The sequence below is a fragment of the Sphingopyxis terrae subsp. terrae NBRC 15098 genome (genome assembly GCF_001598815.1).
GTDB classification, from domain to species: Bacteria; Pseudomonadota; Alphaproteobacteria; order Sphingomonadales; family Sphingomonadaceae; genus Sphingopyxis; species Sphingopyxis terrae.
On record NZ_BCZQ01000035.1, the window covers coordinates 1 to 52000 of the forward strand.

Annotated in this window: 42 protein-coding genes, 1 tRNA gene and 3 pseudogenes; 24 read left to right on the forward strand and 22 right to left on the reverse strand. The window is 64.3% G+C overall.

Annotated elements, in window-relative coordinates; translation table 11 throughout:
• On the forward strand, positions 1–216 hold a 216-nt coding region (locus STE01S_RS17350), incomplete at its 5' end, for a transposase (RefSeq protein WP_174531814.1).
• A 25-nt stretch (positions 217–241) separates the two neighbouring features.
• Here STE01S_RS17350 and STE01S_RS20985 read toward each other — a convergent pair.
• Positions 242–481, reverse strand: coding sequence for a hypothetical protein (locus STE01S_RS20985; protein ID WP_082813400.1), 240 nt, complete (start codon positions 479–481; stop codon positions 242–244).
• On the opposite strand from STE01S_RS20985, the pseudogene STE01S_RS19830 reads away from it, so the two are divergent.
• A pseudogene (locus STE01S_RS19830) lies at positions 471–1303 on the forward strand (IS3 family transposase); the annotation flags it as partial. The gene STE01S_RS20985 and the pseudogene STE01S_RS19830 overlap by 11 nt on opposite strands.
• A gap of 209 nt (positions 1304–1512) precedes the next feature.
• Here the strand turns inward: STE01S_RS19830 and STE01S_RS17365 are convergent.
• Positions 1513–2809, reverse strand: a pseudogene (locus tag STE01S_RS17365) (IS110 family RNA-guided transposase).
• 153 nt (positions 2810–2962) lie between these two features.
• On the opposite strand from STE01S_RS17365, the pseudogene STE01S_RS19835 reads away from it, so the two are divergent.
• Positions 2963–3301 (forward strand): annotated as a pseudogene (locus tag STE01S_RS19835) (integrase core domain-containing protein); the annotation flags it as partial.
• A 380-nt stretch (positions 3302–3681) separates the two neighbouring features.
• The gene (locus STE01S_RS17370; protein WP_255266009.1) at positions 3682–4536 is read left to right on the forward strand and encodes a tyrosine-type recombinase/integrase; all 855 of its coding nucleotides are present in this window, start codon (positions 3682–3684) and stop codon (positions 4534–4536) included.
• Between the two features lie 219 nt (positions 4537–4755).
• Here STE01S_RS17370 and STE01S_RS17375 read toward each other — a convergent pair whose 3' ends face one another.
• The gene (locus STE01S_RS17375; protein WP_062770039.1) at positions 4756–5313 is read right to left on the reverse strand and encodes a TetR/AcrR family transcriptional regulator; all 558 of its coding nucleotides are present in this window, start codon (positions 5311–5313) and stop codon (positions 4756–4758) included.
• Positions 5314–5381: 68 nt separating this feature from the next.
• Here STE01S_RS17375 and STE01S_RS17380 point away from each other — a divergent pair, with 68 nt between their 5' ends.
• On the forward strand, positions 5382–5810 hold the full coding sequence (locus STE01S_RS17380) for a hypothetical protein (RefSeq protein ID WP_162928315.1): 429 nt from the start codon (positions 5382–5384) through the stop codon (positions 5808–5810).
• Positions 5807–6151: a hypothetical protein gene (locus STE01S_RS17385; RefSeq protein ID WP_058812931.1), complete on the forward strand. Its 345-nt coding sequence runs from the start codon at positions 5807–5809 to the stop codon at positions 6149–6151. The genes STE01S_RS17380 and STE01S_RS17385 overlap by 4 nt, the downstream gene beginning before the upstream one ends.
• Positions 6152–6381: 230 nt before the next feature.
• On the opposite strand, the gene STE01S_RS17390 is transcribed toward STE01S_RS17385, so the two are convergent.
• A complete protein-coding gene (locus STE01S_RS17390) occupies positions 6382–7077 on the reverse strand; it encodes a pirin family protein (RefSeq protein ID WP_062770045.1) in 696 nt (231 codons plus the stop codon).
• Between the two features lie 53 nt (positions 7078–7130).
• Positions 7131–7829, reverse strand: coding sequence for a pirin family protein (locus STE01S_RS17395; RefSeq protein ID WP_062770047.1), 699 nt, complete (start codon positions 7827–7829; stop codon positions 7131–7133).
• A 111-nt stretch (positions 7830–7940) separates the two neighbouring features.
• Here STE01S_RS17395 and STE01S_RS17400 point away from each other — a divergent pair, with 111 nt between their 5' ends.
• Positions 7941–8870, forward strand: a complete 930-nt coding sequence (locus STE01S_RS17400; protein WP_062770050.1) for a LysR family transcriptional regulator — start codon at positions 7941–7943, stop codon at positions 8868–8870.
• Here STE01S_RS17400 and STE01S_RS17405 read toward each other — a convergent pair.
• From STE01S_RS17405 to STE01S_RS17465, 13 genes are all read right to left on the reverse strand, one after another.
• Positions 8867–10225, reverse strand: a complete 1359-nt coding sequence (locus STE01S_RS17405) for an alginate export family protein (RefSeq protein ID WP_062770053.1) — start codon at positions 10223–10225, stop codon at positions 8867–8869. The genes STE01S_RS17400 and STE01S_RS17405 overlap by 4 nt on opposite strands.
• The gene (locus tag STE01S_RS17410) at positions 10225–11802 is read right to left on the reverse strand and encodes an MFS transporter (protein ID WP_062770056.1); all 1578 of its coding nucleotides are present in this window, start codon (positions 11800–11802) and stop codon (positions 10225–10227) included. The genes STE01S_RS17405 and STE01S_RS17410 overlap by 1 nt, the downstream gene beginning before the upstream one ends.
• Positions 11799–12209: a DoxX family protein gene (locus STE01S_RS17415; RefSeq protein ID WP_062770059.1), complete on the reverse strand. Its 411-nt coding sequence runs from the start codon at positions 12207–12209 to the stop codon at positions 11799–11801. Before STE01S_RS17415 ends, STE01S_RS17410 begins: the two co-directional genes overlap by 4 nt.
• A 3-nt stretch (positions 12210–12212) precedes the next feature.
• On the reverse strand, positions 12213–14144 hold the full coding sequence (locus STE01S_RS17420; protein ID WP_062770061.1) for an amidohydrolase: 1932 nt from the start codon (positions 14142–14144) through the stop codon (positions 12213–12215).
• The gene (locus STE01S_RS17425; protein WP_062770064.1) at positions 14141–14389 is read right to left on the reverse strand and encodes a XapX domain-containing protein; all 249 of its coding nucleotides are present in this window, start codon (positions 14387–14389) and stop codon (positions 14141–14143) included. Before STE01S_RS17425 ends, STE01S_RS17420 begins: the two co-directional genes overlap by 4 nt.
• 24 nt (positions 14390–14413) lie before the next feature.
• The gene (locus STE01S_RS17430) at positions 14414–15250 is read right to left on the reverse strand and encodes an alpha/beta fold hydrolase (protein ID WP_062770067.1); all 837 of its coding nucleotides are present in this window, start codon (positions 15248–15250) and stop codon (positions 14414–14416) included.
• 68 nt (positions 15251–15318) lie between these two features.
• Positions 15319–15978: a hydrolase gene (locus tag STE01S_RS17435; protein ID WP_062770070.1), complete on the reverse strand. Its 660-nt coding sequence runs from the start codon at positions 15976–15978 to the stop codon at positions 15319–15321.
• Between the two features lie 402 nt (positions 15979–16380).
• Positions 16381–17781 (reverse strand): DUF1254 domain-containing protein, encoded by a 1401-nt coding sequence (locus STE01S_RS17440; protein WP_062770073.1) that lies wholly within the window; start codon positions 17779–17781, stop codon positions 16381–16383.
• A gap of 31 nt (positions 17782–17812) precedes the next feature.
• Complete coding sequence (locus STE01S_RS17445; RefSeq protein ID WP_062770076.1) at positions 17813–19354, reverse strand: long-chain-fatty-acid--CoA ligase; 1542 nt, start codon at positions 19352–19354, stop codon at positions 17813–17815.
• Positions 19351–20175: an EthD domain-containing protein gene (locus STE01S_RS17450; protein ID WP_062770079.1), complete on the reverse strand. Its 825-nt coding sequence runs from the start codon at positions 20173–20175 to the stop codon at positions 19351–19353. The genes STE01S_RS17445 and STE01S_RS17450 overlap by 4 nt, the downstream gene beginning before the upstream one ends.
• Positions 20172–22205, reverse strand: coding sequence for a pyrroloquinoline quinone-dependent dehydrogenase (locus STE01S_RS21090; protein WP_082813403.1), 2034 nt, complete (start codon positions 22203–22205; stop codon positions 20172–20174). Before STE01S_RS21090 ends, STE01S_RS17450 begins: the two co-directional genes overlap by 4 nt.
• Positions 22156–23100: an extracellular catalytic domain type 1 short-chain-length polyhydroxyalkanoate depolymerase gene (locus tag STE01S_RS17460; RefSeq protein WP_082813404.1), complete on the reverse strand. Its 945-nt coding sequence runs from the start codon at positions 23098–23100 to the stop codon at positions 22156–22158. Before STE01S_RS17460 ends, STE01S_RS21090 begins: the two co-directional genes overlap by 50 nt.
• Before the next feature lie 8 nt (positions 23101–23108).
• On the reverse strand, positions 23109–25328 hold the full coding sequence (locus STE01S_RS17465; RefSeq protein ID WP_062770088.1) for a TonB-dependent receptor: 2220 nt from the start codon (positions 25326–25328) through the stop codon (positions 23109–23111).
• Between the two features lie 166 nt (positions 25329–25494).
• Here STE01S_RS17465 and STE01S_RS20505 point away from each other — a divergent pair, with 166 nt between their 5' ends.
• A complete protein-coding gene (locus STE01S_RS20505; RefSeq protein WP_062770091.1) occupies positions 25495–26094 on the forward strand; it encodes a TetR/AcrR family transcriptional regulator in 600 nt (199 codons plus the stop codon).
• A 261-nt stretch (positions 26095–26355) separates the two neighbouring features.
• Here the strand turns inward: STE01S_RS20505 and STE01S_RS17475 are convergent.
• Positions 26356–26430, reverse strand: a tRNA-Thr gene (locus STE01S_RS17475).
• A 447-nt stretch (positions 26431–26877) separates the two neighbouring features.
• Between STE01S_RS17475 and STE01S_RS17480 the strand changes: the two genes are divergently transcribed.
• From STE01S_RS17480 to STE01S_RS17515, 8 genes are all read left to right on the forward strand, one after another.
• Positions 26878–29259, forward strand: a complete 2382-nt coding sequence (locus tag STE01S_RS17480) for a TonB-dependent receptor (RefSeq protein WP_082813406.1) — start codon at positions 26878–26880, stop codon at positions 29257–29259.
• Positions 29260–29393: 134 nt separating this feature from the next.
• Positions 29394–31148, forward strand: coding sequence for an LVIVD repeat-containing protein (locus tag STE01S_RS17485; RefSeq protein ID WP_062770097.1), 1755 nt, complete (start codon positions 29394–29396; stop codon positions 31146–31148).
• Positions 31149–31262: 114 nt separating this feature from the next.
• Positions 31263–32186: a hypothetical protein gene (locus tag STE01S_RS17490; RefSeq protein ID WP_162928316.1), complete on the forward strand. Its 924-nt coding sequence runs from the start codon at positions 31263–31265 to the stop codon at positions 32184–32186.
• A 19-nt stretch (positions 32187–32205) separates the two neighbouring features.
• The gene (locus tag STE01S_RS17495; protein ID WP_062770102.1) at positions 32206–32889 is read left to right on the forward strand and encodes a fumarylacetoacetate hydrolase family protein; all 684 of its coding nucleotides are present in this window, start codon (positions 32206–32208) and stop codon (positions 32887–32889) included.
• Between the two features lie 97 nt (positions 32890–32986).
• A complete protein-coding gene (locus STE01S_RS17500) occupies positions 32987–34615 on the forward strand; it encodes a thiamine pyrophosphate-binding protein (RefSeq protein ID WP_058813202.1) in 1629 nt (542 codons plus the stop codon).
• On the forward strand, positions 34612–36054 hold the full coding sequence (locus STE01S_RS17505) for an aldehyde dehydrogenase family protein (RefSeq protein ID WP_255266010.1): 1443 nt from the start codon (positions 34612–34614) through the stop codon (positions 36052–36054). Before STE01S_RS17500 ends, STE01S_RS17505 begins: the two co-directional genes overlap by 4 nt.
• Entirely contained in the window at positions 36044–37291 is a 1248-nt protein-coding gene (gene kynU / locus STE01S_RS17510; RefSeq protein WP_062770105.1) for a kynureninase, read from the forward strand. The genes STE01S_RS17505 and kynU overlap by 11 nt, the downstream gene beginning before the upstream one ends.
• Before the next feature lie 23 nt (positions 37292–37314).
• Positions 37315–38694 (forward strand): amino acid permease, encoded by a 1380-nt coding sequence (locus tag STE01S_RS17515; protein WP_062770126.1) that lies wholly within the window; start codon positions 37315–37317, stop codon positions 38692–38694.
• On the opposite strand, the gene STE01S_RS17520 is transcribed toward STE01S_RS17515, so the two are convergent.
• Positions 38649–39638, reverse strand: coding sequence for a LysR family transcriptional regulator (locus tag STE01S_RS17520; RefSeq protein ID WP_003052730.1), 990 nt, complete (start codon positions 39636–39638; stop codon positions 38649–38651). The two genes, STE01S_RS17515 and STE01S_RS17520, sit on opposite strands and share 46 nt — an antisense overlap.
• Positions 39639–39799: 161 nt before the next feature.
• Between STE01S_RS17520 and STE01S_RS17525 the strand changes: the two genes are divergently transcribed.
• Positions 39800–40816, forward strand: a complete 1017-nt coding sequence (locus tag STE01S_RS17525; RefSeq protein WP_255266011.1) for an amidohydrolase family protein — start codon at positions 39800–39802, stop codon at positions 40814–40816.
• A gap of 31 nt (positions 40817–40847) precedes the next feature.
• On the opposite strand, the gene STE01S_RS17530 is transcribed toward STE01S_RS17525, so the two are convergent.
• Complete coding sequence (locus STE01S_RS17530) at positions 40848–41654, reverse strand: SDR family oxidoreductase (RefSeq protein WP_062770108.1); 807 nt, start codon at positions 41652–41654, stop codon at positions 40848–40850.
• Between the two features lie 147 nt (positions 41655–41801).
• On the opposite strand from STE01S_RS17530, the gene STE01S_RS17535 reads away from it, so the two are divergent.
• From STE01S_RS17535 to STE01S_RS17565, 7 genes are all read left to right on the forward strand, one after another.
• Positions 41802–42185, forward strand: coding sequence for a hypothetical protein (locus STE01S_RS17535; protein ID WP_062770111.1), 384 nt, complete (start codon positions 41802–41804; stop codon positions 42183–42185).
• Positions 42186–42301: 116 nt separating this feature from the next.
• Positions 42302–42562: a hypothetical protein gene (locus STE01S_RS17540; protein WP_003052741.1), complete on the forward strand. Its 261-nt coding sequence runs from the start codon at positions 42302–42304 to the stop codon at positions 42560–42562.
• Positions 42563–42668: 106 nt separating this feature from the next.
• Positions 42669–45404 carry a preprotein translocase subunit SecA gene (gene secA, locus STE01S_RS17545; protein WP_062770114.1) on the forward strand — a complete coding sequence of 912 codons (2736 nt, stop codon included), beginning with the start codon at positions 42669–42671 and terminating at the stop codon, positions 45402–45404.
• Positions 45405–45626: 222 nt separating this feature from the next.
• Complete coding sequence (locus tag STE01S_RS17550) at positions 45627–47024, forward strand: circularly permuted type 2 ATP-grasp protein (protein WP_062770117.1); 1398 nt, start codon at positions 45627–45629, stop codon at positions 47022–47024.
• A gap of 199 nt (positions 47025–47223) precedes the next feature.
• Positions 47224–48165, forward strand: coding sequence for an alpha-E domain-containing protein (locus STE01S_RS17555; RefSeq protein WP_058813208.1), 942 nt, complete (start codon positions 47224–47226; stop codon positions 48163–48165).
• Positions 48166–48167: 2 nt separating this feature from the next.
• Complete coding sequence (locus STE01S_RS17560) at positions 48168–48971, forward strand: transglutaminase family protein (RefSeq protein WP_062770120.1); 804 nt, start codon at positions 48168–48170, stop codon at positions 48969–48971.
• A 32-nt stretch (positions 48972–49003) separates the two neighbouring features.
• On the forward strand, positions 49004–49735 hold the full coding sequence (locus STE01S_RS17565; protein WP_062770122.1) for a peptidase: 732 nt from the start codon (positions 49004–49006) through the stop codon (positions 49733–49735).
• 31 nt (positions 49736–49766) lie between these two features.
• On the opposite strand, the gene acs is transcribed toward STE01S_RS17565, so the two are convergent.
• Positions 49767–51731 (reverse strand): acetate--CoA ligase, encoded by a 1965-nt coding sequence (gene acs / locus STE01S_RS17570; protein WP_062770124.1) that lies wholly within the window; start codon positions 51729–51731, stop codon positions 49767–49769.
• Between the last annotated feature and the right edge of the window lie 269 nt (positions 51732–52000).

Below are 52000 nucleotides of genomic sequence, written 5' to 3' on the forward strand. Positions count from 1 at the left end.
CGGCTCAACAAGGAGGTCAAGCGCCGCGCCGACGTCGTCGGAATCTTCCCGAACGAAGACAGCATCATCCGCCTCGTCGGGGCTGTGCTGATGGAGCAGAACGACGAGTGGCAGCTCCAGCACCGATACATGCAGATCGAAGGCATGGCCGAACTCAACCAACCCATGATCGAGGAGGAAAATCAGCCCCTACACATCACCGCCAAAGCCGCCTGACGATGGCCCACGGCCACAGCCGAAATTACACCACCTTGACGGACGCGACCAGCGGGCGAAGCTCGAACGTCTCGAAATCGCGGGTCTGGAGGATTTCCGAGGAGATCGCCTTGCCGCTGTAGGCAGTATAGGTGCCGTAATAGGTATGGCCGCCATTATCCTGCTCGAAACGTACGAGGCGTAGGTCCTCCTGATCTGCCCCCTTCTGAGTGGTCCAAAATTGATGATATTTTGGATTACGAAGGAGATTATGAATGCCGAGCAAGAAGCATCGCCCGGAAGAGATTATCGGCAAGCTGCGTGAAGCGGAAGTTGTGCTAGCGCAGGGGGCGACGACGGCTGAAGCATGTCGGCGGATCGCGATCAGCGAGCAGACCTATTATCGGTGGCGCAAGGAATATGGCGGCCTGAAGACCGACCAGGCGCGTCGGATGAAGGATCTGGAGAAAGAGAACCAGCGGCTTCGTCGTGCGATCTCGGACCTGACGCTGGACAAGCTGATCCTGCAGGAAGCTGCCCGGGGAAACTTCTGAGCCCCGCGCGCCGCAGGCGCTGTATCGATCATATCAGAACGATGATGCCGGTGTCCGAGCGGCGGGTCTGCCGCGTGCTCGGGCAACATCGATCGACACAGCGCAAGGTGCCTCGCGGGGCAGATGACGAAGCGGCTCTCACCGAGGATATCATTGCGCTGGCGCAGCAATATGGTCGTTATGGCTATCGGCGCGTGACGGCGTTGCTGCGCAATGCGGGGTGGCATGTGAACCGCAGCCGGGTTGAGCGTATCTGGCGCCGCGAGGGACTGAAGGTCCCACAAAGGCAGCCGAGGCGCGGGCGGCTCTGGCTGAACGACGGATCGTGCATCCGGCTTCGGCCCGAGTATCCCGGCCACGTCTGGTCCTACGACTTCGTCGAAGGGCGGACGCATGATGGCCGCAAATATCGGATCCTGTCGATCATCGACGAGGCGAGCCGGGAGTGCATGGCGTTGCCGGTAGCGCGTAAGCTGAAGAGCGACGACGTGCTTGCGGCGCTGGCCGAATTGTTCGTCACGCGCGGGCCGCCGGCGCATATACGGTCGGACAACGTCCTATGTTGGGAAGCAGCGGCGGGAACAGGCCAGCAGATCTCGTTGCGCCGAATGTGATCGGCGCTGATGATTTTATGATCCAGATGGCTTCCATCGTCAAGGAAGGCGCTCTCGGCCATAGCAAACATAGGATCCATCGATCATCGGGATCGTGGTCCTCACCGTCCTTAAGATGAGATACGCATGCCAGATGGAAGGCCCGAACATTATCTACAGGGTCGCCGTAGCGCCCTCACGGCACAGCAGAGAGGGGTCCTTCCATCTGGTGTCCGCCCGTTCGACGAACGGGCGGTACTCGGTTCCCGCCTTGATGACGGCGTGCACGACGCGCGCCATCTTGGCGGTGAGAGCGGTCATCGCCTTGCGGCGGCGATCGGGGTCGTCGGCATGGCCATCGACATAGCGGGAGAGCTTGTCACGGAAGCTGTTGTTGGGTTGTCGGATCGCGACCTGCGTTGCCATCCAGAAGGTGCGTCGCAGCCGGGCATTGCCGTACTTTGATAGCTTCGTCCGCCCCCGAAATATCCCTGACTGGTAGGTAGCGAGGTCGAGGCCGCAGAACTTGAGGAACTGGCGATGGTGGCTGAACCGGCGCAGATCGCCGGCCTCGGCCAGGATCGTCAGGGCGTTGATCGGACCGATACCGGGGATCATGCGCAGGAGCTGATAATCGCTGTTCGTCGCCAGCGCGTCATGGGCGATCCGCTCGATCTCGTTACGCTGCTGAATCAGGGTGCGTGCCTGGGCGATGACCATGCGGAACATGGCGACCGCCGTGGAATCTTCGTCGATCGGCAGCGCGATCGATGCACAGGCGGTCTCGTAAATATCGTTGACCACCCGGGCCTTGGAGACCTTGCGACCGATCAGCGGCCAGGCCTGTTCGGTGAACGCCTCGCGTCCGATCGAGGTGATGCTGCCCGGCGTCGGGAAGCGTTCGATCAACGCCAGGAACCAGTCGGACCGGCTGTTGCCGGCGAAACGCTCGATCTCCGGAAAATACAGTGGCAGATAATGCGTGAGGATCCGATGCCAGGTCTGGGTCTTCGCCTTCGATATGGCTTCATGCGTCTTCGACATCTCCTGCAGATCGTTGATCCCTGCCGCCAGCGGATCGACATAGCGCTGGGTCGCGCCGACCTTCAGCATGTGCAGGATGACTTGCGCGTCCTTGGAATCATTCTTGTCCCAGCCATTGTGCAGCGCTTCGCGTGTCCGGGCCAAGGCGACCGACGAAATCAGGCGCAGTTCGCACCCGGCGGACAGCAATCGATGCGCCAACGTGCGGTGATAGTTGCCGGTTGCTTCAAAGCCGACGATCACGGGCCTACCGATGGTCGTCAGATCGTCCGCCAGCCGGTCATAGTCCGCCTTCGTTGCCATGACGGTCATACGGCGTCGGCGGCCGCCCTCCGGTCGTTCGAGGAGAACCTCCTGGCGGTGCTTCGACATATCGATGGCTACCAGGACGGCGTCGGGTGGCGTAGAATACAGCTTGGTCATGATCGGTCAGCCTCCAAAGGGTTGTGTCGACAACTTCTCTTTAGAGACCTGCTGGCAGGTCATGACTGCCTTGATGAAGCCGGCGGGCGCTACGCGCCCTTGTCTCCATCAAGGCATCGCGGCCCTTCGAAAGGCTGCTTCCCAATGTGCTATGGCCCGGAGTTTATCGCGACCGCCGTGCAGGAATGCCTGGCGAAGGTCGGCGTGAAGACGCTCTAAATCACGCCCGGATCGCCATGGGAGAATGGCTATTGCGAAAGTTTCAACGGGTCCCTGCGTGATGAACTGCTCGACGGCGAGATCTTCTACTCGCTCGCGGAGGCCCGGATACTGATCGAAGCCTGGCGGCGGCATTACAACACCGTCCGGCCGCATAGCTCGCTCGGGTATCGACCACCGGCTCCGGAAGTCGTTCCATCGCCAGTGTCGCCCTCCGGTTCCGCTTCGCTCCACCTACGGCCAACACTGGCGATGGAGGCGTCAATGCACTAACATATAGCCCGGACCACTCGGCGGGGGCCGGTCACTTGCCAAAATCTGTGATGGTTCCTATGATGGTTTCGGCGATATCTCGTTGCTGATTTGCGTGAGAAATCCGTCGCTTTGGCGCCCCGTTGCGTTCCTCTTCTGGGCACCATTTACCCCTCTCCTGACATCCCAGAACCATCGACAAAACGGCAGAAATCTGCCATTTTCTCCTTGATCCTGTCTTTTGGTGTCCGAGGATATTCCACTCGATCTCACTCGAAATGGGGCCACCGGAATAGGCGATGGCCCCACGGCCATTTTCTGGTGGCCCCATCGCTGGCTTGAGATGTCGCACCGGCTGAGACCTGCTTGCAGGAGTTGAGTCGATGTCCCTTACCGATGTTATGATCCGTTCGCTTAAGCCGGAAGACCGTCCGTACAAACGCGCGGACGCCGGAGGTCTCTATCTGGAGGTGCGCCCGACAGGCGCAAAGCTCTGGCGCTTCAAGTATCGGCACCTCGGAAAGGATAACCGCATCGCGCTCGGGGCATATCCGGAAGTGCGCTTGGCCGAGGCGAGGCAATTGCGCGACGATGCCCGGCGTAAGTTGCGCGAGGGCGTGGACCCGCTTGCCGAGCGCAAGCGCCAGAAGCTGATCGCGCAGTTCAATGCCGGAAACACGTTCGGTGACATTGCCAAGGAGTATATCGACAAGTCGGTCGCCGAGGGGCGAGCCGATGCGACGACGGTGAAGGCGAGCTGGCTCCTCGACCAGCTCAAGCCTATCGCGACCATGCCTGTCGCCGACCTCAAGCCCGTTGAGGTTCTGGCTGTGCTCAAAAGGATCGAGGCGCGCGGCCAATATGAAACGGCGCGTCGCGCCCGCTCCTTCGCCAGCAGGGTCTTCCGCTATGCGGTCGCGACTGGAAGAGGAGAGAGCGATCCTGCTGCCGTGTTGCGGGGGGCGCTGATCGCCCCGCGTGTGACGCACCACGCTGCGCTCTTGGAACCGGAGGCAGTTGGTGCGTTGCTGCGGTCTATCGATGCATACACCGGAAACACGATTACGCGGCTCGGGTGTCAAATTGCGCCTCATGTGATGGCCAGGCCCGGAGAGCTGCGTAAAGCCCTGTGGTCGGAGATCGACCTCGATAGTGCGGTATGGAATATTCCTGCGGAGCGCATGAAGATGCGCCGGCAGCAGGCCATCTTACGACCCGGCATCGCGCGCCTCGGGCCGATGCGCCCTCAAGCATAGCCCGGCGCGAGCGGCACGCAACCGGCTTTCGCGGCGACCGGTCCGACGCGAACATAATTGCCGTGCGAGGGGGCGTCCATTTGCGGCTAACTTATCGTGCATGCGGCGTTTGACACGCTGGCGAGCTTGGCCTCGGTCATGGAGCGGCCGCTTGTCTGAGCGCAGCCCATGCTGGCTGGCGATGGAAAAGTCGTCCCGCAAGGGGCGGCCTTTTCCATATCAGAGAGCGCGACCGAGATGGGGGATGGCGAGCGCAGCGCGGGCCGCGAGATCGGGCCCGCGGCCGATGTCGATGATCGCGAGACCGTCAACCGCCGCGACGATCATCGCGGCGACGGCCTGCCGATCGGCGGCCTCGTCAATCGCAAGATGCGCCTCGACCCATGCCAGGAAGCCGGCCAGCATCGCTTCGGCGATGGCGGGGAAAGGGGCTTCGCCGCGGCCCGCCGCTGCAATCATCTGAACCCATAGTCGCATATAGGGCCGGATTTCGGCGCGCGTGACGAGTGCCCCGGCGCGTTCGAGGAGGGCAAGCGGTGCGAGCCTCTCGCCTTCGCCGACCGCTTCGCCAATATGCCCGGCAAGGTCCGCGGCGATCCGCTGCGCGGCGCAGCCCAGCACCTCGGCCTTGTCGGCGAAATAATAAAGCAGCATCCGGTCGCTGACCGCCGCCGCGCGCGCGAGCTCGCGCAAACTCGTCTGCGCGAGCCCATGGTCGAGCAAATGCGCTGCCAGAGCGGCCTCGACCCGTGCACGCTGTTCTTCGCGGCTGACCATCTTCACCTCTTGCGCCCGCTGCTAGCGATCGATATGAATGTAGCAACTGCTACATGGATTCGCATCTGATGATTTACGGACCTGACCATAAGCTGTTCGAGCTTGCGCCCATTGGCGCGGCGCTGGTCTTTGTCGCCTTCATCTTTGTCAAAATCGCGCGCCCGGCCAGAGCGCGCGGTAGCTGGCTGCTGGCGGCGGCTGCGTCATCGCTCTTCGCGATCTGGAGCGGTTACGCTGGGCTTACCGGCGGCTGGGTCGGCTTCTGGCCGCTTCATCAGGCCGGCGTTTGGGGCAATCAGATCTGGTTCGATCTGCTGCTCGCGGTCGGCGCCGCCTGGTCGCTGCTCCTGCCGCGCGCGCGATCGGTCGGGATGCGGGTGGTTCCTTGGACCCTCTTCGTCCTGGCGACCGGCAGCATCGGCCTTTGTGCGATGCTCGCGCGCTGCCTTTATCTGGAAGCATCGCCGCAGGGCGAATCGGGAGGGGATTTGGCATGACCTTGTTTCGGCTGTTTCTGGCGATCTGTTTGGTCGTCATCATCGCCTATACCGGCGTCACCATCGCGCATCACGGCTGGAATCTGCTGCCGGTCTTTTTCGGCGACATGGCGGCAATGAGTTGGCCCGGCCAGTTCAATCTCGACTTCTTCTGCTTCCTGCTGCTCTCCGGCCTCTGGACCGCGTGGCGGGGGCATTTCAGCGCGGCATCGCTTCTGCTGGGCCTCGTCGCGGTTTTTGGCGGGATGCTGTTCCTGTCACTCTATCTCTTGTGGCTGAGCTACCGATGCCGCGGCGATGCGCGGGCGATGCTGCTCGGTCCGGTGCGCGCGCAAGGCTGAACCATGACGCCGATGCTTTACGTCTCGCTCCTGCTCAACGTAGCGGTCCTCATACCGGTTTGCCTGGGTCTTGCGCGCGGCGCCCGCTGGGCCGATGAGGCATGGGGGCCGCCGAGTCCGGCGCGGGGCATATTGCTAAGCATTTATGCCGCGATCCTGATCCTTTCGGTGCTTCTGCTGTTGCTCGGCCAGCCGTTGCTCGCCGCGCCACTGCTCGCGGTGCAGATACTTTACAAGCTGATGGCGCCCTTCATCGTGCGAGACTGGCGCAATCCTGTCATCCTGAGCAATCTTGCTATCGCGGCGCCGTCACCTTCGCGCATTTTGGTGCCATTGAGGCCGATGATGCCACTGATTATCTGAACCCAATAGCCTCGCTTCGGGTCGATTTGTCGTTCGATCAATTGGCCGTCGTCAAGCCGGGCGATCGCTATCACCGCATCCTGCCGCAGCGTCAGCGATTCGCGGCGCGCATCGCCGCTTGCTATCGTGACCCAACGGTTCCGCGCACCGTCGTCGGCAAACGACCTTTGTTCGTAAGAAGGCGCGCCGCCGGCCTCGGCCGGAATGATCCATATCTGGAGCAGATGGGTGGGTTCGTCGGCACTGGGGTTGCGCTCGCTATGTCGGATGCCGGTGCCGGCACTCATCCGCTGCACCTCGCCCGCGCGAATGGTCGCATTGTTGCCCAGATTGTCGCGATGCTCAACGGCGCCTTTCAGGACGATCGTCACGATCTCCATGTCTTGATGGCCGTGCTCGGGGAGGCCAGCGCCGGGGACGACGCGGTCTTCGTTAAGCACGCGAAGAGCCCGGAATCCCATATGCCTGGGGTCGTTATAGTCAGCAAAGGAGAAGCTGTGGTGGGCGTCGATCTGACCGCCTTGGTGACGGCCACGCGCGCCGCGATCCCTGAACTGGATCATCTATTTTCTCCTGTGGTGGAGCGCCGCCGCGATGGCGACGCTCCAACCTGTCGTTATGCTGCGTCAACGAGGACGATCTCGCTGTCCTCGATCGCTGTCACGCGCAATACGTCCACATCGCTGATCGCGGCGCCATCGCGTGCATTCACGCGGAGGTTGTCGATCTGCACCGCGCCCGTCGCCGGGACGAGATAGGCCTTGCGGTCCTTGCCGAGCGGATATTCGGCCGTCTCGCCGGCCCGCAGTGTCGCGCCGACGACGCGCGCGTCGGTGCGGATCGGCAGCGCGTCATTGTCATTGTCGTAGCCCGAGGCGAGCGTGACGAACTTGCCCGAGCGTTCGCCCTTGGGGAAAGGCTTGGCGCCCCACTGCGGCGCTTCGCCGCTGCGGGTCGGAACGATCCAGATCTGAAAGATCTTCGTGGTAACGTCCTCGAGATTATATTCCGAATGGCGGATACCCGTTCCGGCGCTCATGACCTGCACGTCACCGGCTTCGGTACGGCCCTTGTTGCCGAGATTGTCCTGATGCGTAATCGCGCCTTCGCGGACATAGGTGATGATTTCCATGTCGCGGTGCGGATGCGGCGGGAAGCCGGTTTGCGGCTGGATCGTGTCGTCATTCCAGACGCGCAAATTGCCCCAGCTGGTGCGCGCGGGATCGTGATAGCCCGCGAACGAGAAATGATGCTTGGCGTCGAGCCAGCCGTGATTGGCGCCTCCAAGGCTGTCGAAAGGGCGAAGTTCGATCATTTTGTGTCTCCAGGGCGCGCCGGGGTGGCTGCCGTTGAGAAGCTTTTAGACATTGCCCGTCATTTGGTTCAGTGGGATAAATTGCATCGAACTGTTCGAGGAAATGGAAAAGTGAACAATCCCGGTACCCCGACGCTGGACCAGCTTCGCATCTTCCTTGCTATCGTCGACACGGGCAGCTTCGCGGCGGCGGGTCGTCAGCTCAATCGCGCGGTTTCGGTGATCAGCTACGGTATTTCCAATCTTGAGGCGCAGCTCGGCCTCACGCTCTTCGAGCGCGAGGGAACGCGCAAACCGCAACTCACCGTCGCGGGCCGCGCGCTGTTGTCGGAAGTACGCGCGATTTCCGTCGGAATCGATGGCCTGCGCGCCAAGGTAAAGGGGATGCTCGACGGCTTGGAGGCCGAGGTCGATCTCGCGGTCGACGTGATGCTGCCGTCCGAAAGGCTCGGCAAGGTGCTGCGTGCCTTTGCGACCGAGTTCCCGACGGTGCAGCTCCGGCTTCATGTCGAAGCGCTGGGGGCGATTACCGCAATGGTTCTCGATCGCAAGGCGATCCTTGGCATATCGGGGCCGCTGGCCGCCGGGGTCGAGGGGGTCGAATGCATAGCGGCGGGATCGATCCCGATGGTCCCGGTCGCCGCGCCCGACCACCCGCTTAGCCGGATGGAACGTATCCCGCCGGGCGCGGGACGCGACTATACGCAGCTTGTCCTCACCGACCGATCGCGGTTCACCGAGGGGCGCGACTATTCGGTGACGAGCCCCAAGACCTGGCGACTTGCCGATCTCGGCGCCAAGCACGCTTTGCTGCGCGAAGGCATAGGCTGGGGCAATATGCCGCTGCCGATGATCGAGTCCGATCTTGTCACGGGAACGCTGATCCAGCTTGCGATGCCCGATCATCCGGGAGGGACCTATCGCTTTGCGGGCGTCTGGCGCCGTGATACGCCGCCTGGCCCGGCGGCATTGTGGCTGCTCGAACAATTTGTCGAGCTCGGACAGGATGACGCCGAGCTAGCCGGGATGATCGATCTCTAGAGTTTCAGCATTGCCTCGGCTCCAACCATATGGATCGTGCGGGCTGGTCCGGTGTCGCGGATATAAGAGCCGGGGCGAAAGGCGGAGAGCGAGGCGGCGAAGGACAGAAGCGTCGTCGCTTGCCAAGCAACCGAAATTTCCAGCTGGTCGCCGATGTGGCGCGCTTCGCTGCCGCCAGCGGGACGGATGATGTCGCCCGGTATGTCGTAAATGCCATCGCCGGGGCTTTCTCGCCAGAAACGTGCGGCGACGAGTTCGAGCGACGCCCCATCACCAAGGTCGAAATCGACGCTGGGATGGAGGTTGATGATGTTGCGCGGCCCGATCGGCGACAGTTCGCCGAAATATTTGCCCTTCGGGAATAGCGCATTGAAGGTGCCGAGGCTGTCGTCCGTGGCATCGCGGTCGCCGCTGGCGATGTTCGCGCGAAGGCGCAGGCGCGGCTTCAGGGCCGCCTGCGGAAAGCTCCAGCTGGTTTCGGTCGCGAGCGACCAGGCGCGAATATGGTCGCCCGCGAAGTGGCCCCGCTGGAGCATCGCTTCCCAATTCCAGCCCAGGTCGCCGCGGCGTCCGAAGAAGCGTAGCCCGAAAGTGTCGCGCATTTCGCGCCCGGTGCGACTGGCAAAGCGCGCGGCTTCATTGGTATATTCCAGCCAATAGGCGTCGACCCCGATGTCCTTGGCGGGCGTGACGGTCACGTAAAGCCCGTCGAGCCGCCGGGTCGTTGACGTGCGGTCGTCGAAATCGCCGGCACCGATCGCCACGGGGCGGAGATGAAATGCGTCGAGGCGGACCGGGCCAATATCCGCGATTGCGCGCACGCCGTCGAAGGCCTGCGGAATATTGGGGCCATAGCGGATGCCGACAAGCCGCTCTGACCCGAGCGCAACGAGTTCACGCCCGCCGCGCAGCGTCAGCTTGCCGGCGCCGCCGAGCGCGACGCGGACGTCGGCAAAACCCTGCAACAGGTCGATCCCGCTTTCGTCGGCCGGCCCCTTGCCCGCGCCGACACCGCGCGCATAGCCGGCGATACCTTGCACGAAGACGCGCGCCGGGCCGGCGTGCAGATCCGCATGCGGCATGACACGCAGCCAGAGATAGCCGTCGTCGGGAGCGGGCGGATCGCCCCAAAGATTGTTGCCGAAGCCCTCGAAACGCGCTCGTGCTTCGGCGCCAAGGCTCAGATAGGCATCGCCCGTGTCATCGAGCGGCACATATTTGGGCTGCCGCCAGCCTTCGCGCGGCACGTCGCGCAGAAGCGACCAATCCTCGTCATAGCGCAAATTGGTCTGCTCGACCGATTGCGCAAAAACCGTTGCGGGCGCGAGCGCGGCGAGGAGCAGGAGGTGCCGCATCAGCGGGTGACGAAATGGCGCACCACTGGTGCCTCGCCGTTCAGAAAGGCAGCGAGCGCGTCCTGCTGCACGCGGTCGGCGTTGGTGACGCGATCATGCTGGCGCAAATGTTCGAGCCAGCTTTCGACGGTGAAGGTTTCCACCACCGTGCCGGGCGCCGCGGTATCCTCGTAAACACCCCAGTGGATCGCGCCGTCGCGGCGGCGAATGCGGCGCATCGCCTGCATTGCGGCGAAGAAGTCGGACAGCTTCGCCGGGTCGACGTGATATTCGATCGTCACCAGCACCGGCCCGCTGTCATGTTCGACCGCGCCGTCGACAAGCGGCGCAGGCCAATGCGACGAGGGCGCAAGATCGAGCGCGCTCGCGCGGTCGAGCGGAAAGCGCCAGGCGAGGATCAGGCTCGCTACAACGAGCAAAGTGGCGGAGGCAAGCAGGGTCGATGGCACGCCGATGTGCGAGGCGATCGATCCCCACAAGGTCGAGCCCGCCGCCATCGAACCCTGGAAAATGAGCAGGTAGATGGCGAGCGCGCGCGCCTTGACCCAGCCCGGCGAGGTTGCCTGCGCGCCGCCGTTGAGCGACGCCATCATTGCGATCCATGCGAGTCCCGCGACGAACAACGCCGCCGCGGCGGTCGCGAATTGCGCCGTCTGGGACAAGCCCGCCATGGCGATGGCGAGCAGGATCGAGGCGGCGAGGGTGATCGCATTGGCGCCCATTGTGCCGCGCAGCTTTGGCATCAGCATCGCGCCGCCGATCGCGCCCAATCCCATGAAGGTGAGGAGGCCGCCATAGCCAAGCGGGCCGAGCCCAAGGTCGCGGCGCGCGATGATCGGCAGCAGCGCCCAGAGGCCACTGGCGAAGAGGAAGAAGCCGACCGAGCGGACGAGCACGACCTTGAGTTCGGGCGCGCGCAGCGCATAGCGCAAGCCGGCGCGCATCGCGCCGACCATATGCTCGGCGGGCAGGTGCCGATCGGGAGCGACGCGCCGCCAGCGCGCGAGCACCGCCAGGATGCCGAGGATGGAAAGGGAATTGACGGCGAATACCGCGCCCGGCCCGGATGCTGCGATGATCAGGCCGCCGAGCGCGGGGCCGATCGCGCGCGCGATGTTGACGCCCAGCGAATTGAGCGCGACCGCCTGTTGCAGTGCGGGTCCTGGCACGAGTTCGGGGACGATCGCCTGGAAGGCGGGCGCCGAGAAGGCCGCGCCAATCGCGATGGCGGCGGTAAAGGCGAGCAGGATCCGGGCGTCGGTCAGACCCGCGAGCGTCAATGCCGACAGAATTGCCGCGCCGGTTAGGCCGAACAGTTGCGCCCCCATCAGCAGCTTGCGCCGGTCGACGATATCGGCGAGCGCTCCGGCGGGAAGCGCGAGGACGAACATCGGAAAGGTTGTCGCGGCCTGCACCAATGCGACCATCAGCGGATCGGGCGACAGCGAGGTCATCAGCCAGCCCGCTCCGACGTCGTGCATCCAGGTCCCGATGTTCGAGACGACCGTAGCAATCCACAGCGCGCGGAATAGCGGGCTTGCGAGCGGACGCGGGGGAGGGAAAGCCGTGTCGGTCATGATTTTTGCGTCCGCAGGATCGCGGCGAGCATCAGGCCGCCGATCAGTCCGACATGTTCGAGGAAAGTATTGCGTTCGTGGAAGCGCGCGATCGGGTCGGCGACCTGCCAGAAGGGATGCGCGATCAGCGTCGCCGCGGCGGTGAACACGCCGAGCGCGCCCGCGCCGAGCCACGCCTGGCGGCCAAGGATGACGAGCAGCGATCCGCCGATCTGGACGAATATAGTTGCGATGACGGTGAGTATCGCAGGTTCGAGCCCAAAATGCCGCGCCTCGCCGAGCGCGCCGTCGAGGTCGAACAGCTTGGCGATGCCGCTCGTCCAATAAGGCAAGGTAAGAAGCGCTGCAGCGAGGGTTGAGAAGCCGCGGGTGCCGAGCAGGCGGGCGATGGGGGCGGGCGCGCTCATCGGTCAGACCGCCCAGCAACCGCAGCCGAACGCGCCCCAGAAGCTCTGGACGTCGGCGGCGGGGATATTGGCGCCGAGCGCCGCGGCATGATCGTGGCTGTGGACGGCGCAGGACGAAGCGCAGCCGCACGCCGCCGCCATCTTTTGCGCGCCTTCGGGCCGACGATAATGGCCGCCGAAGGTCGCGACCGGCGACCAGTCGGGCATCGGCTTGGGCAGCGCGGGGGCGATCGGGCCATAATCGCCCTCGCCATGCACGATCTTGCCGCCGAGGATGGTCAGCACCGAACGCAGATGCACGATCTCGCTTTCAGCGACGCTGAAATAATCGTCCGACAGCAAGGCGAGATCGGCAAGCTGGCCGGCCTTGATCTGTCCCTTCTTGCCGACCTCGTTCGAGAACCACGTATTTTTTTCGGTCCACAAGCGCAGCGCGGTTTCGCGGTCGAGGCGGTTGCGGACGGGATATAGCGTCGTGCCGCCGAGCGTCTTGCCGGTCACGAGCCACGAGAGCGAGACCCACGGGTTGTAACTCGCAACGCGCGTCGCGTCGGTGCCGGCGCCGACGGGGATTCCTGCCTCCATCATCCGCTTGATCGGCGGGGTCGCCTCGGCGGCCTTGGCGCCATAGCGTTCGATGAAATATTCGCCCTGGAACATCATCCGGTGCTGGACCGCAATGCCGCCGCCGAGAGCGGCGATGCGGTCGATGTTGCGCTCACTGATCGTCTCCGCATGGTCGAAGAACCAGTTGAGGCTCTGAAGCGGGATGTCGCGGTTGACCTTTTCGAAGACGTCGAGCGCGCGCCCGATCGTCTGGTCGTAGGTCGCGTGGAGCCGCCACGGCCACTTCCGTTCCGCGAGCAAGCGGACGACGGGTTCGAGGTCGCTTTCCATGTTCGCCGGCATGTCGGGCCGCTCGACCCGGAAATCCTCGAAGTCGGCGGCCGAATAGACGAGCATCTCGCCCGCGCCATTGTGACGATAGGTGTCATCGCCGTCGCCGGGTTTGACCTGGGTCGACCAGGTCGCGAAATCCTTGAGCTCTTCCTTCGGCTTTTGCGTGAAGAGGTTGTACGCGATGCGCAGCGTCAACTCGCCATCCTGGTGCAGTTTTTCGATGATCTGGTAATCGTCGGGATAATTCTGGAAGCCGCCGCCCGCGTCGATGACGCTTGTGACCCCCAATGAATTGAGCTCGCGCATGAAGTGCTTCGTCGAGTTGAGCTGATACTCCTCGGGCAACTTCGGACCCTTGGCGAGCGTCGCGTAGAGGATCGTCGCATTGGGCTGCGCCAGCAGCAGGCCGGTCGGGGTTCCGGCGGCGTCGCGGACGATTTCGCCGCCCGGCGGGTTCGGTGTGTCCTTCGTATATCCCACCGCACGCAGCGCCGCGGCGTTGAGCAGCGCGCGGTCATAGAGGTGGAGGATGAACACCGGCGTCTCGGGCGCCGCGGCGTTGATCTCGTCGAGCGTCGGCAGGCGCTTTTCGGCGAACTGATGCTCGGTAAAACCGCCCACGACGCGCACCCATTGCGGCGGCGGGGTGTTTTCCGCCTGGCGTTTCAGCATCGCCATCGCCTCGGCGAGGCTCGGCACGCCGTCCCAGCGCAATTCCATATTATAGTTGAGCCCGCCGCGGATGACGTGGATGTGGCTGTCGATCAGTCCCGGGATCAGACGGCGGCCTTTGGCATCGATGAGGGTTGCATCGGGCCCGGCGGCGGCACGGACCGCCTGCTCGCTGCCGACGCTCAGAAATTTTCCGTCGCGGATCGCGACCGCTTCGGCGACGGGATTGCCCTTGTCGAGCGTGGTCACCTTGGCGTTGACGATGATCAGATCCTTGGGGCTCATGGCGAAGCTTTCCGATGATGAGAGAAGGGCGGTGGTGGCGGCGCCGGCAAGCGCCTGGCGTCGAGTGATCGGGTTCATGCGTCGTGCTCTGTGCGCGGCGCCGGCGTGCCGAGCACTTGGGGGGCACAGTCTTCGCGGACGAAGCGGGCCAGTTCGGTGGTATCGGCGAGCCGTTTTACGACGGGGACGATCTGTTCGCCGAGCAGGATTCCGGCGAGCCCGACGAGCGCGACGACCGGAGGAGCGGGAGAACGGACACCGAGCAGGCTGTAGACAAGACCGGCGAGCAGCCCGGCGCCCAGCGAGACGAGATAGATTTTCACGGGGTCCGTCCTCCCTTATTTGCCTCAGGCTTGCACGAAGGCGAGCAGGTCAGGGTTGATGACGTCGGCGTTGACGGTCAGCATGCCGTGGCTGAAGCCCTCATAGATCTTGAGCGTCGCATTGGGCAGGATTTCGGCCTGGAGCACGCCGGCATTCTTGTACGGCACGACCTGATCATCGTCGCCGTGCAGGACGAGCGTCGGCACGTTGATCGCCTTCAAATCGTCGGTTTGGTCGGTTTCCGAAAAGGCCTTGACCCCGTCATAATGCGCCTTTGCGCTGCCCATCATGCCCTGGCGCCACCAGTTGTCGATTACGGCAGGAATGACGTTCGCGCCGTCGCGGTTGAAGCCGTAGAAGGGGCCCGAGGGCAGGTCGCGAAAGAATTTCGACCGGTTGGCCGCCAGCTCACTGCGAATGCCGTCGAACACTTCGATCGGCAGGCCGCCGGGATAGCGGTCGGTCTTCAGCATGATCGGCGGCACCGCCGACACCAGCACCGCCTTGGCGACGCGGCCCTGCGGAATGCCGTAGCGGGCGACATAGGCTGCGACTTCGCCGCCGCCCGTCGAGTGCCCGATATGAACCGCGTTCCGCAGGTCGAGATGGTCCATCACTGCCGCCGCATCGGCCGCATAATGATCCATGTCATGTCCCTCGCTCACCTGCTGCGACCGGCCATGACCGCGGCGGTCGTGCGCCACGACACGGTAGCCCTTGGCGAGGAAGAAGAGCATCTGGTTGTTCCAGTCGTCCGACGACAGCGGCCAGCCATGATGGAAGACGATCGGCTGCGCGTCCTTCGGACCCCAGTCCTTGTAGAAGATTTGGGTTCCGTCCTTGGTGGTTACATAGCTCATGACAAATTCCCTTCAGCATTTGGATGGAGTGGACCGGAACCAACAACCCTCCGGTCCGGCGGGTGAAATCAGTGGCTGCCCTCGGAGGCGCCGAACATCGTCTTGGCATAGGTGATCCCAAGGCCGTAGGCGCCGCCCCATTTGCGAGCGATGCCGGTGGTCAGGTCATAGGTTTCGGCGCGCGCCCAGTCGCGCTGCAGTTCGAGCAGATATTGCAGCGAGGTGATCGGCTTTGCGCCGGCCTGCACCATGCGCTCGACGGCGCGCTCATGCGCTTCGGTCGAGATATCGCCGCTCGCGTCGGTGATGACATAGGCGTCATAGTCCTGTGCCAGCGCCGAGAGCACGGGGCCAACGATGCAGACCGAGGTCCAGAGGCCGGCGAACACGAGCCGCTCCTTGCCGATGCGATTGACTTCGCCGATCACGGCGGCGTCTTCCCAGGTGTTCATGCTGGTGCGATCGAACAGCGCCTGCCCCGGAAATGCATCGGTGATCTCGCTGAACATCGGACCGGAGAAGCTCTTCTCGGCAACCGTGGTCAGGATGGTCGGGACGGCAAAGCCGGCAGCGCTGTTGGCGAGCAGGGCCGCGTTGTTGCGAAGCAGTTCGGGTGCGATCGACTTGGTGGCGAACGCCATCTGCGATTGGAAATCGATGAGGACCAGCGCGTGGTTGCTGGGATCCAGCAGCGCCTTGGCGGGGGACGGGGTGGCTTTGATCGACATGGTTGGCAATCCTTCTCTGGAAGATCGGTGATCCCGATCGTTCGGGGTGCAGTCGGTCTACGCAGGGGCGACCCTCCCAAACAGTGAGATAAAATTGCCGCTTCCATTCTAAAATATAGAAAAGAAAATCATCGGCGCCGCGCGGCGACCAGTTACTGCATTCGGTTTTCGTCAATGGCATGGATGCAGCGGGCGTGCCGGGGAGCAGATATCCTCCCGCCGGCCGAATGCGGGAACGTGAAGACCTCAGCACAAGCGGATGCCAAGGTTAGGAGCCAATCATTTGATGCGACGGTCGTGCTTAAAAACCTCGGTGAGGGGTGTCGCTCATGTTTCTCTCGCGCCACGTCGGTCATCCGCGGTCGGTTTAGGACCGATGATCCCGCGCACGCGATCATCGCGTCAGGAGCCCGGCGCTGGCTTGGCGGCGACCTTTTTCAGCGGCGGAACGCGCCACTTGCGTTCGATGAGTTCCGCTCGCGGCATATAGGCGCGCAGGGCGAGGCGCATCGTTCCGGCCGGGGCGGGCAGCCAGTTGGCAGCCATTGCGCCTTCGGGCCTATCGCGCTGGATCAAGATGACGATGCTGCCGTCGGCTTCGCGAACCAGCCCGGGCGTCCGGTCGCCGATCGAATAGCGACCGAGGGGATTTTCGACGAGATAATAGCGTCCGTCCGCCTGCGCATCATACATGGTCAGCGACCAGAAGGCGTCGGCCGGTACGCCGCCGGGCGGCAGGCGCCAGCGGTAGCTGTTGGCACCGCTCAGCCGTTCGCCGCTGGCATCGAAGTTTGCGTGGAAATACATCGCCTCCTGCTCGCCCAGCGCCGCGATACCCCCCAGCGCGATCATCGCGCGCAGATGGTCGTTGGTACCGAAATCGCCGACGCCCCGCGGCTGATAGCTCCAGCCGTTGACGACCAGGTCGCGGAACAGAAAGCCCTGCCGCAGGTCAGCGATACCCGATGGCAGATAGGCCGCCCAAGCGGCGAGGAGGGCGGGCGAGGGCGGCGGTGCGTCGGCGCCGATGCCGAGCGCCGCGAAGCGTTCGGCCCGCACCAGCTGCCCCGCGCCGCCTTTCGATCGCGCGAGCATCTCATTGACCACCGCGAGGAAATTGGCGGCATCGCTCGCTTCGCGTTCGGCGCGCACGTTGAAGCCGCGCGCCGGCGGCCGGCCCGCGGCGACTGTCGCACTGATCTGCTGCTGCAGCGCTTCCGCAGCGGGGAGATCGTCCGGGCCATCGACGAGTATGCGCGCGAGCATCCATGCATCGTTGGTGGTCGATTGCACAAGCCGAACGCCCTTGGGCGCCTTGCCATTCCAATCGGGCCCGACGACCCAGACCCGCCCGCCTTCGCCGCCGGTCGTACGCGTTCCCAGATAGGCGAAATTGTCGGTGAACGCGTCCATGAAGGCGACCGAGAAATAGCGATGGCGCATCGTCGGGATCGACACCTCTACCGGCCCGCCCGAAAGCTCGAGGAACAGCGACGAATAGATGGTGTCGTTGTTGGGCGCGGTGACGTTGCGCGAGCGATAGTCGGAGAGCTGTGAGCGCTGCTTGATATGGTTGAGCGTTCCCGGGCCGCCCACGGATTCGGTCAGCGTCTGCTCCATCCGCGCAAATTCGAACAGGGGGAAGGCGTAGTAGAAGGCCGCCTGCATGGCGGCATCGCCGGCTCCGGCGGGCGTCATCGCACGAACTGCGGGCGTGAAGGCCGCGGCGGCGACCGGCAGGGTCGCGGCAAGGCGCAGCAGGTGCCGCCGCGCCATCGGCTGGCGATAAGTCAGGACCGTCATCTCTCTCTCCTCAATTCGCGGCGGTGCCGGCTCAGCCCACCCTTCGTTCGTGCTGGTTCCAATAGGGTTCGCGCAGCGCGCGGCGCAGGATCTTGCCCGCCGCATTGCGCGGAATGCTGTCGACGAACTCGATGCGGCGCGGGCATTTATATCCGGCGATCCGCCCACGGCAGAAGGCATCGATCGCCGCAGCATCGGGAGCGGACTTGGTCGGCACGATCAGCGCCAGCACCGTTTCGCCCCATTTTGCGTCGGGAATTCCGATCACGGCGACGTCGGCGACATGCGGGTGATCCACCAGCGCCTTTTCGACCTCGACCGGGTAGATATTCTCGCCCCCCGAAACGATCATGTCCTTCACCCGGTCGCGGATGAACACATAGCCCTCGGCATCGACATAGCCAGCATCGCCGCTGTGGAGCCAGTCGCCGCGAACCGTCGCGGCGGTCGCTTCGGCGTCGTCGGCATAGCCCGCCATGACGACGGGACCGCGCACGATGATCTCGCCGGTTTCGCCGGCGGCGAGCGGGCGGCCTTCGGCATCGACCACGGCAATTTCGACGCCCGCCGGCGCGCGCCCGCAAGAGAGCAGCAGATCGCGTCCGGGCGCATGATCCTCCGGCGTCAGGATCGTGACGGGGCCGGTCGTTTCGGTGAGGCCATAGCATTGCGCGAAGGCGCAGCCGATCCGCGCCCGGGCTTCGTCAAGCGTCGCCGGCGCAATCGGCGAACCGCCATAGACGATGATGCGCAGCCGGTCCGGCGGCGTTTCGACGAGCGCCGGGCTGGCGAGGCAAGCCTGAATCATCGCGGGGGCCAGCGTGGTATAGGTCACGCCTTCATGCGCCATCGTCCGTACCGCGTCGTGGGGATCGAAGTAACCCGCGACGATCAGGCGCGCGCCCGTCTGCACCGCGCGCAGCACCGGGCCGATCCCGGTGATGTGGAACATCGGCGCGGGCGCGAACACGACATCGTCGGGGCCGAGGTGAAGCGGCGGTTCGCCGAAGATCGAGAGCGAATCGAGGACATTGCCGTGCGACAGCATCACCCCCTTCGGCAGCCCCGTGGTGCCGCTGGTGTACATCAGCAGCGCGAGCGCGTCGCGCGACGTCGATGGCGCGGCGGCGGGCGTTGCGGCATCGCGCCACGCGGCGAAAGCTCCGGGGTCGAGCGAGTGCACAGCAAGCGGGCGACCGGACGCAGCCGCGCGGCCCGTATCGAGCAAGGCGGCGTCGGCGAACAATCGCGTCGCACCCGAATGGGCCAAAATATAGTCGATTTCGCGCTCGGCGAGCCGCCAGTTGATCGGCAAGGCCGTTTGCCCGGCGCGCAGGATGCCGAACAGCAGTTCGACCTGCTCGACCGAATTGCGTCCCAGGATCGCCACGCGATCGCCCGGCCGACCGTCCTGCAGAAGCGCCCCGGCGATGCGATCGACACGCGCATCGAGATCGCCGAAGCCAATCGCCGCCGCGCGCGGACCAAGCGTGGGAGCCGCGGGTGCGCGCCGGGCCGAATGGCGAAGCAGATCGTCGAGCGATTGCAGGGTGGCCGATAAGGTCTCAGTCATGGAATAACGCGCTCGTCATGAATGAAATCGATGTCGGGCCGTTCGCCGATGAACATCGATTTCGTTTCGGAATAGGGAAAATCGCCGCCCCATGGCGGCGGTGTGAAGATCGGCGGCGGGCCGAGAAAAGCTGTGCGCCATTGCGCATAATCGTCGAACCATAATTCGGTGACCCGCGTAAAAGGGCTGCGTTCGCCGAGAACCTTGTACCGGGCAAAGCGGCGCAGGCCAGGTAGCGCGGCAAGTTGCGGCGCGTGAACCGCCTCGAACCAGGCCTCGCCTTCGTCCACCGCCACGCCGGGAGGATAGCGCTGAAACAGGATCCAGCGAATATAGGGAAGGTCGCGCGGCGGGGTGGGCTGCGACAGGAACAGCCGGTCGGGATTGGTCGATATCGTGGCGGTCGTGCTGCGAAACAGTCTGTTTTTCGCCCAACCGCCCGGCGGCGGGGTGAAGGATTCCAGATTGTCGCCATAGAGGCTGTTGCGGCGGCTTTCGCGAAAATCGTCGATCGCGTCGAAATGGATCTCGGTCATCCGGCCGTAACCGACGCCGAACCGCGTCCGCGCCTCTTCGGGCGGCAAATAGGAGCGGAACGAGACATAGTTGCGCTGCCACGCCTGATAGGCGCGCCGCACTTCGGGGGCGTGATAGGTCATATACCAGCGGTCGAGCGCAAGTTGATCGACGCCCGGCAGCAGCTCGACCAGAATATAATGTTTGATTGCGCCGGCCGCCCGTGCAGGCGCGGCCATTGCGAGCAGGCCCGCGCCTGCGATCGACCCCAGCAGGGTCCGGCGAGAGGGGGCCGAGCCGATCATGATGACGTTGCCTCCGAGCGGGGCAGGGCGAGCGCGACGAGCCGGTGCGGCGCCGCGCGAAAGCCCATGCCGCAGACGATATACTGCCGCCCGTCCACCGCATAGGTCATCGGCGGCCCGAGCGTGTGATCGGGAAGCGCGACCTCCCCCACCACATCGCCCGTGCGTTTGTCGAACGCGCGCAGCAGTTTGCGCGACTGCCGCGGCGCGTGCGGGCCTTCCCCCATCAGAAGCAGGGTCCGCGTCAGCAGCGGGCCGGTCCGCGACGTCGTTCCGATCCACCCCGGTGCAAACGGCCGAAAGGCTGCACTATCCATCGCGCCCGGCGCGTTGGCGCGCGACCAGACGATCTCGCCGCGATTGAGGTCGATGGCGGTGATCCGGCCATAAGGCGGCTTCAGCAGCGGCAATCCTTGCGGGCCGCGCACGATCGTCGACCGCCCGGCGATTTCGACGTCGCCATCGGGCGCGTCGATCCGGCTGCCGTCGGGCGCCAACTGCATCGAGACCGGCGCGGTGATCGACGGAACATAGAGCGTGGCGGTTTCGGGATCGACCGCTGCCCCCCACCAGTTGGCGCCGCCGACCCAACTTGGCACCATCGTCGTGTGTTCGGTTCCCATCGGAGTGTAGAGCGGCCCGCTGCGATAGCGCGCCAGAATCGCGCGCGCTTCCGTCTTGAGTTCGGGCGTGAAGTCAATCAGGTCGTCGTCACTTATCCCCTGCCGGTCGAAGGGTGGGGGGCGGGTCGGAAAAGGCTGGGTCGCGGCGGTGTGTTCACCCGCAAGCACGGACTGCGGCACCGGCCGTTCCTCGATCGGCCAGACGGGATCGCCCGTACGCCGGTCGAAAACGAAGCAGAAACCCTGCTTGGTGGGCTGGGCGATGGCGGGGATGGCGCGACCATCGACCATGATGTCTACGAGGTTGCCCGCGCACGGAATATCATAATCCCAGATGTCGTGGTGGACGAGCTGGAAGTGCCAGCGCCGGCGTCCAGTTTCGACGTCGATGGCGACGAGCGTGTTTCCGAACAGATTGTCGCCCGGCCGCTCGCCCCCGTAGAAATTATTCGTCGGACAACTGCCGGGAACATAGACAAGACCGAGCGTATCGTCGGCGCTCATCGGCGCCCAGGGATTGGCGTTGCCGGTACGCGCCGCGCCATCGGCTTCCCATGTTTCGGACCCCGGTTCGCCGGGTCGGGGGATCATGCGGAACGTCCATTTCAGCCGACCGCTGCGAACATCGAATCCCATCACGGTGCCGCCGGGCATCGACGCCTGCGTCGGCCGGTCGTTGACATATTGGCCGACGATGACGGTGTCGCGGCAGATGACGGGCGGCGAGGTGATGCCGATCAGTTCGGCAGGCGCATCGGCGCGCGCAAGCCCGGCAGCCATGAGCAGATCGACGGCGCCGTCTGTCCCGAAGCCCGCGACCCGCTCGCCTGTCGCGGCATCGAGGGCAATCAGCCGGTTGTCGCCGGTTCCGATGACGATACGCGCATCCTGTCCGCTGCGCCAATAGGCGACGCCCCGGTGAAGAAATCCCTTGCTCGTTGGATAGCCCGATCGCCAGCTTTGCGGATCATGAACCCACAGCGTCTTGCCGGTCGCCGGGTCGATGGCGGCAACCTGCGACATGGCGGTCGATGTGAACAGCCTGCCATCGACCATGATCGGCGTCGCCTGAAATTCGCCGGGACGCAGATCGGGGTTTTCGGCCAGGATTTTCGCGTCGGGCGATGTCCATTCCCAGGCGATTTCAAGCCTGTCGAAGTTACTCGCATCGATCTGGTCGAGCGGCGAATATTTCGCGGCTGCGTTGGTCCCGCCATAGACCGGCCATTCGCCTTCGCGGCGACGCGGGGGCGCCCCCCGCGCCGAAGCCGATGGCGCAAGGGCCAGCAGCGCGGCCGATGCGGCGCCGGCCAGCAACGTCTCGCGGCGCGTCAGGCCGGGCAGCAATCGCGGATCGTCAGTTGCGGGCATGGTGCTTGAAGAAGGACCAGATGGTCTCGGTCGCATCGAGCGCAGTGTACGGCGTCGTTTCCAGCATCTGCATCCGGTTCGGCGCGCCCGGCCACATATGGGTCGCCGATTTGAGCCGATAGAAGATCACCTCGCTTCCGCCGCGGCAGCCGCTGTGCGTTTCGATCGTGATTTCTTCGTCGCCGTCGCCCGACTGCGTCGATTTGGCAGTGCAACCGTCGGCCCCGGCCCAGAAGTCGACGGCTGAACGGACGGGAAGAAAAGGGCGGCTTTGCGAACGCGCGACGAGCGCCATCGGGCTCGTGCCGCCGTCATATCCGACGACCTGGTCGCGGACCCCATGCATGATGAGCATCGGGACCGGCCGCTTCGGCATTGCCTCGCCGCCGAACATCGCGCCCGCAACCACGGCGGCCGCCGCGATGCGGTCCGACAGGGCAATCGCGATGCGGTGCGTCATCATGCCGCCGTTCGACATTCCGGTCACATACACGCGGTCCGCATCGACGGTGCCGCTGGCGATCATGCGATCGATGATCGCGGCAACGAAAGCAATGTCCGCGCTATTCTCGGTCATCGCATAGCCGCAGCATCCCTCGGCGTTCCAGGTTCCCATGCGCGCCGTGCGCCCGACGCCTTCGGGAAATACCGTTACCAGCCCTTCGCGTTCGGCCAGGTCGCGCCAGCGCGGGGCCATCGTCGCACCGTTCCCGCCGCCGCCGTGCAGGGCGATGACAAGCGGCGCCGGGGCCTTGCCGCGACGGGCGTCGAGCAGGAGGAAATCCCGCTCGACGCCCTGCACCGTCAGATGCTGCGGGAGTGCCTCTGCAGCAACTGGCGGGCGGGAGAGCCCGCTATCGGAGGATGACTGGCCTTGCGCAGCCGAGGTGAGTGCGAGAGCCGCGGCGGCGAGCATCAGCGGGCGGAGCATTGTGCGCCTCACCAGTCGAAGCTCAGCGTTGCGCCATAGGTGCGCGGTGTGTTGAAATAGTCGTTCCCGCCGACGGTCACCACCGTGTAGAGATCGTTGGTGACATTCTTGACATAGCCCATCAGCGACCAATGTTCGCCGCGTATGCCGGCCGACAGGTCGAGCATCGAATAGCCATCGCTCTTGCGGGTGAGCGACGCGTCGTCATACCCGCCCGACGCGGTCTGATAGCTGGCGGTCGCCATCAAATTCATCCCACCCCCGACGTCATGGTCATATTGGCCGTTGAGGCTGATGATATAATCGCGGGCGCGGGGCGTCGTCTTTCCGGCGAGATCGAGAACCGCACCCGAAGCGATGATCGATGCGCCGTCCTTCCATTTTCCGTGTGCGCCCGAGAGATTGAACGTGGCCGAGAAGCGACCGCCCGCGACCGGCGCGCGCAGCCCGAGTTCGAGCTCGCCGCCGTAGATATAGTTGGATCCGACATTCTCCAGCGTGAAGGACGGGTTGGTCGTCGACAGCGTCGTCGTCTGCTGGACGTCGCGCGATTCATTGTAGAACAGCGCGATCTGCCCGCGCAGCGTCGTCGCGCCGATCCGCCAGCTTCCCTTGGCGCCGACTTCGCCCGAGGTGATGTCCTCCGGGTCATAGGGCGTGCGATCGAAGAAGCCTTGAGCAGGCGACTGGTTGAAACCGCCGGGACGGTAGCCGGTGGCGACGCGGCCATAGAGGCTGACGCGGTCATCGACGCGGTAATTGACCGCAACGGTCGGCAGGAAACGCTGCCAGCTTCGGCTGAAGTTCGTCAGCGGGATCGCCTCGTTTGTCGTGGCGTCGAGATCGATCTGCTGAAAGCGGAAATCCTTGTTATCCGTCTGGAACCGCGCCTCGAACGACAGGTTCAACCGGTCGGTCAGATCATAGCCGACCAGCCCGTACACCGAGTAGGAATGCAGCTCTTCGCGCGAAAGCTGCAGCCGGAGCTGGCGGCGAAGGGCGATGACTGTTGATCCGCTTCCGGTGACCGTTCCCGTGCGGTTCGAATAGACTTCAGACACAAAGGTCATTGCGTCGGCCCCGACGAGCCAGCTCAACGGCCCCGAGCCGCTCGATGCCCAGCGAACCTCGGCGCCGAAGCGATCGAAATCCTCGCCCTGCGCGTCATAGAGTGCCACATTGGGGAGGCGAATCCCCAGATAATGGTCGAAATCGGCGCCGGTGCGATCGCCCTTGCGGCCTTTGAAGTTGGCGAGGATCGTCAGCGACGATCCGTCGAATTTGTGGGTGAATTCGCCGATGACCTGCGTCTGGTCGATCACGACGCGATCGATCGCGTCGAGCCCGGTGCGCACGAACGGATCGGGGTCGAGCGTCCGGTTGCGGCCGATCGAGGTAAAGCCGGGCGCCTCCGACCGCGACTGCTCGATCGTCAGATAGGCCGTGCTGTCGGTATCGATGCCGAAGCCCAGCGTACCGCGCATGCCCCAGTCGAGCGTATTGTCGATTACGCGGCCGGTCACCTGGTCGCGATAGAAGCCGCCCGATTGATCGGCGTAATAGCCGCCGATGCGGAGCGCGACGGTCTGGCCGAGTGGGACGTTGATGGTGCCGGTCAGGTCGAGATTGTCGACGTTGTTGTAACCGGCCTTGCCTTTGGCCCCGAAGTCGAGATCGGGGCGTTTGCTGATGACATTCACCGCTCCGCCGACCGAATTGCGTCCGTAAAGTGCGCCCTGCGGGCCGCGATAGACCTCGACGCGGTCGACATCGTAAAAATCGATCCGCCCGAAGCTGCGTCCCCCGAACCCGCCCCCGGCAACGAAGATACCGTCGCGATAAATGCCGGTGGTGGATTCGGAAAAGCCCAGGCGGCCGCCGCCCTGTCCGCGCAGCGCGACATCGTTGAGATAGGCTGGTCCCGATCCGATGAGAATCGCGCCCGGTGTTTGGCGGGTATAGTCGGCGATATCCTTGATCGCGAGCCGGTCGAGCTGGTCGCCGGTCATGACCCCGACCGAAGCGGGAACGTCGGTGATGCTTTCTTCGCGGCGTCGCGCGACGACCTTGATTTCGTCGCCATCCACTGCCGTGGCGGCGGTTTCGGCCGGCAATTCCGGTGTCACCGTCTGCGCCGAGGCCCAGGATGCCGACAAAGCCCAAACAAGCGCCGGAACGGCTGCGCCGCGACGCAGCAACGACGCGAAACGGGTATCCCCCTTCTGCATTTCACTCTCCCTACTATCCGCGGGTGTCGTCGATGTCCCGCATGTGTTACTGGCGCGTAACATTCAGTCACGCAGTTGTAAACACCCTTGCCACATCGGCTCGAAAATCCGATGGGTGCGGAATGAAAGCAGAGAGGATTTCCCGTTCGCGTCCGGTCGTGCGCCCGTGACGCAAACCTATAACGAGATGATGAGCGCGCATCGCGAGCGGCGGCGCGAACAGCTGCTGATCGCCGCGGCGGCCGAACTCAACGAACGGGGCATCCGGCAGGTGACGATGGATCAGGTCGCGCAGCGCGCGGGCGTGTCGAAGGTGATTCTCTATCGATATTTCAAATCGAAGGACAATCTGGTGCACGCGGTGCTCGAGGAAATCGTCGATGCGCTGCTGACCGCCGACATGATCGAAACCGACTGGTGGACCGGGCGCCTCCGCCACACGCTGAAGGTCGCCCGCGAACATGGATCGGCCATGCAACTCCTCGTGCGCCACGCGTCGCATGATCCCGAATTCGGCGTGCATTTCGATCGGCTGTCTCAGGCGCTGGCGATCCGCATCGAGCAGCGTCAGGCGGACATTTTAGGTCCGCAGAGCGAGGGGCCGGGCGATATTCATATCCTGTCGCAAACGATCACCGCATTTCTGCTCGATGCCTATGTTCGCTGGATCGACGTGACCGATCCCGAGCGTGACGAGGAATTTCTTCCGTGGATTACGCAGTCGGTCCGCGCGATGATCTATTATTGGCGCGGACTGGAGCCTTGAAGCGTCGACGTGCCAGGTGGCGACGCGTTGCGCCGTTGTGATTGAAATCGAACTTTCGGCCGAGCCGAGCAGGCGGCGCCGAGGCGTCATCGAGAGCGGCTGGGAGTCGAGTCCTTGGGTTCGCAATGTATACGCCAAATTCAAAGGGTAGGCGGCCAACTGTAACGCGATGCTGCTAAAGGCATCCCAGACAGGACTCAATCAAGCGCTCAAGCAAACGGCTTTTCAGCCGCATGTGTCGGGGTTGCCCAGGAAAGATAGTGGTGCCGCTTGGTGACTCGAACCTGTGACCCCATCATTACGAATGATGTGCTCTACCAACTGAGCTAAAGCGGCAACGATGGGCGCCTCTATCAGCGTGCTGTGGCGAAGACAAGCGTCCTTGCGAAGAAACTGTTTCCGGCGATTCCGCGCACCTGTGGGTGCGCTGTGTACGATCATAACGGCTATTTCTGTCCGGCCGCCGCATCAATGCGGAACGATACGGCCTTCCAGCAATGTCGGAGCGCTGACCACGCGGCGACGCGGGTGGGATGGCCGGCGTCCGACCTATGTCTTTCTAAAAATGACATCTTCGGGCGCGGGCGGTCGTGCCACCGGCGGCGGCGGGTGATCGGCGCAACAAGTGTCGCTCGCGATATGGCCATTTTGGAATAGTGATGCGTGCATAATCTATTATATCGATATATTGTGGCGACCTATCCATACCCGGCGATCAACAAGGCCAGTGTCGACAGTGCCGCATTTGAAGGCAAAGGCGCATGGCTGCTCGGGAGGTAGAAAATGGGATCTAGGGGGAATCTGCGCTGGGCGCTTCTGGCAACCGCGGCGGCACAATTGACGCCGGCGACGGCATTTGCGCAATCGGCACCCGACGAGGCTGCGGCCGCGGCACCGGGCGACGAGATCGTGGTGACGGCGCGCAAGCGCGAGGAGAGCCTGCAGGATGTGCCGATCTCGGTTCAGGCGTTCAGCAGCGCGGCGCTCGAACGCGCCGGAATCAAGGATTTCTCCGAAGTCGCCTACCGCGTTCCAGGCCTGAAGCTCAGCGCCGAGCGGGCGGTCGACACCGAACTCTTCATTCGCGGCATCGGCTCCGATATTCAGGGTGCGGGCGCCGATGCGGCGGTCGGCATCTTCGTCGACGGCGCCTATCTGTCGCGCGGCACGGGATCGCTGCTCGACCTCTATGACCTTGAACGCGTCGAGGTGCTGAAGGGACCGCAGGCGTTGCGCTTCGGCAAGAGCGTCGTCGGCGGCCTGATCAACTATGTGACCAAGAAGCCCGGCGATACGTTCGAAGGACGGTTCGAGGCGACCTATGGCAATTACAACCGCCTCGACGTCGCCGGATCGGTGCGCGGGCCGGTGTCCGACACGTTGAGCCTGGGTCTTGTCGCCAGTTCGCGCAGCCATGACGGTTATGCGAAGAATCTGCGCGGCGGCGACGAGGAAGACCAGAATATGCAGTCGGTGCGTGCCCAGCTTCGCTGGCGACCGATGCCATCGCTCGACGTCAATCTGGCTGCCGACTACACCCGCCACCGCGACGGGGCGCGCTGGGTCGATATCCTCATTCCGGGCGACAGCGAGGAAGTGACCTATCTCGGCTATTATGCGCCGACGATCGATAGCCTGCCGGGCTTCGTGCTGCCGAACCGCAACGCGCCCTTCAAGAGCGCCGATCCGCGGTCGGGAAATCATAATTTCACGGGTTTCCAGAACAGCGACATGTACGGGGTCAGCGGTACGATCGACTGGCAGGCCGGCGGCGGGCTCAGCGTCACGTCGCAGACCGTCTATCGCGACAGCTCGCTGACGGCGCGCGAGGACGGGTCGGGGATGCTTTTCAACTTCCCGATCGATCCCGCGACCAATGCGCCCGACATCACCTCGGCGATGGTCGCCGGGCTCGACACTTATCTCGCCACCGTTCCCGACAGCTATTTCGACAGTGGCAAGGGCGAGGATGTGACGCAATTCTCGCAGGAACTGCGCCTGCGCTGGGATAACGGCGGCCCGCTCCGTATCGAAGGTGGCGCCTATTATCTGCACGAGAATATCCGCCGCGCCGAGGATGTGAACTTCCTCTTCCCCGACTATCAGGCGATCGAGGAATTCGCCTTCGCCATGGCCTATGGCGGCACCCCCGCGACGCCGTCACCGGGATCGAACCACACCGTCACCACCTCGCGCAACGACAATGTCGGCGTCTTCGGCGAGCTCAGCTACAGCATCACCGACAAGCTGACTTTCGAGGCCGGACTGCGCTATGCCTATGACCACAAGCGCTATTCGAACAACCGCTCCGGCGTGTCGTTCGAGGGTGAGGCCGTCAATTTCGTGGTCGGCGAAACGCGCAGCTGGGATGCATGGTTGCCGAGTGCGACGCTGCGTTTCGAACCGAGCAACGATGTCACGCTCTACGCCCGCTATGCCAAGGGCTACAAGCCCGGCGGCTGGACCGGCGAGGATGCGAACACGCCCGCCGAGGCGCTGGTGTCATTCGACCCCGAAACCGCCAACAGCTTCGAGGTCGGCGCAAAGCTCGCGCTCGCCAATCGGCGCCTGTTCGTCAATGCGGCGGCCTATTATACCAACTATGACAATCTGCAGACCAACCAGTTCCTGTCGCCGGGGCCGGGAATGCCGCCTGACAATTTCGTCTTCAATGCGAAGAACGGTACGCGCGCCTATGGCCTGGAACTCGATTTCCAGGCGCGCATCACCGACGCCTTCACCCTGTCGGGCAATTATGCCTATTCGCGCTGCAACTTCACCGGCGAACTGATCATCGACGACGAGGGAACCGATCTCGACGGCAACACCTGCCGCCGCACGCCCAAACATGCCTTCAATGTCGCCGCCAACCTCGACCAGCCGATCGCCGATAATCTGGTGCTCGTTCTGGGTAGCGATTTCCAATATACCGGCGCGAATTTCTTCGACAATCCGAACACGCCAATCCTGAAGTTCGACTCCGAAATCCTGCTCAATGCACGGATCGGTCTGCGCGATGCCGACGACAAATGGGAAGTGACGGCGTGGGCGAAAAATCTCACGAACGAGCTCAACTTCACCAGCAAGCTCGAACTGTTCGGAACCATCTATTCGACCTACATCCCGCCGCGCACCTACGGCGTGACCGCGCGGTTCCGCTTCTAGGGTCGATGAGGACAACAACGATCGTCATTGCGAGCGAAGCGAAGCAATCCAGAGCGGTTTACGCCTACTCTGGATTGCCGCGTCGCTTCGCTCCTCGCAATGACGCTGTGATGCAATGAGAGGGAGGAATCGTAATGAAGCGCGGTATCAAGATCATGGCGGGGACCAGTCTGGCAGTCGCCGCTCTGCTCAGCGCGACCGCGCCTATGGCGGCGGATTGGAGCGGCAGTCATGCCGACGCGCCGATCGACGTTCGCGATCCCTGGCTGAAAGCCTGGATCGCGGCGACGCCCGACAATCCTCCCAAGGGTCCGGTGCCGGGCGTCGATTATGGCATGAATCCCGATGGCAGCTTCCGGCATCCGGTCGCGACCCGATTGACCAACGATCCGCCGTCATTTCCGGGGCAGCTCGATCATTGGGACCAGAACAGCTATGCCAAGAATGTGAAGGTTATCGCCTTCTATCCAACGGTAACGTCGCCCTGGCATGCGTGGGCGAACGTTGTCGATTTTTCCGGCCGCCGCTATCTTTACACCCACGACCGCGACTATCTGCGCATCCTTGACGTCACCGATCCGCGCAAGGCGAAGATCATCTGGTCGAAGGGCGGCGTATGGAGCGCGAAGGGGTCGAGCGAGGATTGGGATCCGTCGGCGGTCACCGATTATTTCGGCGGCGTCACAGTTGCTTGGAGCAAGAAGCTGCAACGCAATGTCCTGGTCGCCTCTTACGAGATCGGCCGTTTCGGCCTGATGGAGGACAAGCGCCGCGAGCCCGACAAGGTCGCTGCGCAGCGGCACTATAATTCGCTCAAGGGTTTCAAGGTCTTCGTTATGAACGGCCCGACACCCGACAAATGGGACCTGATCGCGACGCGCACCACCGACTACAAGCATCCCGATGCGCCGGTGGGCGAACAGCAGGGATCGGGCGCGCTCGACGCGGCGACCTGGTTCGGGGGCAAGTATATGCTACTCTCGTCGGCGCCCGACGACAGCTATTCACTCACCGAATATCCCGACTATCTCTATTCGCCCGGCTATCAGGTCTGGGACATGGAGGATCCCGCCGATCCGAAGTTCGTTTCGCAGATCACTGTCCCCGGCCAGCGCCTCGGCGATCCCGAAAGCGAAGCGGCGTACCGCGCCAATCCGCGCGCGGGCAACCGGACGAGCTGGATGGGTTCGCGCTATCCGATCGTGACGTCGAAGCCGGTCGAGGCGGGTGGCAAGATCGGCTTCGGCGGCATGGGCGGCCTCGGCTTCTACAGCTTCGACCTCAGCGACCCGGCGAACCCGAAGACGCTCGGCCATCTGTCGGTGCCGCCGAGCTATGCGGGGACCGAGTTCGACAATGTCGATGTCAGCCAATATGACCGCACCGGCTTCGTTTTTTCCAACGGCTATCCGATGAACGAAAGCTGTTACGAGCCGTTCAAGCCGATCTATTCGATCGACGTGCGCGATCCCGCGCATCCGAAGGTCGCGGCGACTTTCCCGCGCCCGACGCCGCCGCCCGAGGCTTCCTTCACCGATTTCTGCCAGCGGCGCGGCAGCTTCGGACCGAAACGGTCGGGCGGGCTGACCCAGCCCCAGCGCGGCCGGCAGGGCCTTGCCATCTATGCCTTTTACAACGCCGGCATCCAGATTTTCGACGTCAAGGATCCGGCAAAGCCGGCGATCGCGGGCTATTTCGTTCCGCGCTTCGCCAACGAAAAGGAAATGCCAGACTATACGTTCGGCAATTCGACGTTCGCGGTCTACACCGAATATGACCGCAACATCATCTGGGCCTTTTCGGTGAACGGCGTCTACGCGCTGTCGAGCCCGCTGCTCGGCAAGCCGAACCTCGGTGCGCCAAAGAATATCTGGCCCGAGCGGAAATAGAAAGTTGTTCGTCACTCCGGCGAAGGCCGGGGTCTCGCCGCGGCGGTGAGGCGCGAGGTCGGGATACCGGCCTTCGCCGGGATGACGGAAGAAATGTTTTAGAAGGACAAACCGATGCGCACAGCCACGATGGGCCTGGCGGGGGCCTTGCTCCTTGCCGGATGCTCGAACACGCCCGGTAAACAGGCGCCGCAGGCTCCCGCCGAACCCGCGGGCGACAATATCCTGCATATCAGTTGGGGCGGCATCGCCGAAGCCGACGGGAATGAGGCGAAGCGCCACTGGTCGACCTGGGCGATCAACCTTGTCGACGGTGGGCCTGCCTATGGCTGGCTGTCGGACAAGGGCATCACGCTGCCGCACGCGCTGAATTTCGAGCTGGCTGGCACCGGAAAGATCGATTCCGTCGCGCTCGACAACCGGTTCGAGCCGGTGGTGCGTGAGGATGGATCGATGTCGCAGACCGCCGAAGGGTCGCCGGTCCGGCGCTTCGCGCTGCTCGGCTCGAACAAGGGGCCGGAGGGACCCTATGAAAAGCTGGTCGAGGGGGAAGCGAAAGCGGACGCGCGAACCGTCGTGAAACTGCCGACGGCCGCATCGGCACGCTGGCTCCGACTGCGCATCGACAGCAATTGGAAGGGCCGCGGGCCGACGCGGCTTTCCGATCTTGCCGTGCTCGGCACGCTCGATCGCCGCGGTGACGCGGCGGTTGCCGATGCCGATGCGAGCGGCGTCTATTCGCACGAATATGGCCCGATCCTGTTGCGGCAGCAGGGCAATGAGATATTCGGTTGCTACAACGACGGGCTCGGCACGCTGCGCGGGACGGTATTCGGGCGCATCATGCGGCTTGCCTGGTATTCGAAGGAAGAGGGCAGCATCGGCGCGGCGACGCTGGTCGCGGCGAACGGCAAGCTCTATGGCTTCTGGTATCGCCCCGAAGACAAGATGGGCAGCCCGTGGAATGCGGTGAGGGAAAGCGGCCTTGCGGGCGCCGACCTCGGCAAGTGTCGCGCGGCGCTCTATCCGTCTTCCTGATATCGAGGACGCCCTTTTCATGACCCTGCCATTTGCCGTTGCCGCACCTTCTGCCGAGATTGCCGGCTGCGCCGATCGCTTTCCGGTTCGCCGTATTTTTTGCGTCGGCAAGAATTACGCCGATCATGCGCGCGAAATGGGCGGCGATCCGACGCGTGAGCCACCCTTCTTCTTTTCGAAGCCCGCCGACGCGCTGGTCGGAGCGACCGCCGACATCGCGATGCCGCCGCGCACCGACAATCTGCATCACGAGATCGAGCTGGTGGTAGCGCTGGGCAAAGGCGGTGCGAATATCGCGGCGGCTGACGCTCTGTCGCACGTCTTCGGCTATGCCGTCGGCAACGACCTGACGCGCCGTGATTTGCAAGCCGACGCAAAGGCCGGCGGGCGGCCGTGGGACATGGCGAAGGGCTTCGACCATAGCGCCGTGCTGTCGCCGATTCGCCCCGTGGCCGCGGTCGGTCATCCGGCCAGCGCGCGGATCTGGCTGTCGGTCAATGGCGAGTCGCGGCAGGAGGGCGACATCGCCGACATGATCTGGCCGGTCGCGGACATCATCGCCGAGCTGTCGACCTATGTCGAACTGCGGCCCGGCGATCTGATCTACACCGGCACGCCCGCGGGGGTAGGCCGTATCGTCGCGGGCGATGTCGTCGAAGGCGGTGTCGACGGCATCGGGACCATAGCCAACCGCTTCCTATAACCGCATCGATATATCATGGCGGCCATTCGGTATTTTTTGTGTATGGCTTCGGCGCCTAGGCCGGTCGCGAAACTGGCTCTCGGATGAAGGATCGCACATGACATCGACCACAGTCGCCCGTAACGTCGTAACGGGGCTGCGCGATCTGGGCGTCCGCCATATCTTCGGCGTGCCGAGCGGCGGCTGGGTCGATTATATGGAAGCGATCCGCACGACCGACGGTATCGATTTCGTGCTGGCCAGCCACGAAGGCGGGGCGGGCTTCATGGCCGACGTCTGCGGGCGACTGACCGGCGTTCCGGGAGTGTGCTTCGGCACCTTCGGTCCCGGCGCGACCAATCTTGCGACCGGCGTCGGCGGCGCGACGCTCGACCGATCGCCTATGCTCGCGCTGACCGACGAGATGCCGGCACCGCTGCGCGGCCGCACGGTCCAGATGGGGATCGACCATCAGGCGCTGTTCGCGCCGCTGACAAAGGCGACGATGCGGATCGCGGCGGACAGCGCGACCGACACGCTGGCCGAAGCGGCGCGTATCGCGCTGTCGGGGCGCCCCGGCGCAGTGCATGTCGGCCTGCCGCAGGGAATGAGCGCCGAAGCCGTCGAAGCGCAGGCGATTGGTGCGGTCGAGGCCGACCCGCTGCCGATGCCCGACCCCGCCGCGACCGCCGCGCTGGTCGCCGCCTTTGCCGCCGCCGAACGGCCTGTCCTCGCAATCGGTCTCGGTGCCGTTCATGCCGGGGTGCAGGACCGCATCGCCGCGCTCGCCGAGCGCTTCGGCTTGCCGGTGCTGCTCACCCCGATGGCGAAGGGCATGATCGCCGAGGATCATCCGAATTACGCCGGGGTGCTCTTCCATGCGCTCTCCGATATGGTCGGACAGACCCATGCCGAGGCCGATCTGGTCGTCGCGATCGGTTACGACCCGATCGAGTTCAATTACGAAAGCTGGATGAAGGACGGGCTGGCGCTCGCCAGCGTCGACGTCGCGCCCATCGATATCGACCGCGACAAGCATCCGGTCGCCGCCGAGGTCGTCGGAGCGATCGCGCCGGCGCTCGACGCGCTGCTGGCGCTGCCCGCTGCCAGCAAGCGTTGGGATCTCGCCGGGCTCGCGGCACGCAAGGCTGCGATGTTCGCGAAGCTTGCGGGGCGGGACGGCGCCTTCGGGCCTTGCGCGGCCCTCGACGTGCTGCGCGACGTGCTGCCTGACAATGGCATCATGACGTGCGATGTCGGCGCGCACACGCATCTGATCGGCCAGCACTGGCGCACGCCGAAGCCCGGTACGCAGATCATGACCAACGGCTGGTCGGCGATGGGTTTCGGTCTTCCCGCAGCAATTGCTGCGAAGCTCTGTCGCCCCGATACGCCGGTATGCTGCGTGCTCGGTGACGGCGGCTTCCTGATGACCGCGGGCGAACTGGCGACCGCGGTGCGCGAAAAGCTGCCGCTGGTGATCGTGATCTTCACCGACAACGACCTCGCGCTGATCCGCATCAAGCAGGAAAAGAAATCCAATCCCATCTATGGCACCCCGGTGCGCGCCGAGGGAACGATCGGCGGCCCGTCGCTGTTCGGTGTGCCGGTAACGGTCGCGCGCGATCCGGCGGAATTTCGGGCGGCACTCGTTGCGGGCTTTGCCGCGGACGGGCCGGTGATCGTCGAGGCCCTGCTCGACAGCCGCGAATATGACGATCTGGTGCTGCGCAAGGATAAGCCATGATGCACGCCGCCTTGGGCAGCGAACGGTCGCTGCTGATCGGCGGCCGCTGGGAAGCGGCGGAGCAGGTGATGCCGGTGACCAACCCGTGGTCGAGCGAGGCACTCGGCGCGGTCGCCTGCGCCGATCCTTCGCACGTCGCGCGCGCGGTGGCGAGCGCGCTGCGCGGTGCCGAGGCGATGCGCGATCTGTCGAGCGGTGCGCGGTCGCGCATCCTCCATGCCGCTGCCGCCGCTCTCGAGGCGGAAGCCGAAAGCTTCGCCGCCGCGATCACGGCGGAAACGGGCAAGCCGATCCGCGCCGCCGGGCGCGAAGTGGCGCGCGCGGTCAACACGCTGCGATTGTCGGGCGAAGAGGCGGTGCGGCTTGCGGGCGAGACGCTTGCCTTTGACAGCTTTCCCGGCGGCGAAGCGCGGTCGGGCCACTATGTCCTCGAACCTGTCGGGGTGGTCGCCGCGATCACACCGTTCAACGATCCGCTCAACCTTGTCTGTCACAAGCTCGGTCCCGCCTTCGCCGCGGGCAACGCCGTTGTGCTCAAGCCCGCGGAGCAGGCGCCGCTCGTCGCGATCCGGCTCGCCCGCCTGCTGCTCGCCGCTGGCCTGCCCGGCGAAGCGCTCAACCTGCTCACCGGGCGCGGCGGCGATTTTGGCGACGCGCTGACCGGGCACGCCGATGTGGCGATGGTCAGCTTTACCGGTGGAGCAAAGGTGGCGCAGGCGATCTGCCGCGCGGCCGGGATCAAGCGGCTGGCGATGGAACTTGGCGGCAACGGTCCGGTGATCGTGATGGACGATGCCGATGTCGGGAGGGCTGCGGCCGCCTGCGCGGCGGGCGCTTTTGGCGCGGCGGGGCAGAATTGCGTCGGGGTGCAGCGAATCTATGTCCATGATGCGATCCATGACGTCTTTCAGGCCGCGCTCGTCGCCGCGACCGAAGCATTGCGCGTCGGCGATCCGCTGGACCCGGCAACAGACGTCGGGCCGATGATCGGCGGTGACGAGGCGGCGCGCGTCATCGCCTGGGTCGACGATGCGGTCGCGCGCGGCGCGACCCTGCTTACGGGCGGTGAGCGGGCCGGGGCGCTGGTGCGGCCGACGCTGCTTGCCGATGTTCCGGGCGACGCGCCGGTGGCCTGTCATGAAGCCTTCGGTCCCATCGCGAGCCTGTTTCGCTTCGCCAACCTGGACGAAGCCATCGACGCCGCGAACGGCGCCGACTACGCGATCCACGCGGCGATCTTCACCGAATCGCACCGCACCGCCCGCCACGCGGCGCGGCGGCTGCGTGCGGCCGGGGTGATGATCAATGATTCGACCGACTACCGCCTCGACGCCATGCCGTTCGGCGGTGCCGGACGCGGGAATATGGGGCGCGAGGGGGTGCGCTTTGCGGCGCGCGAAATGTCGCAGACGAAGGTGATTTGCTACCATGACGCTTGATAGTCTCGATCGCGCCGCCTGTGCGGCGATGGACGCCGCCGATCCGCTCGCCCCCTTGCGCGATCGCTTCGATATCCCGACGGGGATGATCTATCTCGACGGCAATTCGCTGGGCGCGATGCCGAAGGGCGCGGCGGCGCGCGCGCACGACGTGGTGACCCGCGAATGGGGCGCCGACCTGATCAAGAGCTGGAACAGCGCGGGCTGGTTCGACCTGCCGGTGCGCCTCGGCGACAAGCTTGCCCCGCTGATCGGTGCGGGGGACGGCGAGGTCATCGTCTGCGATTCGACAAGCCAGAATCTGTTCAAGGTGCTGTCGGCGGCGGTTGCGCTCCGCCCGGACCGCAAGGTCTTGATCCTCGAAGGCAGCAATTTCCCGACCAACAATTACATTGCCCAGGGCGTTGCCGCCGCGACCGGCGGGCGCGTGGAGGTGCGGCTCTGCGAAAAGGACGAGATCGCGGATGCGATCGACGAGGACACGATCGCGGTCGCGATCACCCACGTCCATTACAAGACCGGGCATATCCACGACATGGCAGCGATCACCGCGCGCGCGCAGGCGGCGGGGGCGCTCGCGATATGGGATTTGTGCCACAGCGCGGGCGCGATGCCGGTCGACCTGTGTGGCGCGGGCGTCGATTTCGCGGTCGGCTGCACCTATAAATATCTGAACGGCGGTCCGGGCTCACCCGCCTTCCTGTTCGCGGCAAAGCGGCACCAGGGTCAGGCGCTGCAGCCCGTGACCGGCTGGTGGGGTCATGCCGCGCCCTTCGCTTTCGAGCCCGGCTATCGGCCGCAGCGCGACATTCGCCAGTTCCTGATCGGCACGCAGCCGATCCTGTCGATGGCGCTGGTCGAGGTCGGTCTGGACATCCATCGCGCCGCCGACATGGGCGCGATCCGCGCCAAATCGATGGCGCTGACCGACCTGTTCATCCGGCTCGTCGAGGAGCGTTGCGCCGGCCATGGCTTCACCCTCGCGTCCCCGCGCGAGGCGGCGGCGCGCGGCAGTCAGGTGTCCTTTGCGCACGCCGATGGTTATCCGATCATGCGCGCGCTGATCGCAGCGGGCGTGATCGGCGATTTCCGCGCGCCCGATACGGTGCGTTTCGGCTTCACGCCGCTCTATGTCGGCTATGCCGATGTCTGGGATGCGGTCGATCGGCTGGTGACGATCATGGATGACGGGATATGGAAACGGCCCGAGCATCAAATCCGCGACGCGGTGACCTGAATGCGGGGGCAGGGGGAATGACGATGAACGAACAGGCCTATCTCGACCGCGAGGCGGGGCTCGAGCGCGGACTCAGCAAAGCGCAGATCATCATGATCGGCCTTGGCGGGGCGATCGGTACCGGCCTGTTCATGGGATCGGGCATCGCGATCGGCTACGCCGGGCCGGGCGTCCTGATCAGCTATCTGATCGCGGCACTGGTCGCGGTCATCATGGTGTTCAGCCTGTCGGAGATGGCGGTCGTCCATCCTACGGCGGGTTCGTTCGGCACCTATGCCGAAATCTACCTTGGCCCGATGATGGGCTTCATCGTGCGCTATACCTACTGGATCCAGCAGGTGCTGCTGATCGGCAGCGAGGCGGTTGCGGTCGGCATCTATATGGGATGGTGGTTGCCCGACACGCCGGTGTGGATGTGGGCGCTGGGCAGCGCGGCCACGGTCGTCTGGGTCAATACGCGCGCGGTGCATAATTTCGGGTCGGTCGAATATTGGCTGACCGTCATCAAGGTGTCGGCGATCGTCGGCTTCATCATCGTGGGCCTGAGCCGTATCTTTGGTATCGTCGGCGATCCGGTCGGGCTGCATAATGTCACCGGGCTTGCCGGCGGTTTCCTGCCCAACGGCTTTTCGGGCGTCTGGATGGCGGTGCTGATGGCGCTGTTTTCGTTCATGGGGCTGGAGTTCGTCGTCGGCACCGCGAGCGAGGCGAAAGACCCGAAAGAGGCGATACCGGCGGCGCTGCGCACGATGGCGGCGCGGCTGTTCCTCTTCTACATCCTCGCGCTGTTCATCATCGTCGCCTTCCTGCCGTGGACGGAGTCGGGGGCGAAGGTCGTTACCGAAAGCCCGTTCGTGAAGATGTTCGCCAGCGCGGGGATCCCCTATGCCGCCGGCATCATGAACTTCGTCGTCGCGACCGCCGCGCTGTCGGCGATGAACACCAGCATCTACCTGGGATCGCGCATGCTCTTTTCGCTCGCGCGCGGCGGCTATGCACCGCGCAAGCTGGGCGAGCTGAATGCGCAGCATGTCCCGATGCGCGCAACGATCGTCACCGGCGTCGGCATCCTCCTCGCCGCCTCGCTGTCGATCCTCACCCCGCTCGCCTATAATTATCTTTTCGGGATCGTGCTGTTCGGTGGTTTGCTCGTCTGGGGTGCGATCCTCGTCAGTCACCTGCGTTTTCGGCGGCGCCATCGCGGCGCCGATCTGCCGGTGCAGATGCCCTTCTTCCCTTATGCCCAGCTTCTGGGGCTGGCGCTGCTGGGGGCGATCGGTGTGACGATGGCGGTCGATGCCGACTGGCAGGTCGCCGTCTTTGCGGGTGGCCCGTGGCTAGTGCTGATCGCTGCGGCCTATTTCGTCTGGCGGCGCGTGTCGCCCTCGGCGGAAGCCGGCTGATCCTGCCCCAGTTCGCTGCGGATCTCTGCGGCGACCTCGTGGACGACGTCCATGAAATAGGCGGCGGCCGCCGACAGTTCGACATTGGCATGCGTCGTCGCGCCGATCCGCGAACTGGCGCCTTCGAGCGTTACGGGCAGCGCGACGAGGCCCGCCTGACCGATGCCCACCTGATGCGGCATCGCCGCCACCATGTCGGTGCTCATCAGCAGGGCGTGATTGGTCAGGATCGACACCGATTCGATCACGTCGAGCGGCGGTTCCAGATCTTCGTGGCGAAAGGCCTGGTCGATCTGGCGGCGCAGCGATGTCTGCGTCGGCGGCATCACCCACGCCTGATCGACCAGGTCGGCGAGCGTCAGCGCGGCGCGCTGCGTCAGCGGATGGCCGGCGCGCACCATGATCGACACGGTGTCGAGGTACAGCACATCCTGCTTCAGGCCCTCGCGCTCGCGATATTCGGGCAGGCGGCCGAGCACGACGTCGATGTCGCCGGTGCGCAGACCGGGCATCAGCCGGTCGATCGTGCCTTCGGCGACCGTCACCGCGATCCCCGGCCGCCGCTCGCGCAGTCGCGCCAGCGCGCGCGGCAGCAGCGATGTCGATGCCGCAAGCAATGTGCCGACATGGACCCGCCCCGACAGGCCTTCTTCCAGCGATTGCAATTCCTCGCCGGCATGGCGAAGCTGCGCAAGGATCAGCTTCCCATGCTTGATCATGACCGCACCGAAATCGGTCGGGGTGACGCCGCGCGACGAGCGCTCGAAGAGCTGGACGCCCAAGGCGTCCTCCAACTCCTTGATGCTCTTCGTGGCCGCGGGCTGGGCGATGTTGAGCGCCTGCGAACCCTTCAGCACCGTGCCTTCGTCGGCGATGGCGGTCAGCAGCCGCAACTGACGCAGCTTCAGGCGTCCGAGCAGGAAATTCTCGTGAAATTTTGGCATGATGTATCTCCCACCCGGTTCGGACAGGATATAGCCATTTTGTAATAGCGAGGGCAAGTCTCGGGATTATTGTTGATAGCTACCCGTCGTTACTCAACCGCATGGCCCGCGCGCTTCGGCGACCCGCGGGGTGTTTGAAGGACAAGGGTGCGGCGACAATTATGATGGACAATCCAGCGCAACGGGCGGCCGTGATCGACATGCACAGCCACTTCTTTCCGGCGATGGATGCCGCCTATCGCGCCCGCGCCGAAGCCGACGGTCTGCCGTGGCTGCGCGATGACGGCGACGGCAGCGGCTTCATCATGTCGGGCGCCAAGATGTTCCGCCCCGTCGACGATATATTGTGGAATCCCGCGCGCCGCGTCGAAGCGCTCGACCAGCAGGGGATCGACCTGCAAATCATCTGCGCGACGCCGATCATGTTCGGCTATAGTCGCCCTGCCGGGCAGGCGCTCGAATGTGCGCAGCGCTTCAATGACGCGGCGCTCGAATTTTGCGGCCACGCGCCGCATCGGATGAAGGCTCTGGCGCAGGTGCCGTTGCAGGATATCGACCGCTCGTGCGGCGAGGTCAGCCGCGCGATGGAATGCGGCCATCTTGGCGTCCAGATCGGCAATCATATGGGACTGCGCAACCTCGACGATGAAGGCATTTTGACCTTTCTCACCCACTGCGCCGAAGTGGGCGCGGCGGTACTCGTCCACCCGTGGGACATGATGGCACGCGAACGCATGCCCAAATATATGCTGCCCTGGCTCGTCGCGATGCCCGCCGAGACGCAGCTTTCGATCCTGTCGCTGATCCTGTCGGGCGCCTTCGAACGCCTGCCGAAAAGCCTGCGCATCTGTTTCGGTCACGGCGGCGGCAGCTTCGCCTTTCTGCTCGGCCGCGTCGAAAATGCCTGGAAATATCGGGACATCGTCCGTGTCGATTGCCCGAACCCGCCCTCGACCTATGTCGATCGCTTTTTCGTCGATTCAGCGGTGTTCGATCCGCACGCGCTGACCCTGCTCGTTGAAGTGATGGGCGAAGACCGTATCCTGCTCGGTTCGGACCATCCGTTTCCGCTCGGCGAGCAGGACATCGGCCAGCTCGTTCGCGATCACAGCGGCCTGTCGGGCGTGCAGAAGGCCAAGATATTCAGCGGCAATTCCCGCAGGTTTCTGAATCTGTAGCGCACACCGTCTTTCGCGCCCGACCGGCGCGTCAATGCGCCGCGGCGCCGCCGAGGCCGTCGATCTTTTTCGATTGCTTGGCGATCAGGCCGGGGAAGAAGCGCGCGAGGCGACCGAGGCGGCGCGCCATCTTGCCGACGGGGACATGCACGCGGTCGCCGTGAACGGCATCCCACGCTGCCTTTGCGACATCTTGCACCGGCGAGATTTCGAAACCGCTCGCCGACAGGCGGTCGCGGGCCGGCTCGTTGCTGTCGGCGCTGACCTGATCGAGCAAAGGCGTATCGATGAAGCCGGGCATCAGCGAACGCACCTTGATGCCATATTTGGCGAATTCGATCTCCAGCCCCTCGGTCAGCCCGCGCACCGCGAACTTCGTCGCCGAATAGACCGCAAGCCCGGCGACGCCATAGAAGCCCGACGCCGATCCGGTGTTGAGGATCGCCGATCCGGGGGTCGCGCGCAGCAACGGCATCGCCATGTAGATGCCGTTGACGACGCCGCCGAAATTGATCGCAATCAGCCGGTCCGCCTCTTCGGGCGGCATGTCGAGGAACTGGCCGCCCGATCCGATACCGGCGTTGTTGAACAAGACGTCGAGGCGACCGCCGCTCGCGGCTGCGAATTCGGCAAGGGCAGCTTTCCATTGGTCGCGGTCGCGTACGTCCATGACGTGGCGCGACGAGGCGCCGTCGGGAAGCAGCGCGGCAGTTTCGTCGATGCCCTGCTTGTTGACGTCGGCGATCCCGACGAACCAGCCCTGTGCTGCGAAATATTGCGCGGTGGCGCGGCCGATGCCCGATCCGCCGCCGGTGATGAATATCGCCTTCCGTGCCATCCCGCCCTCCCTGACATGATTGTCAGTAGAGAACAGGCGAAGTTGACGCGCCCGTCAAGCGCAATCGCGGCGCCCGGCGCAAACGGGCTTTGACAGCGATGCGCGCGGCGATATGGAGCAGGTGGGGTCGCAGGGGAGTATCAGACGATGAACAAGCTGTTTTTGGCCGCCGCGCTGGCGGTTGTTTCGATCCCGGCGGCCGCAACCGCGCAAACCCCGAAAGCTGCGCCGACGATCGGCGACTATGTCGAAGCCATGCGCTCGACCGTCGGGATGGTGTTCGAGGGCGGTATCCAGATTCTGGCGGTGGACGCCGAGGACAATACGCTGGTGATTACCGTGACCGGACCCGACGGATGGCGGGCCGACGCAACGCCGCAACAGGTTTCCGACGCCCTCGTCACGGGCTTCTGCGAAACCTCGCCCGAATTCTTCCGGTCCAGCCACATCACGATGCGCGTCGATTCGATCGATATGAAGGCCAAGACGAAGGGGCCGGTGGTCACGGATTGCCCATCGGGCGGCGCGTGAGGGCGTCGCACGTCGTTGCGCCGCCTCTGGACGTCCGCCTCCTTTCACCCTATGTTCATGCACCAGCGCGCTATATGCGGCGCGTTGGATTGGAATAGGGGCGATTCTTGCGGTTATTGCTGACCCTTTTGGCGCTGCTCACCGGCTTCGCGACTGCGGACCGGGCGATGGCGGCGCCTGCCACGCCCGTGGCAATGGGGTCGCTGGTCCTGCTCGCCGAAAGCGCGAACAAGGCCGAGGCGAGCGACAGCGAACGCCGACCAACCACCGCTACCCCGACCCGCCGCACGACCAGCGGCGGTAGCGGCAAGCCGCGCAAGGCGGCTCCGCCGCATCTTCCCGGCCTCCTCACCGGCAGCGACCGCGCGCTCGAATAGCCTTTCGGCATTGCCCTGACGGGCCAGGCTCCGATGATCGGGGCCTTTTTCTGCATATTCGTGCGGCGCGTCCGCCACCCTTTTCGATAATCCAAGGAAATCCGCCATGTTCGGCAGCATTGCCAAGAGCCTGTTCGGCTCGTCCAACGACCGCTACGTCAATTCGATCCGCAAGACCGTCGCCAAGATCAACGCCTTCGAGCCCGAAATGGAAGCGAAGAGCGACGAGGAACTGAAGGCGCAGACCCCCAAGTTCCGCGCCCGGCTCGATGCCGGCGAAACGCTCGACGACATCCTGCCCGAAGCCTTTGCGACGGTTCGCGAAGCGGCAAAGCGCACGCTTGGCATGCGCCATTTCGACGTGCAGATGATTGGTGGCATCGTCCTCCACCGCGGCGAAATCGCCGAAATGGCGACGGGCGAAGGCAAGACGCTGATGGCGACTTTGCCCTGCTATCTGAATGCGCTCGAGAGCAAGGGCGTTCACGTCGTCACCGTGAACGATTATCTGGCCCGCCGCGACGCCGAATGGATGGGCACCGTTTATGGCTTTCTGGGGCTGACGACCGGGATCATCGTTCCCAACCTCAACGAAACCGAACGCCGCGCCGCCTATAACAGCGACATCACCTATGCGACGAACAACGAGCTGGGCTTCGACTATCTGCGCGACAATATGAAGTACGACCGCGCCCAGATGGTCCACCGGCCGTTCAATTTCGGCATCGTCGATGAGGTCGATTCGATCCTGATCGACGAAGCGCGTACGCCGCTGATCATCTCCGGCCCGACCGACGACAAATCCGAACTCTATATCCGCGTCAACGAAGTGGTCCTCCAGCTCGGCGAAGAGGATTATGAGAAGGACGAAAAGGCGAAGTCGATCAGCCTGACTGAAGAAGGCACCGAGCATGTCGAGCGATTGCTCGAAAACGCCGGGCTGCTCCAGGGCAGCAACCTCTACGACATCGAGAACACGCAGGTCGTCCATCACGTCAACCAGGCCCTGAAAGCCATCGTGATGTTCCGCCGCGACACCGACTATATCGTCAAGGACGGCAAGGTCGTCATCATCGACGAATTCACCGGCCGCATGATGGATGGCCGCCGCTGGTCCGACGGCCTGCACCAGGCGGTCGAGGCGAAAGAGGGCGTGAATATCGAGCCCGAAAACCAGACGCTCGCCTCGATCACCTTCCAGAATTATTTCCGCATGTATCCTAAGCTGTCTGGCATGACCGGCACCGCGGCGACCGAGGCGGCCGAATTCTTCGAAATCTACAAGATGAACGTCGTCACCATTCCGACGAACCGCCCGATCGCGCGCATCGATGAGGAAGATGAATTCTACAAGAATATCACCGACAAGTTCGGCGCGATCGCACGCACGATCCGCGATGCGAACGAGCGCGGCCAGCCGGTGCTGGTCGGCACGGTGTCGATCGAGAAGTCCGAGCTTCTGTCCTCCTATCTCGAAAAGGAAGGCGTGCCGCACAGCGTCCTCAACGCGCGCTTCCACGAAAGCGAGGCGCATATCGTCGCGCAGGCCGGCCGCGCCGGCGCGGTGACGATCGCGACGAACATGGCGGGCCGCGGCACCGACATCAAACTCGGCGGCAGCGAAGAATTCCGCATCGAGGACGAGCTGAAGGACATGCCCGAAGGCGCCGAACGCGACGCCGCCGAGGCGCGAATCCGCGAGGAAGTCGCCGCCGAGCGAGAGGCGGTGAAGGCCGCCGGCGGGTTGTTCGTGCTCGCCACCGAGCGCCACGAAAGCCGCCGCATCGACAACCAGCTGCGTGGCCGTTCGGGCCGTCAGGGCGACCCCGGCCTGTCGAAATTCTACCTCTGCCTCGACGACGATCTGCTTCGCATCTTCGGTCCCGACACGCTGTTCGCCAAGATGATGAACAAGAATCTGGAGGATGGCGAAGCGATCGGATCGAAGTGGCTGTCGAAGGCGATCGAGACCGCGCAGAAGAAGGTCGAGGCGCGTAACTACGACATCCGCAAGCAGGTCGTCGAATATGACAACGTCATGAACGACCAGCGCAAGGTGATCTACGAACAGCGCGGCGAGATCATCGACAGCGAAACGGTCGATGACGCGATGACGGCGATGCGTGCCGAAACGGTCAATGCGATCGTCGCCGATGCGTGCCCGCCGGGCAGCTATCCCGAGCAATGGGACATCGAGGCGATGAAGGAGCGGGTGGCGAACATCCTCGACCTCAGCCCGCCGTTCGATGAATGGATGCAGGAAGATGCGGTCGACGCCGAAATCTTCGAAGAGCGCATCCAGCAGATGGCAGACGCGGCCGCCGCCGAAAAGGCGGCGCAAGTCGACCAGGAAAGCTGGCGCGGTATCGAAAAGTCGATCCTGCTCCAGACGCTGGACCATCATTGGAAGGACCATCTCGCGACGCTCGACGCATTGCGGCAGGCGATCTTCCTGCGCGCCTATGCGCAAAAGCAGCCGATCAACGAATATAAGGCCGAGGCTTTCGGGCTGTTCGAACGGATGCTGCAGAATATCCGCGAGGATGTGACGCGCACCGTGGCGCGGATCGATTTCCAGTTCCAGGAACCCGAACCGATGCCGCTGCCCGATCTGCCGGACTTCCTGACCACGCACATCGATCCCTTCACGGGCGAGGACAACAGCGCCGATATCGACGGCGGCTCGCTGGGCGTGATCGCCGACACGCTGCCGCCGATGCAGGTGCCGCGCCCCGATCTTCCCGAAGGCGAAAATCCCTATGCGGCGCTGGAGATCAGCCGCAACGCGCCGTGCCCCTGTGGTTCGGGCCGCAAGTACAAGCACTGCCACGGGCAGCTTTGACGGCATAGGACGGCGGGGCCGCGCGCCGGTGCGCGCGGCCCTTCGCGCCGTGACGAGGCCGCTTGCCATCGCGCGGCGGCGCGATTAGCATCTTTCCCATAAGCTTGGTGGCCGTGTAGCCGCCGGGCGACGTAGCAGGTCGGAACAGGGCGCCGCGTTTATCGTGCGCGGTTGGCGTGGCTGTTGCGTGGAAAGGGTCGGAGCATTTCCTTCTTCGACGAGATGATGACCGGGGATGGCGGGACCAGGCCGCCCTATCGCGAATATTGCGAATGGTTCGACGCCGAGGATGCCCAGCGCATCCAGCGCAAGACGCAGCAGGCCGAAGCCTTTTTTCGCACCACTGGCATTACCTTCAACGTCTATGGCGAGGCCGACGCCGACGAGCGACTGATCCCGTTCGACGTCGTGCCGCGGATCATCGCTGCGGGCGAATGGCGGCGCCTGTCGCGCGGGATCGAGCAGCGGGTGCGCGCGCTCAACGCCTTTCTCTACGACATTTATCACCGGCAGGAGATTTTGCGTGCCGGCCGGGTGCCGACCGCGTTGATCGCGCGCAACGATGCCTTCCTGCCGATGATGATGGGCATGGATCCGCCCGGCGGCGTCTATACCCATATCAGCGGCATCGATATCGTCCGCACCGGTGCCGACGAATTCTATGTGCTGGAGGATAATGCCCGCACCCCGTCGGGGGTGTCCTATATGCTCGAGAATCGCGAAACGATGCTCCAGATGTTTCCGGAGCTCTTCGCGAAAGTACCGGTGCGCGAGGTCGGCGACTATCCGATCAACCTCCTGAAATCGCTGTCGGCCTGTGCGCCGCCGATGTGCGGCGGTACGCCGACTGTCGCGGTGCTGACGCCGGGCATCCACAACAGCGCCTATTTCGAGCACAGCTTCCTTGCGGATCAGATGGGCGCCGAACTGGTCGAAGGGCATGACCTGCGCGTCGTCGATGGCCGGGTCGCGATGCGCACGACGCAGGGCTATCGCGCGATCGACGTCCTTTACCGCCGCGTCGACGATGACTTTCTCGACCCGCTGAATTTCCGTCCCGATTCGATGCTGGGGGTGCCGGGGATATGGGACGTCTATCGCGCGGGCGGCATCACGATTGCCAATGCGCCGGGGACCGGGATCGCCGATGACAAGGCGCTCTATAGTTACATGCCCGACATCATCGAATTCTACACCGGCGAAAAGGCGCTGTTACCCAACGTGCCGACGTGGCGATGCAGCGAGCCCGAACATCTGCGCGAGGTGCTCGACCGGCTTCCCGAACTGGTGGTGAAGGAAGTGCACGGGTCGGGCGGCTATGGCATGCTCGTCGGGCCGACCGCAAGCCGGAAGGAAATCGCAGCGTTCCGCGCCAAGCTGGAGGCAAACCCCGGCAATTATATTGCCCAGCCGACCCTGTCGCTTTCGACGGTGCCGATCTTCACCAAAAAGGGCCTTGCCCCGCGGCATGTCGATCTGCGTCCCTTTGTCCTGATGTCGCCGCAGGGCATCACCATCACCCCCGGCGGCCTGACGCGCGTCGCGATGACGAGGGGATCGCTGGTCGTGAACAGCAGCCAGGGCGGCGGCACCAAGGATACCTGGGTGTTGGAGGACTGATGGGGATGGCGCTTGGCACGGGGATCGGTTTCAGCCCCCTCCCGCAAGCGGGAGGGGCTGCGAGACTTGCGAACTCGTTCGCTAGTCGCAGCGGGGTGGGCATGCAGCGCGATCGGTCTACCCACCCCGCTGCGCCTAGGCAGCAAGCTGCCAAGCCTCGCTGCCCCTCCCGCTTGCGGGAGGGGAGGGAGGCGCGCCCATGCTAGGCAAAACCGCAGGCAGCCTATTTTGGATGGCGCGCTATCTTGAACGAAGCGAGAATAATGCGCGGCTGATCGACGCGGGCTTTCGCATCGCGCTCACCCGGTCGCAGACGGCGCCCGCCGAATGGCGCTCGATATTGGAGACCGCGGGGGTCGATCAGGCATTCCTGGCGACGCACGATGATTACAGCTCCGCGCGCGTCGTCGATTTCCTGCTGCGCGACCCGGCCAACCCGTCGAGCATCCTGTCGATCGTCAAGCACGCGCGCGACAATGCGCGCACCGCCCGCACCGCGCTGACGCGCGAGGTGTGGGAGGCGGTGAATACGAGCTGGATGACGTTGACCGACCTGCTCAAGCGGCCGGTGCGCGAGGACGATCTGCCCGACGTGCTCGCCGCGATCCGCCAGCAGAGCGCGCAGGTGCGCGGCGCGCTGACCGGCACGATGCTGCGCAACGATGGCTATAATTTCGCGCGGCTGGGCACCTTCCTCGAACGCGCTGACAACACGGCGCGCATCCTTGACGTAAAATATTATCTGCTGCTGCCCTCGGTCGCGCATATCGGCACCTCGATCGACAATGTGCAGTGGGAGACGATCCTGCGGTCGGTGTCGGCGCACCGCGCCTATCGCTGGCTCTACGGGGCCGAGATCAGCGCGCTCAAGATCGCCGAATTCCTGATCCTCTATGGCCAGATGCCGCGCAGCCTCGCCTTTTGCTGCGCCAAGATGCAGGACAATCTTGCCTGGCTCCAGCGCGGCTATGGCGAAGAGACCGAGGCAGGGCGGATGGCCGATGCCCTGTGCCGGCAAAAGCTCGCGGGGCCGATCCAGGCGATCTTCGATGGTGGCCTGCACGAATATCTGACCGATTTCCTGTCCGCCAATTCGGCGCTCGCGATGCAGATCGAGCGCGATTACCGTTTCGTGGAGTGACGATGTTCCTGCGTGTCGAACATACCACCCATTATCGCTATGACGCTCCCGTCGGCTATGCGCTGCAACAACTGCGCCTGACCCCCAAGGACCGGCCGGGCCAGCAGCGGATCCACGACTGGACGATCGAAGTCGAGGGCGGAGAAAAACAGCTCCATTATGTCGATCATCACGGCAATGGCGTCGATCTGATCGCGGTGCACGGCGGCGATGCCGAACTTGTCATCCGCTGCCACGGCGCGGTCGAACTGCTCACCACCGACGGGGTGATCGGGGCGCATCGCGGGGCGATGCCGCTGTGGACCTTCCTCCGCCCGACGCCGCTGACCCGCGCGGGACGGGGCGTGCGCGCGCTGACCGCCGGATTGGGCCGCGACTTTGCAAACGATATCGAACGCGCGCATGCGCTGTCGGCGGCGATCCTCGACCGGCTGGCTTATCGCATCGGCGTCACCGATGCCGAGACGACCGCAGAACAGGCGCTGGGGGGCGAGGGCGGGGTGTGCCAGGATCACGCCCATATCTTCATCGCCGCGATGCGCCATCTGGGCCATCCCGCGCGTTATGTGTCGGGCTATCTCAGCATGGACGACCGCACCCATCAGGACGCGACCCACGCCTGGGCCGAGGCCTATTTCGACCATATCGGCTGGATCGGCTTCGACGTCAGCAACGGCCATTCGCCCGACCAGCGCTATATCCGTGTCGCAACGGGGCTCGACTATCGCGATGCCGCCCCGGTTCGCGGCATGCGCTATGGTGCGGCGCAGGAAAATCTGGTTGTCCAATTGCAGGTGCAGCAATAATCGGGACAGCACAGGGGCGGGATGGGGATTCGATGACCTATTGCGTGGGCATGCGTTTGAACAAGGGGCTGGTGTTCATGTCGGACACTCGCACCAACGCCGGCGTCGACGACATATCGCAGGTGCGCAAGATGCGAAGCTGGCACGTGCCGGGCGAGCGCGTCATCACGCTGATGTCGGCGGGCAATCTGGCAACCACCCAGGCGGTCGTCAGCCTGCTCGACGAACGCACCAAGGCACCCGAAGAGCGCCAACCGTCGATCCTGCAGGCGCCGTCGATGTTCCAGGTGGCGACGATCATCGGCGAGACGCTGCGCCAGATCGTGCTGCGCTATGGTGCCGAAGGGCCGGCCGCCGAATCGATCTTTCGCGCCTCGCTGATCGTCGGGGGACAGATTGCCGGCGCCGAACCGCGCCTGTTCCTGATCTATCCCGAGGGCAATTTCATCGAAGCGGGGGAGGACAATCCCTTCTTCCAGATCGGCGAAACCAAATATGGCCGCCCAATCATCGTGCGGTCCTACGATCCCGCTATGTCGTTCGAGGATGCGGTCAAGCTGCTCTGCGTCTCGTTCGATTCGACGATCCGCGCCAACGCCGGGGTCGATCTGCCGATCGACCTGAAGGTCCACGAACGCGACGATTTCCACGGCGTCCACGAACGCCGCTTCGAACGCGACGATCCCTATTTCCACAATGTGTCGCACGGCTGGGCCGAAGCGCTGGGCATAGCGCTAGCCGAACTGCCGGACTTCCATTTCTAAATCCCCCTCCCGCTTGCGGGAGGGGTTAGGGTTACCGGTTCTTCCGGCCTTCGATCAGCCCGTCGACCAGGCTCGGGTCCGCCAGCGTCGACGTGTCGCCGAGCGAGCCGAAGTCATTCTCCGCGATCTTGCGCAGAATCCGCCGCATGATCTTGCCCGACCGGGTCTTGGGAAGGGCGGGGGTCAGGTGGATATGGTCGGGCGTCGCGATCGGGCCGATTTCCGTGCGCACCTGCTGCCGTAGCGCGGCGGCAATCTCTTCGGTCGGCTCGACCCCCGCATTCAGCGTGACATAGGCGTAGATGCCCTGGCCCTTGATGTCGTGCGGAAAGCCGACGACCGCAGCTTCGGCGACCAGATCGTGCAGCACGAGCGCGCTTTCGACCTCGGCAGTGCCCATGCGGTGGCCCGAGACGTTGATGACATCGTCGACCCGCCCGGTGATCCGCCAATAGCCCTCGGCATCGCGGCGGCAGCCGTCACCGGTGAAATATTTGCCCTTGTAGGTCGAAAAATAGGTCTGAATGAAGCGGTCATGGTCGCCATAGACCGTCCGCGCCTGCCCCGGCCAGCTATGCGTGATGCACAGATTGCCCTCGGTCGCGCCGCCGACCTGTTCGTCGGCAAGCACCGCGCCATCCGCATCGACGAGCTGCGGCCGGACCCCGAAGAAGGGGCGCCCCGCGCTGCCCGGCTGCATCGGATGCGCGCCGGGAAGCGTCGTGATCATGATGCCGCCGGTCTCGGTCTGCCACCAGGTATCGACGACGGGGATGCGGCCCTTGCCGACGAGCTGGTGATACCAGCGCCATGCCTCGGGATTGATCGGTTCGCCGACGCTCCCGAGCAGCCGGAGCGTCGACAGGTCGTGGCGCGTCACATAATCGTCGCCTTCGCGCATCAGCGCGCGGATCGCGGTCGGCGCGGTGTAGAGAATGTTGACCCGGTGTTTGTCGACGACCTGCCAGAAGCGATCGTGATCGGGATAATTGGGTACGCCTTCGAACATCAGCGTCGTCGCGCCATTCTGAAGCGGGCCGTAGACGACATAGCTGTGCCCCGTGACCCAGCCGATGTCGGCGGTGCACCAGAAGATTTCGCCCGGCCGATAATCGAACCCGTACCAGAAGGTAGACGCGGTCCACACGCTGTAGCCGCCGACGGTGTGCAGGACGCCCTTGGGCTTGCCCGTCGAGCCTGAGGTATAGAGGATGAACAGCGGGTCTTCGGCGCCCATCGGTTCGCACGGGCAGTCGGCGCCGACATCGGCCGACAGCGCGTCGTACCAATGGTCGCGGCCTTCGCGCATCGCGACGTCGCCGCCGGTGTGCGCAATCACGAGTACGCCCTTTACGTCGACGCGCTCGAGCGCCTTGTCGACATTGGCCTTCAATGGGATCGTCTTGCCGCCGCGCAGCCCTTCGTCGGCGCAGATCACCCAGTCGCTGCCGCAATCCTCGATCCGCCCGTGGATCGCCTCGGGCGAAAAGCCGCCGAAGATGACGCTGTGGATCGCGCCGATGCGCGCGCACGCGAGCATCGCCATCGCGCCTTCGGGGATCATCGGCATATAGATGGTGACGCGGTCGCCCTTGCGGACACCCATCTTCTTGAGCGTGTTGGCCATGCGGATAGTGTCGGCGAGCAGCGCGGCATAGCTGATGTGCCGCACCTCGCCATCGGGGGCGTCGGGTTCAAAGATGATCGCGGTGCGCATCCCATGGCCCGCGGCGACATGGCGGTCGAGCGCATTGTGGCAAAGGTTGAGAACGCCGTCCTCATACCATTTGATGCTGACGGGATCGTAGGACCAGCCCGCGATCTTCGTTGGCGGCGTCATCCAGTCGATGCGCTGTGCCTGATCGGCCCAGAAACCGTCGGGATCGTCGATGCTGGCGGCGTAGAGCCGGTCATAATCGGCCGCACTGCAATGCGTGTTCGCGGCGGCATCGGCGGGCACGGGGACGAAGGGTTCGGAGGGGGGTAGTTCGGACACTGCATCTCTCCTCTATTTGCTATCCCCTTAGCCGTTCGCATCGAGCGAAGTCGAGATGCCCTATCGTCATTGCGCGCCGTCGTGGGGTCTCGACTTCGCTCGACACGAACGGGGGAGGAGTATTATGCGGCTGCCCGATGGCGTGGACGAAAGGACGAAGGATGGCCGGGGTTAGCGTCCGCGCTCGTGGTGTAATTTCCGGTGTAGGCGATGGTGTATTCCGGGGTGGGGCATGCCCCACCCCGGAATGCGGCGTCGCTGGTGGCCAC

Coding starts and splice junctions, on each gene's coding strand:
- STE01S_RS17550 (WP_062770117.1), top strand. CDS start 45,627: ATGATGACCGGGGATGGCGGGACCAGGCCGCCCTATCGCGAATATTGC.
- STE01S_RS17530 (WP_062770108.1), bottom strand. CDS start 41,654: ATGGCACGGAAGGCGATATTCATCACCGGCGGCGGATCGGGCATCGGC.
- STE01S_RS17555 (WP_058813208.1), top strand. CDS start 47,224: ATGCTAGGCAAAACCGCAGGCAGCCTATTTTGGATGGCGCGCTATCTT.
- STE01S_RS17440 (WP_062770073.1), bottom strand. CDS start 17,781: ATGACGGTCCTGACTTATCGCCAGCCGATGGCGCGGCGGCACCTGCTG.
- kynU (WP_062770105.1), top strand. CDS start 36,044: ATGACGCTTGATAGTCTCGATCGCGCCGCCTGTGCGGCGATGGACGCC.
- STE01S_RS17395 (WP_062770047.1), bottom strand. CDS start 7,829: ATGATCGAACTTCGCCCTTTCGACAGCCTTGGAGGCGCCAATCACGGC.
- STE01S_RS17505 (WP_255266010.1), top strand. CDS start 34,612: ATGATGCACGCCGCCTTGGGCAGCGAACGGTCGCTGCTGATCGGCGGC.
- STE01S_RS17450 (WP_062770079.1), bottom strand. CDS start 20,175: ATGATCGGCTCGGCCCCCTCTCGCCGGACCCTGCTGGGGTCGATCGCA.
- STE01S_RS17415 (WP_062770059.1), bottom strand. CDS start 12,209: ATGAGCGCGCCCGCCCCCATCGCCCGCCTGCTCGGCACCCGCGGCTTC.
- STE01S_RS17420 (WP_062770061.1), bottom strand. CDS start 14,144: ATGAACCCGATCACTCGACGCCAGGCGCTTGCCGGCGCCGCCACCACC.
- STE01S_RS17465 (WP_062770088.1), bottom strand. CDS start 25,328: ATGCAGAAGGGGGATACCCGTTTCGCGTCGTTGCTGCGTCGCGGCGCA.
- STE01S_RS17560 (WP_062770120.1), top strand. CDS start 48,168: ATGTTCCTGCGTGTCGAACATACCACCCATTATCGCTATGACGCTCCC.
- STE01S_RS21090 (WP_082813403.1), bottom strand. CDS start 22,205: ATGCGACCGAGACCATCTGGTCCTTCTTCAAGCACCATGCCCGCAACT.
- STE01S_RS17390 (WP_062770045.1), bottom strand. CDS start 7,077: ATGATCCAGTTCAGGGATCGCGGCGCGCGTGGCCGTCACCAAGGCGGT.
- STE01S_RS17495 (WP_062770102.1), top strand. CDS start 32,206: ATGACCCTGCCATTTGCCGTTGCCGCACCTTCTGCCGAGATTGCCGGC.
- STE01S_RS17460 (WP_082813404.1), bottom strand. CDS start 23,100: ATGCTCCGCCCGCTGATGCTCGCCGCCGCGGCTCTCGCACTCACCTCG.
- STE01S_RS17515 (WP_062770126.1), top strand. CDS start 37,315: ATGAACGAACAGGCCTATCTCGACCGCGAGGCGGGGCTCGAGCGCGGA.
- STE01S_RS17490 (WP_162928316.1), top strand. CDS start 31,263: ATGCGCACAGCCACGATGGGCCTGGCGGGGGCCTTGCTCCTTGCCGGA.
- STE01S_RS17565 (WP_062770122.1), top strand. CDS start 49,004: ATGACCTATTGCGTGGGCATGCGTTTGAACAAGGGGCTGGTGTTCATG.
- STE01S_RS17445 (WP_062770076.1), bottom strand. CDS start 19,354: ATGACTGAGACCTTATCGGCCACCCTGCAATCGCTCGACGATCTGCTT.
- STE01S_RS17385 (WP_058812931.1), top strand. CDS start 5,807: ATGACCTTGTTTCGGCTGTTTCTGGCGATCTGTTTGGTCGTCATCATC.
- STE01S_RS17535 (WP_062770111.1), top strand. CDS start 41,802: ATGAACAAGCTGTTTTTGGCCGCCGCGCTGGCGGTTGTTTCGATCCCG.
- STE01S_RS17430 (WP_062770067.1), bottom strand. CDS start 15,250: ATGAGCTATGTAACCACCAAGGACGGAACCCAAATCTTCTACAAGGAC.
- STE01S_RS17410 (WP_062770056.1), bottom strand. CDS start 11,802: ATGACCGACACGGCTTTCCCTCCCCCGCGTCCGCTCGCAAGCCCGCTA.
- STE01S_RS17480 (WP_082813406.1), top strand. CDS start 26,878: ATGGGATCTAGGGGGAATCTGCGCTGGGCGCTTCTGGCAACCGCGGCG.
- STE01S_RS17370 (WP_255266009.1), top strand. CDS start 3,682: ATGATCCGTTCGCTTAAGCCGGAAGACCGTCCGTACAAACGCGCGGAC.
- STE01S_RS17520 (WP_003052730.1), bottom strand. CDS start 39,638: ATGCCAAAATTTCACGAGAATTTCCTGCTCGGACGCCTGAAGCTGCGT.
- STE01S_RS17405 (WP_062770053.1), bottom strand. CDS start 10,225: ATGCGGCACCTCCTGCTCCTCGCCGCGCTCGCGCCCGCAACGGTTTTT.
- STE01S_RS17380 (WP_162928315.1), top strand. CDS start 5,382: ATGATTTACGGACCTGACCATAAGCTGTTCGAGCTTGCGCCCATTGGC.
- STE01S_RS17500 (WP_058813202.1), top strand. CDS start 32,987: ATGACATCGACCACAGTCGCCCGTAACGTCGTAACGGGGCTGCGCGAT.
- STE01S_RS17485 (WP_062770097.1), top strand. CDS start 29,394: ATGAAGCGCGGTATCAAGATCATGGCGGGGACCAGTCTGGCAGTCGCC.
- STE01S_RS17525 (WP_255266011.1), top strand. CDS start 39,800: ATGATGGACAATCCAGCGCAACGGGCGGCCGTGATCGACATGCACAGC.
- secA (WP_062770114.1), top strand. CDS start 42,669: ATGTTCGGCAGCATTGCCAAGAGCCTGTTCGGCTCGTCCAACGACCGC.
- STE01S_RS17435 (WP_062770070.1), bottom strand. CDS start 15,978: ATGTCGATCAAAGCCACCCCGTCCCCCGCCAAGGCGCTGCTGGATCCC.
- STE01S_RS17375 (WP_062770039.1), bottom strand. CDS start 5,313: ATGGTCAGCCGCGAAGAACAGCGTGCACGGGTCGAGGCCGCTCTGGCA.